Annotated in this window: 43 protein-coding genes and 3 pseudogenes; 25 read left to right on the forward strand and 21 right to left on the reverse strand. The window is 52.0% G+C overall.

Annotated elements, in window-relative coordinates; all coding sequences use genetic code 11:
- The first annotated feature begins 163 nt into the window (after positions 1–163).
- The 3 genes from ACL7TT_RS05115 (at position 164) to ACL7TT_RS05125 (ending at position 3,373) form a co-directional block, all read left to right on the forward strand.
- The gene (locus tag ACL7TT_RS05115) at positions 164–1,198 is read left to right on the forward strand and encodes a hypothetical protein (RefSeq protein WP_413393680.1); all 1,035 of its coding nucleotides are present in this window, start codon (positions 164–166) and stop codon (positions 1,196–1,198) included.
- 325 nt (positions 1,199–1,523) lie between these two features.
- On the forward strand, positions 1,524–2,774 hold the full coding sequence (locus tag ACL7TT_RS05120) for an IS4 family transposase (RefSeq protein ID WP_413393682.1): 1,251 nt from the start codon (positions 1,524–1,526) through the stop codon (positions 2,772–2,774).
- A 266-nt stretch (positions 2,775–3,040) separates the two neighbouring features.
- Positions 3,041–3,373, forward strand: a complete 333-nt coding sequence (locus tag ACL7TT_RS05125) for a lipoprotein (protein WP_413393684.1) — start codon at positions 3,041–3,043, stop codon at positions 3,371–3,373.
- Between the two features lie 330 nt (positions 3,374–3,703).
- Here the strand turns inward: ACL7TT_RS05125 and ACL7TT_RS05130 are convergent, their stop codons facing one another.
- The 4 genes and pseudogenes from ACL7TT_RS05130 to ACL7TT_RS20505 form a co-directional block, all read right to left on the reverse strand.
- Entirely contained in the window at positions 3,704–5,590 is a 1,887-nt protein-coding gene (locus ACL7TT_RS05130) for an Ig-like domain-containing protein (RefSeq protein WP_413393686.1), read from the reverse strand.
- Positions 5,591–5,903: 313 nt separating this feature from the next.
- Positions 5,904–6,353, reverse strand: a complete 450-nt coding sequence (locus ACL7TT_RS05135; protein WP_413393688.1) for a hypothetical protein — start codon at positions 6,351–6,353, stop codon at positions 5,904–5,906.
- Positions 6,354–6,757: 404 nt separating this feature from the next.
- A pseudogene (locus tag ACL7TT_RS05140) lies at positions 6,758–7,243 on the reverse strand (transposase); the annotation flags it as partial.
- A gap of 7 nt (positions 7,244–7,250) precedes the next feature.
- A pseudogene (locus ACL7TT_RS20505) lies at positions 7,251–7,349 on the reverse strand (helix-turn-helix domain-containing protein); the annotation flags it as partial.
- Positions 7,350–7,454: 105 nt separating this feature from the next.
- Here ACL7TT_RS20505 and ACL7TT_RS05150 point away from each other — a divergent pair.
- The 10 genes from ACL7TT_RS05150 (at position 7,455) to ACL7TT_RS05195 (ending at position 12,788) form a co-directional block, all read left to right on the forward strand.
- Positions 7,455–7,964, forward strand: a complete 510-nt coding sequence (locus ACL7TT_RS05150) for an SMI1/KNR4 family protein (RefSeq protein ID WP_413393690.1) — start codon at positions 7,455–7,457, stop codon at positions 7,962–7,964.
- A gap of 186 nt (positions 7,965–8,150) precedes the next feature.
- Positions 8,151–8,660, forward strand: coding sequence for an SMI1/KNR4 family protein (locus tag ACL7TT_RS05155; protein WP_413393692.1), 510 nt, complete (start codon positions 8,151–8,153; stop codon positions 8,658–8,660).
- A gap of 211 nt (positions 8,661–8,871) precedes the next feature.
- A complete protein-coding gene (locus tag ACL7TT_RS05160) occupies positions 8,872–9,429 on the forward strand; it encodes an SMI1/KNR4 family protein (protein ID WP_413393694.1) in 558 nt (185 codons plus the stop codon).
- A gap of 77 nt (positions 9,430–9,506) precedes the next feature.
- Complete coding sequence (locus tag ACL7TT_RS05165; protein WP_413393696.1) at positions 9,507–10,061, forward strand: hypothetical protein; 555 nt, start codon at positions 9,507–9,509, stop codon at positions 10,059–10,061.
- A gap of 152 nt (positions 10,062–10,213) precedes the next feature.
- Complete coding sequence (locus tag ACL7TT_RS05170) at positions 10,214–10,702, forward strand: SMI1/KNR4 family protein (RefSeq protein WP_413393698.1); 489 nt, start codon at positions 10,214–10,216, stop codon at positions 10,700–10,702.
- Between the two features lie 101 nt (positions 10,703–10,803).
- Positions 10,804–11,337 carry a hypothetical protein gene (locus tag ACL7TT_RS05175; RefSeq protein ID WP_413393699.1) on the forward strand — a complete coding sequence of 178 codons (534 nt, stop codon included), beginning with the start codon at positions 10,804–10,806 and terminating at the stop codon, positions 11,335–11,337.
- A gap of 33 nt (positions 11,338–11,370) precedes the next feature.
- Complete coding sequence (locus ACL7TT_RS05180; protein ID WP_413393701.1) at positions 11,371–11,610, forward strand: hypothetical protein; 240 nt, start codon at positions 11,371–11,373, stop codon at positions 11,608–11,610.
- 82 nt (positions 11,611–11,692) lie between these two features.
- Positions 11,693–11,845 (forward strand): hypothetical protein, encoded by a 153-nt coding sequence (locus ACL7TT_RS05185; protein ID WP_413393702.1) that lies wholly within the window; start codon positions 11,693–11,695, stop codon positions 11,843–11,845.
- A 45-nt stretch (positions 11,846–11,890) separates the two neighbouring features.
- The gene (locus ACL7TT_RS05190; protein ID WP_413393704.1) at positions 11,891–12,442 is read left to right on the forward strand and encodes a hypothetical protein; all 552 of its coding nucleotides are present in this window, start codon (positions 11,891–11,893) and stop codon (positions 12,440–12,442) included.
- A 184-nt stretch (positions 12,443–12,626) separates the two neighbouring features.
- Entirely contained in the window at positions 12,627–12,788 is a 162-nt protein-coding gene (locus tag ACL7TT_RS05195; protein ID WP_413393706.1) for a PAAR domain-containing protein, read from the forward strand.
- A gap of 86 nt (positions 12,789–12,874) precedes the next feature.
- On the opposite strand, the gene ltrA is transcribed toward ACL7TT_RS05195, so the two are convergent.
- Both ltrA and ACL7TT_RS05205 read right to left on the reverse strand, forming a co-directional pair.
- Complete coding sequence (ltrA, locus tag ACL7TT_RS05200; protein WP_413393708.1) at positions 12,875–14,197, reverse strand: group II intron reverse transcriptase/maturase; 1,323 nt, start codon at positions 14,195–14,197, stop codon at positions 12,875–12,877.
- Between the two features lie 532 nt (positions 14,198–14,729).
- A pseudogene (locus ACL7TT_RS05205) lies at positions 14,730–14,939 on the reverse strand (IS3 family transposase); the annotation flags it as partial.
- Between the two features lie 403 nt (positions 14,940–15,342).
- On the opposite strand from ACL7TT_RS05205, the gene ACL7TT_RS05210 reads away from it, so the two are divergent.
- Positions 15,343–16,050, forward strand: a complete 708-nt coding sequence (locus ACL7TT_RS05210; RefSeq protein ID WP_413393710.1) for a hypothetical protein — start codon at positions 15,343–15,345, stop codon at positions 16,048–16,050.
- A gap of 398 nt (positions 16,051–16,448) precedes the next feature.
- Here the strand turns inward: ACL7TT_RS05210 and sucD are convergent, their stop codons facing one another.
- The 9 genes from sucD to sdhC form a co-directional block, all read right to left on the reverse strand.
- Complete coding sequence (gene sucD, locus ACL7TT_RS05215; protein WP_413393712.1) at positions 16,449–17,321, reverse strand: succinate--CoA ligase subunit alpha; 873 nt, start codon at positions 17,319–17,321, stop codon at positions 16,449–16,451.
- A gap of 2 nt (positions 17,322–17,323) precedes the next feature.
- Entirely contained in the window at positions 17,324–18,490 is a 1,167-nt protein-coding gene (sucC, locus tag ACL7TT_RS05220) for an ADP-forming succinate--CoA ligase subunit beta (RefSeq protein ID WP_299945429.1), read from the reverse strand.
- 163 nt (positions 18,491–18,653) lie between these two features.
- Complete coding sequence (gene lpdA, locus ACL7TT_RS05225) at positions 18,654–20,096, reverse strand: dihydrolipoyl dehydrogenase (protein ID WP_413393714.1); 1,443 nt, start codon at positions 20,094–20,096, stop codon at positions 18,654–18,656.
- A 71-nt stretch (positions 20,097–20,167) separates the two neighbouring features.
- Complete coding sequence (gene odhB, locus ACL7TT_RS05230; protein ID WP_299945423.1) at positions 20,168–21,361, reverse strand: 2-oxoglutarate dehydrogenase complex dihydrolipoyllysine-residue succinyltransferase; 1,194 nt, start codon at positions 21,359–21,361, stop codon at positions 20,168–20,170.
- Positions 21,358–24,234: a 2-oxoglutarate dehydrogenase E1 component gene (locus tag ACL7TT_RS05235; protein WP_413393873.1), complete on the reverse strand. Its 2,877-nt coding sequence runs from the start codon at positions 24,232–24,234 to the stop codon at positions 21,358–21,360. The genes odhB and ACL7TT_RS05235 overlap by 4 nt, the downstream gene beginning before the upstream one ends.
- Positions 24,235–24,429: 195 nt before the next feature.
- The gene (locus ACL7TT_RS05240) at positions 24,430–25,134 is read right to left on the reverse strand and encodes a succinate dehydrogenase iron-sulfur subunit (protein ID WP_299945420.1); all 705 of its coding nucleotides are present in this window, start codon (positions 25,132–25,134) and stop codon (positions 24,430–24,432) included.
- A 19-nt stretch (positions 25,135–25,153) separates the two neighbouring features.
- Positions 25,154–26,926 (reverse strand): succinate dehydrogenase flavoprotein subunit, encoded by a 1,773-nt coding sequence (sdhA, locus tag ACL7TT_RS05245; protein ID WP_413393717.1) that lies wholly within the window; start codon positions 26,924–26,926, stop codon positions 25,154–25,156.
- Positions 26,927–26,929: 3 nt separating this feature from the next.
- Positions 26,930–27,298, reverse strand: a complete 369-nt coding sequence (sdhD, locus tag ACL7TT_RS05250) for a succinate dehydrogenase, hydrophobic membrane anchor protein (RefSeq protein WP_299945414.1) — start codon at positions 27,296–27,298, stop codon at positions 26,930–26,932.
- Entirely contained in the window at positions 27,292–27,666 is a 375-nt protein-coding gene (gene sdhC, locus ACL7TT_RS05255; RefSeq protein ID WP_299945411.1) for a succinate dehydrogenase, cytochrome b556 subunit, read from the reverse strand. The genes sdhD and sdhC overlap by 7 nt, the downstream gene beginning before the upstream one ends.
- Before the next feature lie 442 nt (positions 27,667–28,108).
- Between sdhC and gltA the strand changes: the two genes are divergently transcribed.
- The 5 genes from gltA (at position 28,109) to ACL7TT_RS05280 (ending at position 34,696) form a co-directional block, all read left to right on the forward strand.
- Positions 28,109–29,398, forward strand: coding sequence for a citrate synthase (gene gltA / locus ACL7TT_RS05260; RefSeq protein WP_299945408.1), 1,290 nt, complete (start codon positions 28,109–28,111; stop codon positions 29,396–29,398).
- Between the two features lie 305 nt (positions 29,399–29,703).
- On the forward strand, positions 29,704–30,240 hold the full coding sequence (locus ACL7TT_RS05265) for a hemerythrin domain-containing protein (RefSeq protein WP_299945405.1): 537 nt from the start codon (positions 29,704–29,706) through the stop codon (positions 30,238–30,240).
- Between the two features lie 508 nt (positions 30,241–30,748).
- Positions 30,749–32,779, forward strand: a complete 2,031-nt coding sequence (locus ACL7TT_RS05270; RefSeq protein ID WP_413393720.1) for an FAD-dependent oxidoreductase — start codon at positions 30,749–30,751, stop codon at positions 32,777–32,779.
- Positions 32,780–34,135 (forward strand): cytochrome c3 family protein, encoded by a 1,356-nt coding sequence (locus ACL7TT_RS05275; protein WP_413393722.1) that lies wholly within the window; start codon positions 32,780–32,782, stop codon positions 34,133–34,135.
- Positions 34,136–34,147: 12 nt separating this feature from the next.
- On the forward strand, positions 34,148–34,696 hold the full coding sequence (locus ACL7TT_RS05280; protein ID WP_413393724.1) for a Tll0287-like domain-containing protein: 549 nt from the start codon (positions 34,148–34,150) through the stop codon (positions 34,694–34,696).
- A gap of 159 nt (positions 34,697–34,855) precedes the next feature.
- Here ACL7TT_RS05280 and ACL7TT_RS05285 read toward each other — a convergent pair whose 3' ends face one another.
- Entirely contained in the window at positions 34,856–37,072 is a 2,217-nt protein-coding gene (locus tag ACL7TT_RS05285) for a M3 family metallopeptidase (protein ID WP_413393726.1), read from the reverse strand.
- Positions 37,073–38,476: 1,404 nt separating this feature from the next.
- On the opposite strand from ACL7TT_RS05285, the gene ACL7TT_RS05290 reads away from it, so the two are divergent.
- From ACL7TT_RS05290 to ACL7TT_RS05305, 4 genes are all read left to right on the forward strand, one after another.
- Complete coding sequence (locus ACL7TT_RS05290; protein ID WP_413393728.1) at positions 38,477–41,407, forward strand: TonB-dependent receptor; 2,931 nt, start codon at positions 38,477–38,479, stop codon at positions 41,405–41,407.
- A gap of 94 nt (positions 41,408–41,501) precedes the next feature.
- The gene (locus ACL7TT_RS05295) at positions 41,502–43,040 is read left to right on the forward strand and encodes a tryptophan halogenase family protein (protein WP_413393730.1); all 1,539 of its coding nucleotides are present in this window, start codon (positions 41,502–41,504) and stop codon (positions 43,038–43,040) included.
- Positions 43,037–44,446, forward strand: coding sequence for a tryptophan 7-halogenase (locus ACL7TT_RS05300; protein ID WP_413393732.1), 1,410 nt, complete (start codon positions 43,037–43,039; stop codon positions 44,444–44,446). The genes ACL7TT_RS05295 and ACL7TT_RS05300 overlap by 4 nt, the downstream gene beginning before the upstream one ends.
- A gap of 114 nt (positions 44,447–44,560) precedes the next feature.
- Positions 44,561–46,894 carry an MGH1-like glycoside hydrolase domain-containing protein gene (locus ACL7TT_RS05305; RefSeq protein ID WP_413393734.1) on the forward strand — a complete coding sequence of 778 codons (2,334 nt, stop codon included), beginning with the start codon at positions 44,561–44,563 and terminating at the stop codon, positions 46,892–46,894.
- Positions 46,895–47,066: 172 nt separating this feature from the next.
- Here ACL7TT_RS05305 and ACL7TT_RS05310 read toward each other — a convergent pair whose 3' ends face one another.
- The 4 genes from ACL7TT_RS05310 to ACL7TT_RS05325 form a co-directional block, all read right to left on the reverse strand.
- Entirely contained in the window at positions 47,067–48,194 is a 1,128-nt protein-coding gene (locus tag ACL7TT_RS05310; RefSeq protein ID WP_413393736.1) for an alpha/beta hydrolase, read from the reverse strand.
- A gap of 627 nt (positions 48,195–48,821) precedes the next feature.
- Positions 48,822–50,690 (reverse strand): glycoside hydrolase family 3 protein, encoded by a 1,869-nt coding sequence (locus tag ACL7TT_RS05315; protein WP_299945377.1) that lies wholly within the window; start codon positions 50,688–50,690, stop codon positions 48,822–48,824.
- A 145-nt stretch (positions 50,691–50,835) separates the two neighbouring features.
- The gene (locus tag ACL7TT_RS05320; protein ID WP_413393739.1) at positions 50,836–53,412 is read right to left on the reverse strand and encodes a glycoside hydrolase family 3 protein; all 2,577 of its coding nucleotides are present in this window, start codon (positions 53,410–53,412) and stop codon (positions 50,836–50,838) included.
- A gap of 343 nt (positions 53,413–53,755) precedes the next feature.
- Positions 53,756–54,421 carry a haloacid dehalogenase type II gene (locus ACL7TT_RS05325; RefSeq protein ID WP_413393741.1) on the reverse strand — a complete coding sequence of 222 codons (666 nt, stop codon included), beginning with the start codon at positions 54,419–54,421 and terminating at the stop codon, positions 53,756–53,758.
- Positions 54,422–54,825: 404 nt separating this feature from the next.
- Here ACL7TT_RS05325 and ACL7TT_RS05330 point away from each other — a divergent pair, with 404 nt between their 5' ends.
- Positions 54,826–55,725 carry an alpha/beta hydrolase gene (locus ACL7TT_RS05330; RefSeq protein WP_299945369.1) on the forward strand — a complete coding sequence of 300 codons (900 nt, stop codon included), beginning with the start codon at positions 54,826–54,828 and terminating at the stop codon, positions 55,723–55,725.
- A gap of 432 nt (positions 55,726–56,157) precedes the next feature.
- Complete coding sequence (locus ACL7TT_RS05335) at positions 56,158–56,400, forward strand: hypothetical protein (RefSeq protein WP_299945367.1); 243 nt, start codon at positions 56,158–56,160, stop codon at positions 56,398–56,400.
- A gap of 165 nt (positions 56,401–56,565) precedes the next feature.
- Here the strand turns inward: ACL7TT_RS05335 and ACL7TT_RS05340 are convergent, their stop codons facing one another.
- Complete coding sequence (locus tag ACL7TT_RS05340) at positions 56,566–57,537, reverse strand: dockerin type I domain-containing protein (RefSeq protein WP_413393743.1); 972 nt, start codon at positions 57,535–57,537, stop codon at positions 56,566–56,568.
- Between the last annotated feature and the right edge of the window lie 134 nt (positions 57,538–57,671).

Below are 57,671 nucleotides of genomic sequence, written 5' to 3' on the forward strand. Positions count from 1 at the left end.
CAGGGGGAGGTTGATGCAGTGGTATGCGATTTAAATAACCGCCCAAGGAAAACATTAGGCTTTGAAACACCAGAAGATTTAATGGATAATTACTTGGCGGCACAAGCCGCATAAATGGTATGCACTTCAAGGTTGAATCCGCGCATCTAAAGATAAAAGGCGAATGAAAATAGCATCTGACAATTATTGCGATCTTTCAGATACTGCCTATTTTGTTGACTCTGTTAAGGTACCCTGGGGGCTTACGCTTAGCCAGGCCAGAGATCTTGTAAAAGAAGATAGGCAAGCACTACAGGCTTATGGTGGCGGGCCAAATTACAGGGGTCAATGCAGGGAGGCTTTCGGATTCAAGGCCACTGAAGTAAATATTATTGCGCCAGCCGAAGATTGCCCTGTCTTGCAAGTGAATTACAATCTTTCACCTCCAGATCTCAAATCCCAATTAGTGGAGCCGGAATTTTGGGTTAAATCTATTTCTAAATCTATGGGGCCGCCCGTAAAAGAGTCCAAGCGAACAAGCTATAGGATAGACCCATCTCAAAGTTGGCGGGTTATTTATAATGCACGCTGGATGAAAGGCAACATTAGTGTCACCCTGTCAACTAGTGGGGGGTATAGAGAGAATGAGGTCGGAGCTATCTCGATAGCCGGTCTATTTATAGACTGGAAAAATGAAGTGCAGTTTGCCGAGCCTTATCTTGACAAAATTAAAGAGGTTGAAAATTCATTAGTTATTTCCAATCCAAAAGAACTGGTTTCCGAAATAATTAATATAGGGAAAAAACAGAAACCCTATTATATAGCGGACTATGCTCTTCAAAATCCACATGCAACTGCAAATGATAGTGCGCTTCGTAGGGCTCAAAGAGCCTTAAGAAGTCCTTTGCTTTTTGATACTCCTCAGAAACTATCAAATTTAATGAACGATAGCTCTATTTTGATTTGGCAGCCTGAAAATCGAGATGATTTTGTAGTCTCAACAAAATGGGATTCGGTGTTCTTCTCTAAAGATTCAGGAAAAAATAAGATCTCGTGGTTTAATATTCTGCCAGCCAAAGGGAGTGGCGGAATGTCACTGAGTGTAAATGAATTGAGTATTGACGATTTTCATAGCTCTAAAACACTAAGTATACTTGTTGGTAAATTAAGCATCTATCAAAATAAAGATATACAATGCGCTAAAGATTATGATTTCTAGAGCTGTGGCCAGTCGGGTAATGGCGGATTTCCAGCCCCACCCTCCCCAGTCGAGTCAATCAAGGGAACCTCCCCCTTTAGCTGCTCACAGATCCGGACATAAAGGTCTTCCTTTATCCGGCTCTTCTTCTCCAACCGGTGACACAACCGATACGCCAGCATACCATTGCCCAACGAACGCAAGTAATCAGATGGGGTTACCTGACATTCAATTACCCACAAATTCGGCACCAATTTGATTGCTTACCAGCTATTTGTTACCTTTCAGTACATCCGCTGTGCTGAGGGCACACCATGGACTCCTGGTTAGATAAAGAGCTTTCCAGTTGTATTTTCAAGGACAAAAGGCTTATGACAGAGTTGATAATGATGATATTCTTGCTGGTCACTATGATCAGACCAAGAATCGCATTGGAGCAACTCGCGGCCCAATCCTAATTTTGCACGATACCACTGAATTTTCATATAAGAGGGAATCGCCTAAAGCCATTGGACATACTCGAAAATTACCTACACCTGATCGAATAGCTAAAGCATTTGGGCAACAGCACAAAGCCTGTGGGGTATTGATGCATGCAAGTATGGCAATAACGGCCGAAGGGTTACCTCTGGGATTGACTGCTATTAAATTTTGGTCACGAGAAGCGTTCAAGAATACCACCAAACTGAAGAGTAAGATCAATCCAACACGAGTACCTATATCGGCAAAAGAGAGTATAAAGTGGCTTGAAAACCTTAAGTCCTCGAATGAACGAGTTTCAGATAGCCCTGCAAAGCTCGTTCATATCGGCGATAGGGAAAATGACATCTACGAATATCTTTGTCAGTGCCAGGGACTTGGGTCTTATTTTGTGGTGCGCAGCTGTGTGGATCGCTTAGCCAATGAAACAACTCTTGCTGAAGAGGTGGCAACGAGTAAAGCTTATTACAAACATGTGATCAATTTTACAGATAGCGATGGAAATACCGTTAATACGGCAATGAATATCAAGGTAAAAACACTCGCCCTTCATCCTCCTATTGGAAAAGAAGCGAATTATCCCGATTTGCGAGTTACCGTTGTTTCTGCACTTGAAGCCCAAGAGCCTGTTGGCAGAGAGCGTATTAAATGGACATTTCTCACAAACTTACCAGTAAAGAAGAAGGAAAACGCACTAACGGTACTGAATTGGTACAAGCAACGTTGGAAAATAGAAACCTATTTTAAAATATTGAAATCTGGGCTAAAGCTTGAGGAATCAAAGCTAAGAACAGCCGCCAGGCTAACAAGGTTGATTTCCATTTGTTGCATTCTGGCGTGGAGAATACATTGGCTGACAATGTTAAATAGAGAAGACAAGCGGTTGTCTCCAAACTTGGCTTTTGATGATATTGAAAGGAAAATATTGATCCAGTATTTTCAGAAAATAGTGGTGCCTTCAACTTTACAGGATTATATCGATCGATTAGCGAGATTGGGTGGATACTTAGCGCGGGCAAGTGATCCGCCACCAGGCAATACCGTCATTTGGAGAGGCATGAACAAACTGTATGAATTGCGTGCGGGCTTCGAACTCGCCTTAGATGTGGGTAATTGAATGGTTACCTGATCGCTTACGAATGGTACTACAATAGTGACGAAAAAAAGAGCAAATATAATGCGCTACAAATGATGATATATTCTAGGATAGTGGTCGCAATGACCGTTTTTCTATTGTGTACGATTGTATCAATAATGTGTCATTAACTGATTTATAAACAGATATTCCAAGTTGACACACAATTACTTATGAGATAGCAATCAGGATAATAGTAGTCAGGGTGATCACTATATAAATGTTATAAATCAGAAGGGATAAACTGAATGAAGAAGTACCTATCGGCTATAGCAATAACTTTACTGCTGTCCGGGTGTGCAGAACCACTGCCTGAAAAACGTCTGCATTATGTGGGCGAATGGCAAAGTAAAGAAATGAGACTATTGATTCTCGCTGATGGCACTGTTGCTTATAAACGCTTAAAGAGAGGAAGTACCACTTCTGTTAATGGGCCTTTAAAGAAATTTGTGGGCGATGATTTTACTGTTGGCATTCTTTTTCTTACTACAACATTTCACGTCAACGAGCCACCTCATGAAGCTGATGGTGTTTGGACGATGACCGTGGATGGTGTACAGCTGACAAGAGTAAGTGAATAGGATTTATAATTAAAAAGTCAGTATCGCCACTTCGTGGCTGGACGCGCTAACGTGCGCCGCTGCTTTGGGCGCTAATTGTTATACACAAATTTTATAGTTTCAATTTAAAATCAATAAGTTACAGTTTTTATGCAATCAAATTACGTATTTGGCTGAAAAATTAAACAGGACTGGATCAAGGATGAGGTGGAAAATTAAGTCATAACTGACGATCCACTTCCCAGATCGCCTGGATAAATACATAAGGCCACTTGGCTGAGGCGGCGTTTAATACCGTTACTCAAGCAGCCCCTGAAGGCTGCGACAGGCAGCCCAGCAGTGGATGTAAAATTAACGCGATTTAAACAGTAGAATTCGCCTATTCCCTGAATCAGTAATAAATAGCGTATCCTTATAAGCAAAAATTCCAGTAGGTGATTTAAATGTCGAAGCATTCGGCAATTCGCCTGGATCAGCAATTCCATTCTGATTGGCATCATTCTCAATCGAACCGTAAAAATCACTTTGCCCCAAAACATAATCTGCCGGTGCAAAATTCTTTTCCGGCCAGCGATCCCAGATTAAAATCCGATTGTTATTACCATCTGCAATAAACAGTTGTACTCCATTAGACCAGATTCCAGTTGAAGGCTCACTCAAAGTCTTTTCATTTATGGGGCCGTCAGCCTCCTCGTCAGAAGAAGAATACACTTTTTTGTCAGAAAAAGACGCTTGACCTAAAACGATATCTGCGGCTGTAAAGTTATTACCCGGTAGTTTATCCCATAGCAAAATACGGTTATTACCACCATCTACAATAGCCATTTTTTCGCCGTCACTCCAAACATCTGATGGAAGCGCAAGCGTTTGTGCTGAAGGCTGAAATACGGTAGCATCCTGATTCCTATCATTGGAAAAGCAATGCTCCATAGTTGACTGCCCAACAATCAAATCTGCAGGAGTACCACTGTCTTCTGGTACGGCGCTCCATATAAATACACGGGAATTGATCTCATCGGTAGCGAAGAGCTTACCATCAGCAATAGATGCCCCCCAATAAAGATCAAACCCCGCCTCATTCCAACAATCAATATTATCCCCTCCCCTGGGCTTTATATTCAACGCTGGAATTGCCCCTCCGCCCTCCGGTATATTATCGTAAATAGAAAGCAATCTTGGCTGGGATTGTGCTATAAGCAGCCTGCCACGATCAAAGCTAATCTCAACAGGTCTCTGTAGCAGCTGCCTGCTATCTGACAACTTTAGGGTGTCCAAATCATCCTTCCCCATGACCATATTTGCAGATGCGCCATTCACAGTGGGAATAGAATGGAACACCAAAACTCGATTGAGGGAAGTATCCCCTACAAATAACCTCCCATCCCCATCAACTGCTACATCTCCACGAGGAAAATATGCGAAATTTTTGGCGCTAATCCCTGACGTGCTGCTAGAAAAATCATCTTGTCCAATCACAACCTTTGCAGCATCAAAATTCTCAAAATACAGAGGCACCGTAAAACGGCTTGTCAATGTGGTAGTTGCGTTACCTGCCAAATCCTTTGCAGTAATGCTGATTGCACGCTCTTGGCCAGCTACCCAGCGCTCATCAGCCAGGACAGTTAGTGTGTCATTTTCTACATGTGTTTTTGACCATGAGATTTTATATTCATCCTCCAGCAGTGAGCCAGTCAATTGAAGGCTTCCTATATCCATGGCCTCGGAGAATACCACTTGAATGCTGTCATTCTTTTCAAGGCGAATATTTTCAGGGGTGATACGCACCAAAAACGGTGCAGTACTGTCAATAGAGTAACTGGCAGATAATGCTTCCATTTTATTGCCTGCTGCATCTTCAGCATTAACGACTAAAGTCAATTCAGATAATTCTGCCCAGCGCTCACTCGGTTGAAAAACAAAAGTATCACCATCAACTTGAGAAAGTTCTCCTAGCTTTGCCATAGATCCAGACAAAGCAACATTCTGCAGCGTGAGTGGCTCACTGAAATCCAGTTGTATCGCTGCACTCAAACCAATCTCGCTACCATTCATTGGTGTCAGGGTCACTCTCGGGGGGGATATATCACTACCAGAACCACCAGTGACCGGAGGGGCTGCACCTCCATTCTCATCTGATACTTGGTTGCCATCTGAGCTTCCGGAGCCCCCGCCGCTACAACCAAACAACGCGAATAAAATGGATAGAAGAAGGGTTGTTCTTATTATAGATTTTTTCACGTATAGATCTCCAACTCAACAATATTTAATTATACTGAGATACTGAACAGGCAATGGTTTATGTCATCGCTTAAAAATACTCTATATGAGAAGCAAAAAAAGAAACGAGTTAAGCTTCTCTTACAGGAAAATCAAACAGCAATTTGGCTCAAATCATCCTTGACACCTCGCAGATTTTAATAGGCTAAAAAGCATTAACACAAATGACTGAACAATGATCTAAGAAAATTCGTAATTTTATCTTCTGATCACCATCCAACAAAAAACCAAACTCAACGCAGCCTGTAATACAGAGGCCCTTCATGGGCAGCAACTATTTTGTCGAGCAGCTGTCTTTATATTCAGAACAGGTACCACCACGCGTAGTACACGTTTCCAGCAGTTTTCCTTTGGCTTTACGGGAATACCCCTGAGAATACATATCCCCGATCTTTATGTCCTGCATATAACAGGTCCAATTGGGGCGCTCTTCAGTAGGTGCCGGTTGAACCACCGTGACAGGCTGTTGTTCCGGTGCTGTTTGCAAGCTAACGATCAGATTCTGCAAAGTATGCAACTCTTTTCTCAGCCGAATGACCTCTTTCTTTAATTTGCGAACCTCTTCTCCACCGGCGTTACTGCCATTAGCACTGTGGAATTCTTTACGCAGCTTAATTACTTCTCTCTTTAATTGACGCAGCTCATCTGTAGCCAGGGACCGGTCATGGGCTAGCGAAGGAATGGGAAATAAAGCGAGAGAAATCAAAAGGAGCAAACTACGCATAACATCACTTCCGAACCAATTACCGATGCACTATGAAAAACTTACAAGGAATATAGTGTAAATACCCTGAACGGAAAATGAATTGTATCCAGTGAAATAGACCAAAAATCCCATAATGCATCAGTGGTACAATCAATACCTATGAGATATCTATGTGGAATGTCAAAGCGGACCCCACCATCAAAACAGAGTTTGCGGCCAGTTTAAACCGTATCCCCCTTTGCACGCCCAGCTGGACAGCGCCGGGAACAACAAACCCGGTTTAAGGGGAACTGGGACTGTCAATGCCAGGCTGCCGGGGGTAATGCAATAAGATGGACCCCTGTGAATACAGGAGCGTGACCAGCATCCGGTTACCTCTATCAGGCCGAGGGTGTTCAAAACTCTGTGTCAGCCAAGTAGCCTCATAGGCTGATATATTTCTCCAGGCGATCCGGGAAGTGGATCGTCAGCTGTGACAGCGTCAAGTTCCAGTTCTGGATCGGGTGCGTCCAGCGCTCGGAGGCTTTCAGTATACCGGCGTAGAGTAGCTTGAGTAAACTGTTCTCATTGGCAAAGCCGCCCTTGGTTTTAGTCAGCTTGCGAAACTGGCGGTGTACAGCTTCAACGGCGTTGGTAGTGTAAATCGGCGTACGCACGTATTCCGGATACTTGAAGTACGTCGACAGGGTGGGCCACTTGGCTCGCCAGGACTTGATCACCACCGGATATTTATCTCCCCACTTGGCCTCCAACTCGTCCAAGGCGTTCTCGGCAGCATTGAGCGTTGCCGCCTTGTAGAGGCACTTGAGGTCGGCCATAAAGGCCTTCTGGTTCTTCGAGGCCACGTACTTCATCGAGTTGCGAATCTGGTGGATGATGCAGTGCTGAATCTCGGTCTTGGGGTAAAGGTGAGCGCCCCAACAAAGCCGCAATCGCGTTCTGGTTATGTTCTGCTTTCATTAATATGTAAATCTGGTATCTTTCTTCTTCGGTCAGCTGGTGGTAATTCATCAGTGCTTCATCTCTTGGTCGGGAGAGGCGTGGAGTCTATCAGCTGGCTCTTGTCCTTATCCAATTGCACGTATTATCCGAAACCACGGAAGAAGTAAAGGAAGAATGATGCCTCTTATCAATCCGATTGCGCAGCCTACTGATGACGGGGATGTTGAAGCCTTTAAAGCGTGGGCTAAATATCCGGTTCCTGATGATTATCTTGCTTTTTTGCGAGAGTATAATGGCGGATATCTGACTGGAGATGGTCCATGTTTTTATAACCGTGATGATGAAACGATGGCCTGTGTTACGACTTTTATGCATATATCTGAAAAAATAGATAAATGTATAAGTAAAATATTTGAAAAGAATTTTGCCTTTCGTACAGTTAAATATCAAAGCGGCGATATTCAGGACGACTACTTTGCACCTGATCATTACATCAAAATTGCAGATGGTGCGGCGCATGAACACATAGTGATGGATCTGAAAACTGGCTATATTTTTCATTTTGATGATGAAACTGAAGAAGAACTGGAGACAACAGAAGATTTTCTGGAAGAATGCTCATTTCTAGCAGATAGTTTTGACAGTTTTTTCTCGCGGATTTCTGATGATCTGCCTGATTGGGTTTGACAAGAAACTTGATTGGCAGATGAATTTGCTGGGCAATGAGCAGCAGAGCAAGCTTTTAAAAGACGCAAGATTATGATTGGCACCACAAGGGTGGCTTGAGGATGATTGCAGTTGATAGGGACGTTCATCAGCTCTTTAAATATTATGGTGAATTTCTGAAAAATTTGAAGAAGTAAAGGAAGAGTGATGCCTCTTATCAATCCGATTGTGCAGCCTGCTGATGACGGGGAAGTTGAAGCCTTTAAAGCGTGGGCTAAATATCCGGTTCCTGATGATTATCTTGCTTTTTTGAGAGAGTATAATGGCGGATATCTGACTGGAGATGGTCCATGTTTTTATAACCGTGATGATCAAACGATGGCCTGTGTTACGACTTTTATGCATATATCTGAAAAAATAGATAAATGTATAAGTAAAATATTTGAAAAGTATTTTTCCTTTTATACAGTTAAATATCAAAGCGGCGATATTCAGGACGTTTACTTTGCACCTGGTCATTACATCAGAATTGCAAGTGGTGCGGCGCATGAACACATAGTGATGGATCTGAAAACTGGCTATATTTTTCATTTTGATGATGAAACTGAGGAAGAACTGGAGACAACAGAAAATTTTCTGGAAGAATGTTCATTTCTAGCAGATAGTTTTGACAGTTTTTTCTCGCGGATTTCTGATGATCTGCCTGATTGGGTTTGACAAGAAGCTTGATTGGCAGATGAATTTGCTGTGCAATAAGCAGAAGAACGAGCTTTTTAGAAAACACCAATTTATGATTGGCGTCACAATGGTGGCATTAGCCTGACTGTAATTGCTAGCGGCATTCTAAACATCATCGTAAATTTTCAAGAAATTACCGTAAGGTTCAGGGCATGAAATTTTGTTGAAATGCAGCTGAATAAAGAGGTTAATGATGCAAAGAATTTTCTATGAGAGTAAACTTGAGGCTGGCGATGGCAAGCCTTTTGAAGAATGGGCGGAAAGACATTTTGGCATTAGTTTACCAGATGATTTCCTTTTTTTCGTGCAAACAAATGGTATCGGAGCAGACCCCATACCTTGTCAATCTGACGGTAAGATTGGTATGGATCGGATGAAAATCGAAGAGTTTTATGGATGCTTCCCTCCTGAAGATCAGCAATCCATACAATCTCAAACTGCCAAAGCTGCTGCCAATGATCGCATAAGTCATGATATTTTAATATTTGCCTACGGTGGAGGTGGGCATCTAAAATTTACTTTAGCTGTAAATGGGCCGCATAGAGGTAAGGTTTTTGCCTTTGTCGATAGCGGTGTTTATCTGGAAGGGGACCAGATCAGGCTGAAAAATGGAGCTCTGCATCTTGCTGATACATTTAGTGGTTTTATTGATGGTCTCTATGCGGATGCTGATTATATTGATGATTGGGAGGATGCAGCAGGATACCTTCCTGATGAAATCAAAGAGAAATTTGGTTCAGGCCTATAAAGTGGATCGTCGTGTAGCTAGGCTTATGGTTTAGGTGGGTAGGCAGGATATTATCCAAAAATTTAAAAGTAGATTATATGCAGAAAATGTTTTTTACTTGGGAGCCAGAAAATAATAATTCCGAATTGCTTGAAGAGTGGATAGGTAATAGATTTGGTGTTAGCCCTCCTGAGGACTTTCTTATGTTTATTAGAAGTAATGGCATAGGTGTCAGCCCAATTCCGAACCAGTTTTCAGGTAAAATTGGTATGGATCAATTGATAATTGAAGAGTTTTATCAAGTTTTCCCTCCAGAAAAGTCATCCTCGATTCAGACACAGACAAGCCGTGCTATTGACAATGAACGCATAAGCGATGATATGATAGTATTTGCGTATGGGGCGGGCAGTCATTTGAAGTTTGTTTTGGTAGTTAAAGGTGTGAACAGCGGCAATGTCTTTGCTTATATGGATGGCGGTGTTCATATTGATGATAACCAAATTCGGCTAAGTGGTGATGCTGTTCGTTTAGCTTTCTCTTTTTCTAATTTTATTAATGGTCTCTATGCGGATGAAGACAGTCTTGAAGAGTGGGAAGATACAATGGGATATCTCCCTGATGAAATCAAAGAGAAATTTGGTTCTGGCTCATAAAGCGGATCATCGTGTAGCTAAGTTTATGGTTTAGATAGGCAGGATATTGCAGAAGATTTTCTCTATAATAGAGAAGTTAAAACTGGATGCATCCCTGAAGAGACTACCGCGAGGGTTAGGAATTAAAAATAATACCTCTTATCGATCTGACCGTGCAGCCTGCTGATGACAGGGAAATTGAAGCCTTTAAAGCGTGGACTAAATATCTGGTTCCTGATGACTATCTTGCTTTTTTGAGAGAGTATAATGGCGGATATCTGATTGGAGCTAATCCATGCTTTTATAATAGTGATGATCAATCAGTAGCCTGCGTTTCGGCTTTCCCGCATATATCTGAAGGAATAGATAAATGTATGAGTAAAATGTTTGAAAAGCATTTCGACTTTTTTACAGTTGAATTTCAGACGGAAGATTTAAGGGGTAACTATTTTGCACCTGATCATTACATCAAAATTGCAAATGGTGCGCAGCATGAACATATATTGATGGACCTGAAAACAGGCCGTGTTTTTGGTTTTGATGATGAGACGGAAGAAGAGCTGGAAACAACAGAAGATTTTATGGAAGAATGTTCATTTCTAGCAGACAGTTTTGACAGTTTTTTCTCGCAGATTATTAACGAGGGGCCTGACTGGCTTTGACTGAAACTTGATTGGCAGATGAGTTTTCTGTGCAAAGAGCATCAGAACAAGATTTTTAGAAGACGCCTGAATACCAATGGCACCACTATGGTGGCTCTGAAGTGATTGCAGTCGATGGGACGTTTATCAACTATTTAGGCATCATGCTAGCTCTAGCAAAGCGAAATAAGAAAATGTCAGTTTACTATGCAAAAGACGTTGAAATGGATTTTTCAAGATTTGGCAGCATTCTTCCGTTTGAAGAGGATGATGTTGTTCGTTTTTTGAGTTTGTCCGATCAGATTGAGCTTAGTTTTGTTGATTTTTTTAAGAAGAATAATGGAATTGATTTATGCTTAATGTATAAAGATGATTATGCTTTGGCTGATATTTCATCTTTGCAAAGTATTCCAATAACTTGGGAGAGAAATAAGTCTAAATTTAAACATATGGAAAATTATGTTCTGATTTCCTATGGTCCGACATATCATGAGGAATTTTACTATAAAATTCGGGGTGGTCAGGCTCGGAGTGTTTTTCTTTTGGATAATTCAAAAGAAGTGCATTTTGATGATGAGAATTTTGAAGGGGAAGGCGTAACTCATTTGACCTCTTCTTTCGATGATTTTGTTAAAAATCTTTATTACGAAGATTGATGCCTCTTATCAATCCGATCGCAAAGCCTGCTGATGACAGGGAAATTGAAACCTTTAAAAAGTGGGCCAAATATCCGCCTACTGATGATTATCTTTCCTTTTTTAAGGGAGTATAATGGTGGGTATTTGACTGGAGTTAGATCAGGTTTTTATAACAGTGATGATGAAACGGTGGTCCGTGTTTCAAAATTTCAGTATATTTCCAGTGATCCTGAAAAATGTGTCAATGATTTTTTTCGAAATAATTTTTCCTTTTCCGATGTGATCGGTTGAGACTGATGATATTCGAGACAACCATTATGCGTCTGATCCTTACACCAAAATTGCAAATGGTGCGCAGCATGAACATATATTGATGGACCTGAAAACTGGCCGTGTTTTTGGTTTTGATGATGAGACGGAAGAAGAGCTGGAAGCAACAGAAGATTTTCTTGAAAAATGTTTATTTATTGCGGATAGTTTTGACAGTTTTTTCTCACGAATTGTTGATGAAGACCCCGATCCCTGATGATGAGTTTACTGTGCTTAAATGATTGTTCAGTTTGGAGTAGATGTGCAGACTATAAAATATGGATATCCGGATTTAAACGAGCAACTGGATACGGGAATTACCTATCATGAAAAGGCATTCGAGTTCAGCTTTCAGGATCATGAAAGCCTGAAGCAGTATCTGCGTTTTTGCAAGGAAAACGGAACAGGAACCGACCCTCTGCCCTGCCGTTTTGATAAGGGTAATGGATCTCTTTGTATTGAGTTTTTTGAGTGCCTTGCTCCGCATCCAGAATATGGATTTGAGTCAGGCACTACTGTTGTTTCTTGTACAAAAAGTCTTAAAGGATCGATGATACGGGGCAATGTCAATGATGCCCTTATCATTGCATCTGGCAATCATTTGTCGATTGGATTGGTGATCAAGGGTAAGTGTATTGGTAAAGTTTTTGCACTTGAGGATATCAATCCCCTGATTCTTGATGATGATATGGATGACATACCCTCGGATATTGAAGGCATAAACAAACTTGGTGATAGCTTTGAAGAATTTATCAATGCCTTGTCCGCAGATGACGATGATATTGAGGAATGGGAAGAGGATCACGGAGAGTAACCTTCTGTTCAAACAGGGCATATGAAGAGCAGGTGATACCAGCATGAGAACGGTAATAAAAGTCCCATGTTCTTTCGTGGTGATATAAGTTTGAACTAGAAATTTTAAGAGAATTTAGGCCCGTTGGATTTGTTTTTTGTCAGGGCTCGTTACAGGCATCATCGGATTTTGAAGGAGAGGCGAAATGCCAAAAGCAGCACGATTGGGAGATATTGGTTCAGGCCATGGCTATTTTCCTCCGACACCGGCTATTAGCGGTTCCGGCGATACCTTCATCAATGGCAGAAAAGCCGTGAGGTTAGATGATAAATTCGCGCCGCATGGCTGCCCTAAGTTGAGGTGGTAGAGGCGACGGTCACCCAGTCGCCCCCCCAGTTAGAACCCAGCGTGCGCTATTTACGCACTAGGCTCAAGACAAAACCCTTCACGCAGTTATTGGCTGTAGAGTGTGTGGTAGATCCTCACTCTAGGTAACGGAAACAGACGCAAAAAGCGTCCAAACTTTTCCCAGTTGAACGATTTCCGCTGGCTGCGCCGATTGAGCCACTTGAATAGAATCCGCGTAGACTGGTAGAGGAATTGGCCAACACGCCTTGCATTGAAGCTCATACCGAAATAGCGGATATGACCAGCAAGCTTAGCACGGAAGATTTTCCATATAACAGCCAACGGTGCTCTATTCCTGACTTGGCGAGCCCATTGATTTACCTTCGTCAGCTTAGAGCGAACACGTTTACCGCTCGTTTTAACTTTCGGTATTACACGGCCTTTGCGAGACCGTCCCAGGTGGAAAGTAAATCCGAGAAAATCGAATACACCTTGATTATTACCTTTTCGACACTCCGCTTTCGAGAACGAGACCAATTTGGTCTTTTCCTCATTCAGTTTGAGATTGAATTTTGCTAGGCGCTTGATCAACGCCACTCTGATGCGCTCCGCATCCTTGTGATCCCGACAACAGATGACGGCATCGTCAGCGTAACGAAACAATTCAACCCGCCTTCGACAGTGTCTTTTAGCAACCGTTTGGAACCAAGTATCAATCACATAATGCGCGTAGATGTTAGCAAGAACCGGACTGCAAATGCTCCCTTGGGGGACACCTTCATCGCTAATCGACAACTCGCCATCCGTTAACACGCCGGCCTTGAACATACGGCTGATGTACCGGATAAAACGTTTATCTTTAATCTTCTCACACAACATATCCTTGAGCATCTGATGATCCATGGTTCCGAAAAAGTTGGATAAGTCAATGTCAATGACAGTGTCAACTTCATGGTGAAGAAGATGGGTACCCAAGGCTTGGATGGCATCGTGGCAACTTTTCTTTGGCCTGAACCCAAAGGAGCAGTCCAGGAAAAGTGGCTCGTAGATGCTCTCTAGTAATTTCTGGGTCATCTTCTGGATAAGTTTATCCTCGAAGTTACTGATACCCAACGGTCGCACTGCACCTGCTTGCCCTTCCTTGGGGATTAAAACTTGCCTGACCGGACTTGGCCGATATGACATGCTTTTCAGCTGCTGGACGATCCGGGGTAGATTCTCATCGAGGTTCGCTCCGTACATATCTTTACTTACGCCATCACTTCCAATTGCCTTCTTTCCTTTCAGCTCTTGAAAGCAGACTCTCAGTGATTCCACATTAAAGTGGTGCATTAAGCAGTGAAACGGCTTATTGGCATCACTTTGAGATAGCTGCGTTATCCTCGTCAATTTCGTTGTCGCTGTATGTTGGAATTCTGGTGACCCCACAACGTTTCCTCTCCGAGGTTGATTTTACCCACGGCCCTTCCCTCCGCAGGCGTTACCCCGCTTCAACAGTACTATGGCCGATCTGACTTCCAAATAGCCATCTCGATCTCCTCGCTGCTACACTTGTTGATCGATACTTCCATCCTGGAAGAGCTATTGGATCTCCCACGTTCACTTATTTACCTTTGCTACATGCCATGTTCACCGATCCCGAAGAAGCTGCTAAAACCTGCCCTATATTGGGTTTAGCAATATTGCCTTCTAGACTACTAACACTATCGGCCTTCTCACAAAGGTCTGTTAACGGGACTCAATCACTTCAGCTTTCGCTTACGGCCTGCATCATTTCTGTCTACGCTTAACCCCGGTCGTTACCTTCCGACGCTCAAGACTCGATACAGAGTGTGGCGGGTCACCACTTTCTCAGGCAGCACTTTCAGCTGCTGGTAAATTAGCGCTTCGTGGCGCACTAGTAGTTCAGACTTGATTTTACAGTTACCGGTTTTTCAGAAGGTGTTCTGTCAGGTCTAATTCAGTTTACGAGCTTTTCCTTCCAGATGCCTTTTCCATCAACAAGTGTTGCCATCGGAGTGCGGCTGCAACACTTCATACCCTGATGGGTGCGATCATTATTGTAATATACGAGCCATTCATCTAGATCCTTTTGAAGCGCCTCTACAGATCCGTAGATCTTACGACGTAATGATGGTTGGCAGAACTCCTGTAAAATAGTTTTATGAAATCACTCACCGTTATTCTCAATTATGAAAAGGAGAAACAAATGTCGGATGATAAAAAACAATATAGAAAAATCGTCTTTGTTACCACAATAAGAAATTGAAAGCCATTGGAAGAAGTGCAAGGCTCTTCGTAAGTTTGTGCAAATAATCAAATCTACAAGCCACCAGATGGAGTGATAAAATGAACACGAATGATCTGTTTAGCGATGAGCTTTCATATTCTTCATACGCCCAGCAAAGATTCCCAACCGCCTCAACGGAGAATCTTGCATTTTGTGTACGATAATCTTAAACTTTCACCGAATATTGCCTGGACGAAGAGCATGCAACAAGCAATGGCATCGGACCCGCTAGAGCATGCCTGCTCTTTAGTATTAGCGGCGCACTTAATAACATAGGCTGAACATGAACCAACAAAATTTTGAAAAAGAGCTTTTAGAGCTTAAACAGTCACAAAAGCGACTTTTATTTTGTTTTTTTGCCGTTTTTGTTGTTGCCTTTTCTGCAATCTCATTTGGCATCTATAAAATTAACAATCCAAAATTTGCTGAGATTGATGTACAACGAATAAACATCAAAGAACCAGACGGGACCATTCGGTTGACTATATCGAATAGAAGCTTATTTCCGGGGGCTTTTTTTAAAAATAAAGAAATAGACCACCCGAGAGCAATGGCGGGCATGCTTTTCTTTAATGATGAAGGGACAGAAAATGGTGGCTTCATTTTTAATGGTAAATTAAAAGAAAATGGACAGCCATCGAGTGGCTTAAGCTTGACCTTTGACAGATACCAACAAGATCAGCAAATGCAATTGCTAGGAGTTGATGCAGGTGGAAAGCACTTTGCAGGATTGACATTTAATGATGTGGTTGACGGCTTAGACCGGCCTGTGTTTTCAAATAAAGACGAGCAGCTTTCAGAGCAAGGAATATACCCCATTACAAAACGTGTTTTCTTGGGAAAAAAGGCGGATAAAAACTCGACACTTCAGCTTTTTGATGCCAATGGTAATTCACGGCTTGAGTTAAAAGTAACACCAGAAGGTAATGCAGAGATAGCTTTTCTTGATGAAACGGGTAAACCTTTAAAAACGATTACCGCCACCCATTAAAAAAATCCGACTCAACCTGCAAGCGCATATCCCAACAGGACTAGAAAAAGCGTCCCACCAGGAAATTCGGAAATAATGGCCTTATTTGCTGCCACTGACTTTAGACATGGAAACAACGTTGTGATGAAATGCACCAATAGAGCAAGCTTTATCGAGCAATCAATGACACAGGGTACAACATGCACCACTAAACAATAGGTGGCAAGCGTGACAGCCCACCCATGTGCTCTGCCGCTGCACTGTGCGTTAGAAATGCAAAAGAAGGAGTAACAATACCTCGCGCCGTTTCATGCGGCTATAGCCCCGCAGTATTGATAGAATATTTTCTATTTATACAGCACAAAAAAGGCCGCTATAGATAAAGCGGCCTTTTTCACGGATAGGCAGTTGCCCGGCTATTACCAGCCCGTAACTTCCTTCAGAGCGTCGCCAATCTGCGCCAGTGAACGCACGGTTTTTACCCCGGCATCTTCCAGAGCGGCAAACTTTTCATCCGCGGTGCCTGTACCACCGGAGATGATCGCGCCCGCGTGACCCATGCGCTTACCGGGAGGTGCAGTAACACCAGCAATATAGGAAACCACCGGCTTGGTGACGTTTTCCTTGATGTAAGCCGCCGCTTCCTCTTCAGCGGTCCCGCCGATTTCACCAATCATTACGATGGCTTCGGTCTGCGGGTCCTTCTGGAACATTTCCAGGATATCAATGAAGTTGGAACCGGGAATGGGGTCTCCACCGATGCCCACGCAAGTGGACTGGCCGAAACCGTAGTCGGTGGTCTGCTTCACTGCTTCATACGTCAGGGTGCCGGAACGGGAAACGATGCCTACTTTACCCGGCTTGTGAATGTGACCTGGCATAATGCCGATCTTGCACTCACCCGGAGTAATCACACCCGGACAGTTGGGGCCGATCAGGCGCACACCCAATTCATCACACTTCACTTTGGCGTCGAGCATATCCAGTGTCGGGATACCTTCGGTGATACAAACGATCAGCTTGATACCGCCATTGGCCGCTTCCAGGATGGAATCCTTACAAAAGGGCGCGGGCACGTAGATAACCGAGGCCTCTGCACCGGTGGCTGCCACGGCTTCTTTCACGGTGTTGAATACCGGCAGGCCCAGGTGAGTCTGGCCGCCTTTACCCGGCGTCACACCACCCACCATTTTGGTGCCGTACGCAATCGCCTGCTCGGAGTGGAAAGTCCCCTGGGAGCCGGTGAAGCCCTGACAGATTACTTTAGTGTCTTTATTAATCAGTACTGACATGATTATTTACCCTCCGCAGCTTTAACCACTTGCTGAGCCGCATCGGTCAGGCTGGTGGCCGCGATAATGTTCAAGCCACTGTCGCTCAACACCTTGGCGCCCAGGTCTGCGTTGTTACCTTCCAGACGCACCACAACCGGCACTTTTACACCCACTTCTTTCACTGCGCCAACCACCCCTTCGGCAATCATGTCACAGCGAACGATACCGCCGAAGATATTGATCAGTACGGCTTTTACGTTCTCGTCTGAGAGGATGATTTTGAACGCTTCCACAACCCGCTCTTTGGTGGCGCCGCCGCCCACGTCGAGGAAGTTGGCCGGCTTGCCGCCGTGCAGGTTCACGATGTCCATAGTGCCCATAGCCAGGCCAGCACCGTTGACCATACAGCCGATGCTGCCATCGAGCGCTACGTAGTTCAGGTCAAACCTGGCCGCATGCGATTCGCGCGGATCTTCCTGGGAAGGATCGTGCATTTCGCGCAAGTCAGCGTGGCGGTACAGGGCGTTTCCGTCGATCACCACCTTGGCGTCCAGGCAGTGCAGGTTGCCTTCGGTGGTGATCACCAGCGGATTGATTTCCAACAGGGCCAGATCTTTTTCCTGGAACATTTTCGCAAGACCCAGGAAGATCTTGGTGAACTGCTTAACCTGGGTCGGGTTCAGGCCCAGTTTAAACGCCAGCTCACGCCCCTGGTACGGCTGGGCGCCCACCAGTGGATCAATGGTCGCTTTCAGAATTTTTTCCGGGGTTTCTTCCGCGACTTTCTCAATTTCAACGCCGCCTTCGGTGGACGCCATAAAAACGATACGACGGGTGGAGCGATCCACAACCGCACCCAGGTAGAGTTCCTGATCGATATCGGTGCAGCTCTCAACCAGGATGCGGGTTACCGGTTGGCCATTCTCATCTGTCTGGTAAGTTACCAAACGCTCACCCAGCCATTGTTTGGCAAATTCTTCAATTTCCGCCTTGGAATCTACCAGCTTTACACCACCCGCTTTACCGCGGCCCCCCGCGTGTACCTGGGCCTTAACCACCCACTTATCACCACCAATCTCGTCAGCCGCCGCTACTGCCGCTGCCGGGGTTTCCGCCGCAATGCCTTTGGAAACCGGCAATCCGTATGCCGCAAACAGTTGTTTGCCCTGATACTCATGCAAGTTCATAGTCAATACCAATTCACATCTAACATGTGTTTATGAATTGCAGATTACTCTGCACCTGAAGACAAAATTCAACCTTTACACCACTGCAAATTTTGAATTCCGCAAATGAAACCGGGGCAGCCACTTAACTTTTAATTGGCTGCCCCGCGATCGAAAATTGCGCTTACTTGCGCTTTTTGCGGTTTACGGCGTGAATCGCATGGCCATTCACACCAAGGGCCGCTTCCTTCACGGTCTCGGAAAGAGTCGGGTGCGCAAATACGGTCATACCGATATCCTCGGCACTGGAACCGAATTCCATCGCAATCGCCACCTGCTGCACCAAATCTGCGGCGGACGGGCCGACAATATGGGCACCCAATACGCGATCAGTTTCCGCGTGGGCGATAATTTTTACCAGGCCCTGAGTATCATTGGCCGCCATGGCACGACCGTTGATCGCGAACGGGAAGCTACCCACGTTGTAGGGCTCGCCATCGGCCTTAACCTGCTCTTCGGTACGGCCAACCGAGGCGATTTCCGGGTGGGTGTAAATCACATTGGGGATCACGTCGTAGTTCATCATGGGCTTCTGGCCGGCGATGCGCTCGGCAACCACAACCCCTTCCTCAGAAGCCTTGTGTGCCAGCATGGGGCCGCGCACCACGTCGCCAACCGCCCAAACGCCCGGTGCGGAGGTCATGCACAGATCGTTGACATAGATAGATCCGCGCTCGTCCATCTTCACACCGGCATCTTCGGCCAGCAGGCCTTCGGTGTAGGGGCGGCGGCCCACGCAAACGATCAGTTTGTCGAAGGTTTCGCTGTGCTCCTTACCGTCTTTGTCCTGGTAGGTGACAACCACTTCCCCACCCTGCACTTCAGAACCGGTAACACGGCAGGCAAGGCGGATATCCAGGCCCTGCTTTTTGAGAATCTTTTGGGATTCTTTCGCAATCTGCTGGTCCATCACTGGCAGGAATTTGTCCAGCGCCTCCAGAACCACAACGTCGGAACCCAGGCGGCTCCAGACAGAGCCCAGCTCCAAACCAATCACGCCAGCGCCGATAACACCCAGGCGCTTGGGTACTTCGGTGAATTCCAGGGCGCCGGTTGAATCCACGATAACCGTGTTGTCCACCGGGGCGGGCGGAATGTTCACAGGTACAGAGCCGGAAGCCAGAATCACATGTTCCGCCTCAAAGATCGCAGACTTGCCCTCATCATCAGTCACTTCCACTTTTTTGTTCGCCAGCAATTTGCCGGTGCCAAAAATGGAGGTCACTTTATTGGCCTTGAACAAGCCGGCCACACCACCGGTCAGCTTGTTGACGATCTCTTCCTTGCGCTCGATCATTTTGTTGACATCCATCTTGACCTTGCCAACCGAGATGCCGTGCACACCGAGCGTATCCTTGGCCTCGTGATATTTCCACGAGCTGTCCAGCAAAGCCTTCGATGGGATACAACCCACATTCAGGCAGGTACCACCGTTTACGTTTTTCCCTTCCCTGTCCTTCCACTTTTCGATACAGGCGGTTTTCAGACCCAGTTGAGCGGCACGGATGGCAGCGACATAACCACCGGGACCAGAGCCAATTACGATTACGTCAAATTTTTCCGACATGATCAGTTCCAGATTTTTCTAAATTCAGTGTGATCGAGGGAACCGCCGGGGCGGCCCCTGAACAAAGGCGCTCAGATTTCGAGCAGAATGCGCGCCGGATCTTCGATCATCTCTTTAATGGCCACCAGAAAGCCAACCGCTTCCTTACCGTCGATCAGGCGGTGATCGTAAGACAGTGCCAGGTACATCATCGGCAGGATTTCCACCTTACCATCGACTGCCATGGGACGCTCCTGGATTTTGTGCATACCCAGGATTGCGGTTTGCGGCGGGTTCAGGATCGGGGTGGAAAGCAGGGAGCCAAACACGCCGCCATTGGTAATGGTGAAGGTGCCCCCGGTCATCTCTTCAATGGAGAGCTTGCCGTCGCGGGCACGCGTGCCCAGATCGCGGATACGGTTTTCCATATCCGCAAGGCCCAGATTCTCAGCATTGCGCAAGATCGGCACTACCAGCCCTTTTGGGGAAGATACCGCCACACCGATATCCTGGTAGCCGTGGTAGACGATATCGTTACCGTCGATAGAAGCGTTTACCGCTGGGAAGCGTTTCAGGGCCTCTACCGCAGCTTTGACGAAAAAGCCCATAAAGCCCAGGCGGGTGCCGTTATGGACCTTCTCAAACAGCGCTTTGTAGTTTTTGCGCAGGTCCATCACCGGCTGCATGTTGACTTCATTGAAGGTGGTGAGCATGGCGGTGGACTGACTCGCGTCCAGTAAGCGCTCGGCAATGCGTTTGCGCATACGGTTCATGGGTACGCGTTTTTCTACACGCTCACCCGCAGCAACTGCCACCTCAGCAGCAGCCACAGGCGCCACAGCCGCGGGTGCTGTGCCGGCCTTCATTACATCCTCTTTGAGAATGCGCCCACCCTTACCGGTGCCTTCCACACCGGCCAGGTCAAGGCCCTTTTCCGCTGCCATCTTCCTGGCAGAGGGCATGGTGATTTTTTCACCGGCGGCGGGCACTGCGTCTTCGGCGGCAGGCGCCTCGGCCTGCTCTTCTGCCGGAGTAGCTGCGGCGCCGGCTCCCGGCTCAAACTTGGCGATCACTTCATTGGAGAGCACGGTATCGCCCTCATCCTTGAGGATCTCGGAAAGGGCGCCGTCTGCCGGCGCAACCACTTCCAGTACCACTTTATCGGTTTCGATATCCACGATCAGTTCATCGCGGGACACGGCTTCGCCGGGTTTTTTATGCCAGGTGGCAACTGTGCCGTCCTGGACGGATTCCGGGAAAGTTGGCGCTTTAATCTCGATCGTCATTTTCCTGTTTCCTGAGATTGACTCTGCTTTACTGACTGCCGTCGTTGTTTGACGGTCAGCGCCTCGTTGATGAACTTATTCTGTTCCTCCAGGTGCGTGGACATATAGCCCGCCGCAGGGGCCGCTGAGGGCGCGCGGCCCACATATTCCAGGTCCAGCTTGGGGTGCGTTTCCGCCAGCAGGCGGCGCAGATGGTGCTGGCTGTGGTACCAGGCGCCCTGGTTCATGGGCTCTTCCTGGCACCAGGCGGCACTCTTAATATTCTTGTACACGGACACCGCCTCCACGAATGCTTCGTCTGGGAAGGGGTACAGCTGTTCGATACGCACAAGGGCCACATCTTCCTGCGTGCGCTCCAGACGCGCCTCCAGCAGGTGGTAGTACACCTTGCCGGAACACAGGACCAGACGCTTGACCTTGGCCGGGTCCACGCCCTGATCCTGGATCACAGTGTGGAAACGCCCCTCCGCCAGCGCCTCCAGGCTGGAAGTGGCCAGCTTGTGACGCAAAATCCACTTCGGGCTCATAATGACCAGTGGGCGGCGCATCGGGCGGATCACCTGGCGGCGCAGCAGGTGAAAGATCTGCGCAGGCGTAGTGGCATTACACACCTGGATATTGTGCTCGGCACACAGCTGCATAAAGCGCTCCAGGCGGGCTGAGGAGTGCTCCGGACCCTGGCCCTCATAACCGTGTGGCAGCATCAACACCAGGCCGCACATACGCCCCCACTTGTGCTCACCGGAAGTGATGAACTGGTCGATCACCACCTGGGCACCATTGGCGAAGTCCCCGAATTGCGCTTCCCACACCACCAGGGATTTCGGTGTAGTGGTGGAGTAGCCGTATTCAAAGGCCAGTACCGCCTCTTCCGAGAGCAGGGAGTCATAGATATAAAATGGCGGTTGGTCTTCAAACATGTGCTGCAGGGGCACATAGCACTGGCCGTCTTTCTGGCTGTGAATCACCGCATGGCGGTGAGAGAAAGTACCGCGTCCCACGTCCTCACCAGTGAAGCGGATCAGACAGCCCTGCTCCAACAGGGTGCCGTAGGCCAAAGTCTCCGCCATGCCCCAGTTCAGCGGCAGAGCGCCGGCGGCCATTTTGCGCCGATCATCGTAAATTTTGGAGACCTGGCGCTGCATCACAATACCGTCGGGCACGGTGGTCATGCGGTTGGCCACATCCTGCAGTTTCGGCAGGGCAAAACCGGTATCCGCAGGCTCCTGCCAGTCGTGACCCAGATAGGGACTCCAATCCACAAACATGGAAGCATCCGGCTGTTTTACCAAGCCGGTGGCCACGTCTTCGCCCGCATCCAGCTTGTCGCGGTAATCATTGGCCAGCTTGTCTGCCGCCGGTTTGTCCAGAACACCCTGGCTGATCAGCTTCTCTGCAAACAGCGTACGGGTGGTCTTGTGCTTGCGAATCGCCTGATACATCAGCGGCTGGGTGCCGGAGGGATCATCGGTCTCGTTGTGGCCCCGGCGGCGGTAGCACACCAGGTCGATGACAATGTCTTTCTTGAACTCATAGCGGTAATCCACCGCCAGCAGTGCCGCCAACACCACCATTTCCGGGTCGTCGCCGTTGACGTGCAGTACCGGGGCATCAATCATCTTGGCCGGGTCAGTACAGTACTCGGTGGAGCGAGCGTCCTCGCGCTTACTGGTGGTAAAACCCACCTGATTGTTCAGTACGATATGTACCGTGCCACCGGTGTAGTAACCGCGGGTCTGGGACATCTGCAGGGTTTCCTGCACAACACCCTGACCGGCAAACGCCGCATCACCATGGATATTGATGGGCATGACCTTCTCACCGGTGCCATCCTTGCGGCGATCCTGGCGGGCGCGTACGGAGCCGACAACCACCGGGGCACAGATTTCCAGATGCGAGGGATTGAAAGCCAGCGCCAGGTGCACTTCGCCACCGGGGGTCATCACGTTGGAGGAGAAGCCCTGGTGATACTTGACATCACCGGAAGTATCCAGGGTCTTCTTGCCTTCGAACTCCTGGAACAGGTCTGTGGGATTTTTGCCGAGAATATTCACCAGGGTGTTCAGGCGACCGCGGTGGGCCATGCCGATGACGATTTCCTTCACACCATAGGTGCCGGAGCGACGAATCAGCGCATCCATCATGGGAATCAGGCTTTCCCCGCCCTCCACGCCGAAGCGCTTGGTGCCCGGGTACTTGGAGTCCAGGTGGCGTTCAAGCCCCTCCGCTGCGGAGAGACGCTGCAGGATTTCAATGCGAATGTCGTTGCCGAAATTGGCCCTGGACTGGCTGCGCTCCAGGCGCTGCTGGAGCCACTGCTGCTCTTCGAGGTTGGACAGGTGCATAATCTCTGCACCCAGGTTACCGCAGTAGGTGTGCTCCAGATTCTCGATAATTTCCCTCAGGGTCGCCTCTTCCTTGCCGATAAAGAGGCTGCCGGTATTGAAGGTGGTGTCAAAATCCCCCTCGGTAAGACCGTGGTAATTCAGCTGCAGGTCTGGCACCTGTTCACGGGCCATCAGGCCGAGCGGGTCCAGGGTGGCCTTTTTGTGACCGCGGTGGCGGTAGGATTCGATCAATTGCAGCACTTTGATCTGCTTGCGCTCGTGCTCGATATTCACGGAACCGGAGCCGGGCGCCACAACCGGGCGCGCGCGGTGCCTGCTGAGCAGTTCAAAGTGCTGGCGCACCGCAGCGTGGGAAACATCATTGCTTCCCCCCACTCGGGGGAGGCTGTCAAAGTAATTGCGCCACTCCTCCGGCACCCCGTTGGCATCGTGCAAATAGATCTCGTACAGCGCCTCCACGTAGGCGGCATTGCCCCCGGAGATATGGGAGCTGCGCCACAGCTGCTCCATGGTACTTTCGTGCATGTTAATGCCTACCTCAGTTGCAGTGCGCTTCTCATCGCTTACGCCACTGCCTTTCCTTTCACTCACAAAAGGGGAGGCGCCTAAAGCCACCTCCCCTTTTCAATTGAATGCCGGTTTATCGGCTTGATGTCATTGGATCAGTACGTTACCCGGTCGGTCCGCAATAGGCGGACACTGGCAGGGCGACCCTGTCCCCTATACCGCACGGGTCAATAGCATGTTGCGGATATGGCCAATAGCGCGCGTGGGATTTAATCCCTTTGGGCACACATTCACACAGTTCTGAATACTGTGACAGCGGAATACACTGAAGGGGTCGTCCAGGTTGGAAAGTCGCTCGTCGGTGGCCAGGTCGCGGCTGTCCGCCAGAAAGCGGTAGGACTGCAGCAACCCGGCCGGCCCGATAAACTTGTCGGGGTTCCACCAATAGGACGGACAGGCGGTGGAGCAGCAGGCGCACAGAATACACTCGTACAGGCCGTCGAGTTTTTCACGCTCTTGCGGGGACTGCAGGCGCTCAATCGCGGGCGCCGGGGTATCATTTTGCAGATACGGCTCGATCTTTTTGTACTGTTCGTAGAACAGTTCCATATCCACCACCAAATCGCGGATCACCGGCATACCCGGTAGTGGACGCAACACCAGTTTATTTTTCGGTGCCGCTTCCGACAGGGGCGTGGTACAGGCCAGGCCGTTGCGTCCGGAGATATTCATCCCGTCGGAACCGCATACACCCTCGCGACAGGAGCGGCGAAAGGACAGGGTCGCGTCCTCGGCCTTGAGCAGCTCCAGCACGTCCAGCACCATCAGATCCTTGCCCTGGGTATCCAACTCGTAGTCCTGCATATAAGGCGCTTTGTCGGTTTCCGGGTTGTAACGGTAAATGCTTACTTTCAACATACTCTATTCCGCTCCCGAATCAGTAGGTCCGAGCTTTTGGTTCAAAGGCATCCATGGTGGTTGGGGCAAAGTTTACCGCACGCTTGCCAACCCGTTTTTCCGCCGGGAAATACAGGGAATGACACAACCAGTTCTCATCGTCACGCTCCTGGAAGTCTTCGCGTGCGTGGGCGCCACGGCTCTCGGTGCGGGCTTCGGCGGCAATCGCTGTGGCCTCGGCAACCTCGAGTAGATTCTGCAGCTCCAGCGCTTCGATACGGGCGGTATTGAAGGCGCGGCTCCTGTCGTCCAGGCGCACCGTCTCAATACGCTCGCGCAGACCCGCCAGCTTCTTCACACCTTCCGCCATAAAGTCGCCGCGGCGGAATACACCGAAATGGTTCTGCATCACACCCTGCAGTTCTTTGCGCAGATCGGAGGCCTTTTCACCGGTCTCACTGATCTCCAGGCGGTTCAGGCGTGCCATGGCGGCTTCGATATCGGACTCGGAGGCTTCGCGGTGCTCAATCCCCTCGCGCAGGGCCTTCTCGATAAACAGGCCGGAAGCGCGGCCAAAGACCACCAGGTCCAGCAGGGAGTTGCCGCCGAGGCGATTGGCACCGTGTACCGAGACACAGGCCACCTCACCACAAGCGTAGAAGCCGTCGATGATATGGTCATTGCCGGCCGCATCCTGGGTAAGCGCCTGGCCGTGCACATTGGTGGGGATACCGCCCATCATATAGTGACAGGTGGGTGCCACGGGTATCGGTGCCTTCACCGGATCCACATGGGCAAACGTCTTGGACAGCTCGCAGATACCCGGCAGACGGCTGTTGAGCAATTCTTCTCCCAGGTGGTCGATTTTCAGCAATACGTGATCGCCCTCGGGGCCACAACCGCGGCCATCGAGCGTTTCAAGCACCATGGAGCGGGCCACGACATCGCGACCGGCGAGATCTTTGGCATTGGGCGCGTAGCGCTCCATAAAGCGCTCGCCGTCCTTGTTGATCAGGTAGCCGCCCTCACCGCGACAGCCTTCGGTCACCAGTACGCCGGCACCATAGATACCGGTGGGGTGAAACTGCCACATCTCAATATCCTGCACCGGCATACCCGCACGCAGGGCCATCCCCACACCGTCACCGGTATTGATATGGGCATTGGTGGTGGAGGCGTAGATTCGACCGGCGCCACCAGTGGCGAACACTGTCGCCCTGGACTTGATAAAGACGATCTCGCCATCTTCGATACATAAAGCGATCACACCGACAACAGCCCCATCCTGGTTCTTCACCAGGTCAATGGCAAACCATTCATTCAGGAACTCGGTATTGTGCCTGATATTGTTCTGGTAAAGGGTGTGCAGCAGAGCGTGCCCGGTGCGGTCTGCCGCCGCACAGGTGCGTGCAGCCTGGCCCCCGCGGCCGTAGTCTTTTGACTGGCCGCCGAACGGGCGCTGGTAGATACGGCCCACCTCGGTACGGGAGAAAGGAAGGCCCATATGCTCCAGCTCGAACACCGCCTCGGGACCCACTGAACACATATATTCGATAGCGTCCTGATCACCGATGTAATCAGATCCCTTTACCGTGTCGTACATATGCCAGCGCCAATCATCATTCGGGTCGGCACTGGCAATCGCGCAGGTGATACCACCCTGGGCGGACACCGTGTGTGAACGGGTCGGGAAGACCTTGGTGATGACAGCGGTTTTGTAGCCAGAGCGGGCCATCTGCAGTGCCGCGCGCATGCCGGCTCCACCGCCGCCAATTACAACCCCGTCAAAGGAAATAGTACGCATGTTCGCCATCGTTTATACACCCCAGAGAATTTCGATGCCCCACACCGTGTACAACACGGCAATTGCAGCCAGAGCCGTTTCCACAAACAGGCGCAGCGCCGTGGCTTTGCCACCCATCACCCGATTAGTGATGTAATCGGTGACAACAGACCAGAGGCCGATCCAGGCGTGAATAATGACGGACAGCAGGGCCACCAGACTGAACACACGCATCCAGCGCTGGGCGAACAACTCCGACCAGGCCTGGTAGCCAAAATCTTTTGCGAGGAAAATAAAGCCCACAATGAAGAGAAGATACGCGATCAACACCACCGCGGTAACGCGCTGGTACAACCAGTCGAAAGTGCCGCTACGGCCAAAGCTTGTTACTGTTCTTACCACAACCATACCCCCGCCAGTAGAATAAGAATGACGCTTAGCACCAGCACCGTGACAGCGCTGCGGCGGCCACCTTCCAGGCTCTCACCGATGCCCAAATCCATCAACAGGTGACGCACACCGGCCAAAAGATGGTAAATAAGGGCGGCCAGGGAAGCCCACAACACGACCTTGGCAGGTATGCTGTTGAATACGGCCGCCACATCGGCGAAACCCTGCGCCGATTTCAGGCTGACATCGAGCAAATAGAGCAACAGCGCGACGACCGCAAAGAGCACAACGCCGGAAATGCGGTGCAAAATCGAAGCCAAAGCAGCAGCGGGAAGCTGAATAGTGGAAAGATCTAGATTGACAGGTCTGTTTTTGTTCACAGGAAAAACACCTTGTTGCCCTGAACGACCGGGCGCCCGTTAGCTTTTCAATGGAGGGGCGAGCTGCTTGCTGATCACTTCGCACTCGACCCGGGTGAGTCTTATACAAAAGTAGCCGTACCGTGGCGCAAGCCGCGCGGATTATAGGCACTCGATAGTCAAAACACAACGAATGCCCTGAAACAGGCCCGCTTTGGGGGTCCCTGCAAATAGTCCCCTGGGACCACAGGATTTCCGTAGACTTTTATGCCTCCCTTCAGATAAAAGCTCCAGGGAGCCCGCCCTGTTACCGGATATCCTGTCGCAGCCAGACTGGCCGTCCACCCCTTTTGGTTTGACAATTTACGGTCCGGCACTTAAGTTTGGCCCCGCTCAAAAGGCTGCCAACCCAAGAGAACTCTGGGGAAGGGCCGCCAAAAGAACAGTTTTTTAGGAGTCCGCAATGTCCGATAAGAAAGCGCTACTCACGGTTGATGGTATTGACGGCGCTATTGAGATGCCCGTTCTCTCCGGCACCCTCGGCCCCGAGGTGGTCGATGTCAGCCGCCTGACCGGCAAGGGCTTGTTCACCTATGACCCGGGCTTCGTATCCACCGCTGCCTGCGAATCCAAAATCACGTTTATCGATGGCGCCAAAGGCCAGCTCTTACACCGCGGCTACCCTATTGAGCAACTGGCACAGCAGTCCGATTATCTGGAAACCTGCTACCTGCTGATGAATGGGGAGTTGCCCAGCGCCAAACAGAAAAAGGAATATGTTGACACCATCCTGTCACACACCATGGTGCATGAATCCCTGGTGAGTTTCTTTAAAGGTTTCCGCTACGATGCCCACCCCATGGCCATGATGTGCGGTGTGGTCGGCGCCCTCGCCTCCTTCTATCATGACTCCCTGGACATCAACAATCCGGAACACCGCGAAATTTCCGCACACCGCCTGATCGCGAAAATGCCGACCCTGGCCGCCATGTGCTACAAGCACTCCACCGGCCAGCCCTTTATGTACCCGGACAACAGCCGCAGCTACTCCGAAAACTTTCTGCACATGATGTTTGGCAACCCCTGTGAGTCCAGCAGGATTGACCCGATTGTGGCCAAGGCGATGGATATCATCTTCCTGTTGCATGCAGACCACGAGCAGAACGCCTCTACCTCTACCGTTCGCCTGGCCGGTTCCTCCGGCGCCAACCCATTCGCGTGCATTTCCTCCGGCATTGCCGCTCTGTGGGGGCCCGCGCACGGTGGAGCCAACGAAGCGGTACTGAATATGCTGCAGGAGATCGGTGATGAAAGCCGTATCGATGAGTTTGTGAAGCGCGCCAAAGACAAGAACGACCCCTTCCGCCTGATGGGCTTCGGCCATCGCGTCTATAAAAACTTCGACCCGCGCTCCCGCGTCATGCAGGGTATCTGTGACGAGGTTTTCGGTGCTATGGGTGTCGAGCATGACCCATTGCTGAAGATCGCCAGGAAACTCGAGAAGATCGCCCTTGAAGACGACTACTTTGTGGAAAAGAAACTCTACCCGAACGTGGATTTCTACTCCGGCATTATTATGAAAGCCATCGGCATCCCCACCGATATGTTTACCGTCATTTTTGCCACCGGCCGCACTGCAGGCTGGATTGCCCACTGGAATGAAATGATCTCCAACCCCTACAAGATTGGCCGCCCTCGCCAGCTTTACACCGGCCACACCCAGCGCGACTATACCCCCCTGGATCAGCGCTAGACAAATCAAGAATAAGCCCGGCAGTGCCGGGTTTATTCTTTTTCATCAACCGTAAACACAGGGGCTTTATCAATCTTTTGAGAATGCAATAAGCTCCTGCCCCGGAGTTGTGATACACCTCTCATCTTTCGTATCCCATCTGAATCAGGTCTCTATTCGGCATCAAAGCGCCTGTCATCCAATGTAAAATCCGCCACTCCCGGCCAGGGCGAAACAGTGCCGACCCCACTGGGCACTCCCCACATCCGCGGAACAACACACTCGCACAACGCACCAATCCATAATCTCTATCAAGGGTATGACACATGCTTAGCTTTCTTTCCGGTATGTTCCGAAGTGACAAGTCGAGAGACAGCGCAGATCTCGAAGAGAGATACACCCGCAGCGCCTACACCAGCGCCAAGGGGAGCCGGACCATCTCCTACGACCCCACACTCATCAAGGCCCTGGAAGACGACCATCGGAAACTGGTCGGCATTTTCCAGCGCATCTGGTCAGAGGGGTATGAGCAGCAAAATTATCGCCAGCTGTCCCAGCTACTCACCCAGTTCAAATCCACCTTCCAGGCCCACCTGATCAAGGAAAACGTGCGCTTTTATGTTTACCTGGAGCAGACGCTCGCCGGCGATACCCACACCCTACAGGTGGTGAAGGATTTCCGCTCCGATATGAACGAAATCGCCAATACGGTTGTACAGTTCTGCAAGCAGTACAACCACGAAGCTTTTACCCCGGAAATGGTTCGAGATTTTAAAATAGACTATCAGAAAGTTGGGGAGGCACTAACCCGCCGCACGGCCCTGGAGGAAAAGGAGCTCTACGTTCTTTACCAGCCATCCTGAGGATTATTCGTGAAAATATCCGGGGGTAAGCCGTGACTGACCTACTTTTGTAATCAGGCAAGACCCGGCCGCTACGCAACACTGTGTAATGCAGGGCCCGACCGCTAAAAGCTTGTGCAGCCGTCAGGGATGGGGCCGCATGACTTCAGCCCCTTTGCCACCACCCCGCGAAACCCATTCACAAACGCTCAAAAACTGACCGAAAGCTTCACTTTACAAAATAAATCGATTAACACCTCATTGGACATTTCCCCCTTTCCACCTCCAAAAGTATGCGGTGACAACCAGATAGCGTCACCTACCGCACCAAACTCCCTAAACAGCCTTTTCTTCATCGCCCTCATTCAACACTAGACGTTTATTTAATTTTGTTTAAATATAGAGGAATTAGAGTTTAAAAAAAAATCTTCCTGTGGGATGTGGGTCTAATTGGTGTTCAAAGGTTTGTGGTTTAAAAAAAGAATAACAGTCGGACCCGTGGCGAAAGCTGAAGGACTTGGGGGGATGTATGACTGAACTAGACAGTTCACCTGTTCAGCAATACTCACCAGATAACACGTACACAAGCAATAACAGCTATCCAATTTACGTTATTGTGGGCACAGGGCCGGTTGGTGTCCGCTGTGCGCAAAAACTGTTGGAGTTTTGTGATGAGGCGCAAGTTGTTATCTATGGGGCCGAGACGGAATCGCCCTATAACCGGGTAAAACTTTCACAGTACCTGTCCCGCCATGTGGAACTGGCGGAGCTGGACAACCCCATTCTTGGCAGGCGTGACCACAGGCTGGCCGAATATATCGACCGAAAAATCCTCTCCATTGACCGCACTCAAAAAACTGTGACCGACGCTGCGGGAAATACACAGCCTTACACCAAATTGATTCTGGCTACCGGCTCCAATCCGGCCATTCCCCAGATTGCCGGCACCGATCTTCCCACTGTCTACCCCTTTCGCAGCCTGCGTAATACCAATGATTTGGTCAGCCTGCGTGATCGGCACGCCGATATTTGCGTCATAGGCGCCGGTGCATTGGGACTTGAAGCCGCAACCGCGTTAAAAACCCCAAAGAACACGGTCACTTTGCAGTCGCGGGGGTATTTGCTCAGTGGCCTGCTTGGCGAAGAGGGCGAAGCATTCCTGAAGTCCTCGCTCTCTGCGCTCGGTGTAAATCTCAAAATGGGCGATTCGCTGCAAGCGATCGAAGCGGATGGCAAAAAGTCCAGGCTGCGATTTGCCAGTGGCAAAACCCTGAGTGTAGATGCCATAGTGTTGTGTACCGGGATTCAGCCTGAAGTCACGCTCGCGCGACAGAGCGGGTTGGATACACAACGCGGCATTGTTGTCAATAAATGGATGCAAACTTCCGACCCCGACATCTATGCCGTGGGCGAATGTGCCGAATTTGATCAAAAAATTTACCAATTGGTACGCCCCGGTTATGAGCAGGTGGAGAGTTGCTGCTCCCATATTCGTCGCAATCACGGCGGAGCATTGTTACAGCGCCCCTATACCGGGAGCTATACCGACATCCAGCTCAAGATCGCCCACATCCCCTGTGCCATTATCGGCGACGTTGCTGTAGACAATATCGAGTACCAGCAGAACTTACAAAGAGACGCTTACCGCAATCGTTTCAAAGGAGTGTATCGCCAACTGTTTGTCAAAAATGGACGTATTCTCGGCGCAGTCTATATCGGCAGCTGGGATGAGGCCAACGACCTGCGCCAGGCTGTGGCACAGCAGGAAAAAGTCAACCAGCGCACTCTTAAGAACTTCGCAAACACAGGCCGTCTGTTTGGAAAACAGACGGCCACCAGTATCAAGCACTTCCCCGATAGCTACCTGGTCTGCCAGTGCAACTCGGTCAGTAAAGGGGACCTGTGCAAAACCATATCCGAGGGCAAGCGCTCCCTGAATGAATTGCAGCAGGCCACAACCGCCGGCTCCGTATGCGGCAGCTGCCGCCCGCTGATGGCAGAGTTACTGGATACTCCTGCGCCCAATCTGGTGATGCGTCACGCCAGGGGGATACTAATCACATCCGCATTGTCCCTGCTCCTTATTGCGCTGGCATTTTTGATGCCGGCTGCACCGGTTCCCGATACGGTACAAACAGCCTTTTCCTGGCAGAAACTCTGGTACGACAATTTCTGGAAGCAGGTTACCGGCTACACCATTCTTGTTCTGTGCCTGCTGACAGCAGCGCTCAGCATACGAAAACGCTGGAAGAAATTCACTCTTGGCCATATGGATCACTGGCGCTATGCGCACAGTGTGATTGGTCTGATATCTCTTCTTGCCCTTGTGGTTCACACGGGGTTCCGCTTGGGAGAAAGCCTGAACCTGGCACTGATGCTTGTTTTTCTCACCGCGACCGCAACCGGTTCGCTTGTCGGTGTGTTTATGGCACGCAACCACCACTGGACAGACCTGAAACTACGCGAGCACCGCAAATGGTGGTCTCGTGTCCACTATGCCCTGCTGTGGGCACTGCCGGTACTGCTCTCCTATCATATTCTTGCGGTTTATTATTTTTAAATGAAATCCTATCAATTTAAATTCTGGCATTATGGCTTGCTGCTAACCTTGGCCGTGGGTTCGTTGGCTGCGTATAACCTGGAAGTTGCCGACAAATCCCTGTTTATCACCGGGGAAATGAGCCATGGGCACCACCAGATAGAGCTGGACTGCATGTCGTGCCATACCGATGGCTTTGCGGGCGAGGAGGCCATGCAACAGTCGTGTCTGAATTGCCATGCCGAGGAACTGGAACTGGCCGATGATTCCCACCCGCGAAAAAAATTTCTCGACCCGAGAAATGCGCAGCTACTGGAGACACTCGATGCGCGCCAGTGCATCAGCTGCCACACCGAGCACAAACCGGAAATTACCCGCGAGATGGGCGTCAGCCTGGCTGGGGACTTCTGCTTTCATTGCCACAGCGATATTGCACAGGAACGCAATAGCCATAAAGAATTCGGTTTCGAAACCTGTGCCAGTTCCGGCTGCCATAACTATCACGACAACGGTACGCTCTACGAGGACTTCCTGATTGCCCATGAAGGGCAGCCGGATTTGTTGGAGGATGCCCATTTGCCCGCCCGAACCGCGATGCAGATGTGGCTGCAGGAACACCCGCACAAACAACCACTGCAACTGGAACAAGCTGACCTGGATCTGAAAAGCGGCTCAAGTGCGGATATCCGCGCGGCCTGGGCGCAAAGTGCGCACGCCAGATCCACGGTCAACTGCAGTCACTGCCACACCGACAACAAACAGCAGTTCAGCAGCCTTGACGTGGTGGAGCAGTGTGCAAGCTGTCACAGCGAACAGAGGGAATCCTTTATCCAGGGCAAACACGGGATGCGCCTGTCCTCCAAACTTTCACACGGGCTTGTTGAGCGCACCGGGGCCATGTCACCACTGCAGGCAAGAATCCCCATGCAGGCGGATGCCTCGGGGGAATTGAACTGCATCAGCTGCCACGACGCCCATTCAGTCAATGTGCACTATGCCGCAGTGGAAGCCTGCCTTGGCTGTCACAGTGACGAGCACAGTCTGGCCTACAGGGACTCCCCCCATTTCAGTACCTGGGAAAACAATCCTGAAAACGGTGTCAGTTGCGCCAGCTGCCACCTTCCACGGGAGCCCCATGACGGTCAAATCGTGGTCAACCACAACCAGAACCACAACCTCCGTCCCAATGAAAAAATGCTGCCCGTCTGCCTGAACTGCCACGGGGCGGAGTTTGCCCTGGCCGCCCTGGCTGATAAAAAGTTGATCACACAGAATTTCAAGCATAAGCCTGCGGAGAAGCACCAGACCTTTGATCTGATTCGCGACCGTATTGCGAGAATGTCCAACAGCAAAAACCAGAAAACCAAATCCCAATAGGAGGGGAACACTATGCGTATTGCCGCTTGTTTTGTCGCCGGTCTGGCCCTGCTCACTGGCTGTGAAAAGAACCAGGGAATTGCGCCCGAGCGAATGGCGGATGCCATCTTTGCCGTCATCGAAGCAGACAGGGCCAACTACACCAACCAGGTCGTGAACCGTTTGCAAAATGAAGAAAAAGTCCTCGATGCCGATGAGCACTGGCAGGATAAGAAGCTGCTGCCTTTACCCGCGCAAATGATGCGTATGGGGGCGGAGCGTGTAGCGGAAAAAAACTCCGGCTTCAACTACGCCCTCCTATCCCTGTGGCCGGTCAACAAACAAAACAAACCACGCACCGAATTGGAGAAAAACGGGCTACAGTATGTGATCGATAATCCCGGTAAAAATTTCTACGGGCGCGAGAAACTGGGGGGGACCGAATACTTCACTGCAGTTTACGCCGACGTGGGTGTTTCCCCGGCCTGTATCAGCTGCCACAATGATCATGTGGACAGCCCGCGCAATGACTTTGAACTGGGGCAGACCATGGGCGGTGTTGTGATCCGTATCCCACTGTAAACGCCCGCCTTGCAAAATTGCAAAGCTGCACCGGGGGTCAGCCCGCCTACTTGCCCCTGAGGCACAAACAGCACGATTGCACCGCTGAACCAGAGGCCGCCACAAAAAAAAGCCGCAACAGTAAAGGCGGCTTTTTTTGTGGCTGTATAAATCAGTCCATCATCTTTTGGCCGCTGCAGCGCCGTCTTTCTTCTCGGGTGCCGGAAAGCCACGATCGCGCATCAACGCTTCAATGCGGGCATCGCGACCACGGAAAGCGCGGTAGGCTTGGGCCGGGTCCATGGCATTGCGCGGCGCGAACAGGTGCTTCACCAGTCTGCCAGCCACCTCCTTGTCATAGAAGCCGCCTTCGGATTCGGCGAATGCCTCGGAGGCATCAGAAGTCAGGACATCGGCCCACATATAGCCGTAATAGCCCGCGGAGTAGCCTTCACCGGAAAAGATATGGCCAAAATGCGGCGTGCGGTGACGCATAACCAGCTCTTGCGGCATCCCCAGCTCTGCCAGTGTTTCGCGTTCGAACCTATCCGGATCCAAACCTTCTGGATCGGCCGTATGCAGCCTCATATCCATTAATGCGGACGCCAGGTACTCCGTTGTGGCAAAGCCCTGGTTGAACTTGGACGCCTTTTTGATCTTGGCAACAAGATCCTCAGGAATCGGCTCGCCGGTTTTATAGTGCACCAGATAGTTGTCGATCACCGCATCGGTAGAAAGCCAGCGCTCCAGTAACTGCGATTGGAACTCGGTATAGTCACGCACGCCGCTGTTCAGGGTCGGGTATGTCACATTGGAGGCGAGAAAGTGTAGTGCGTGGCCAAACTCGTGGAAGAAAGTTTCGGCATCGTCCCAGCTCACCAGTACCGGCTCGCCGGCTGACCCCTTGATAAAATTGGAGTTGTTGGAAGACAGCACGGTCTTTTTGCCGTCGAAGGTGGAGTGATCGCGGTACATAGTGGCCCAGGCACCGGAGCGTTTTCCGGTGCGGGCAAACGGGTCCAGGTACCAGAGCCCGATATGCTCACCACTGGTCCTGTCAGTAACTTCCCAGACTTTTACGTCTTCGTGAAAGACCGGAACGGTACCCGCTTTCACCGGGGTAAATTCGAAGTTGAACAGCTCACCGGCCACGTAAAACATGGCTTCGCGCAGCTTGTCCAATTGAAGATACTGTTTCACTTCGTCGGAATTCAGATCGTATTTGGCTTTGCGAACTTTTTCCGAATAGTAACGGTAATCCCAGGGCTCAATGGTAATGCCGGCTTTCTCGGCATCCGCAACCGCCTGCATATCCGCCACTTCCTCCTCCACGCGGGCTACCGCCGCCGGCCACACGGCTTCCATCAGTGTCAAAGCCCGCTCGGGGGATTTGGCCATACGATCCTGCAAACGCCACTGGGCATAATTGTCAAAGCCCAGCAGGCTGACACGCTCATCACGCAGCTTAAGGATTTCGGCAATGATGGCATTATTGTCACGTGTGTCGCCGTTATCACCGCGGCTGTAATAGTTGCTCCATACCTGCTTGCGCAGGGCGCGGTTATCGGAATAAGTCAGGAAGGGGTCCATGGAAGAGCGGGTATTAGTGATCGCGTATTTACCCTTCTCGCCCTTTTCCTTCGCCAGAGCAGCCGCTGCAGCAATATAGGAGTCGGGCAACCCGGCAAGTTGATCCTTATTCAGGAAAATATCGTAGCCTTCCTCATCCGCCAATACATTGTTGGCAAACTTGGTATACAGCTCCGCCAGGCGCTGGTTGATCTCGGCGTAGCGCTCTTTTGCTGGACCTTTCAGGGTCGCGCCATTGATTGCAAACTGGGTGTAGATCAACTCGACAACACGTTTCTGTTCAGCGTCCAGATCCATGGATTCGCGCTGGTCATAAATCGCCTTAACTCGCTTGAACAGTTGCGCATTCTGGGTGATCTTGGATTCGAACTCAGCCAACTGGGGAGCCAATTCCTGTTGGATCTTGCGGAATTCCGGGGAGGACAAGTTGCCACTCCAGATACCATAGTAGGAAAACACACGCCCCAACTCGGCACCGCCGCGCTCCAGCGGCACAATGGTATTGGCGAAGGTCGGCTCAGCCGGGTCAGCAGTAATTGCATCAATCTCTGCCAGGTTCAGCTCAATCCCCTTCTCGATCGCAGGTTTGAGATCTTCAAGGCGCATCTTGTCAAACGCGGGCACCCCACCGTAAGGACCCATCCACTCCGCCAATAGGATATTGCCGGCTTGTTGGGCGCTTGCAGCCGAAGATTGTTCCGCTTTCACAGTATCTTTAGCAACCTCACCCTGTTTTGCCTTTTGATCACAGCCCCCCAGGGTCGCCAGACCCACGGCTGCGGATAGTACAATCAGTGCCTGACGCATTTGCTACCCCCTTTATTTAGTACCTTGTCATAGTTTTAGGGGCCAGAGTTTAACCCCAGTTGGCCTGTTCCGGCCAATCTTATCGTCTTTGCCTGCCGGGACTGCGATTAATAGAGGATTCCACGCGACAGTCCCCTCTTAATTAGCCGCTTTGTAGAGGTATGTTTTTATTTAGCATCACTTTGGTATCGACTTTTTAAGTGTATTCTTTATAAATAGGATTAATAATGCCCCCTTGCCTACCCCTCGATAACACCGACCCCAGCGCGTACCAGCGCCAGCTGCCTTTCGGGGTCGAGGGGGTGTCAGGGGGGAACAGGAAAAGTAACAGCCCCTTTATCTTACCAGCCTGATGGCCCAATATCTGCCCAAGCAGTGTCTGAGCAGACTTTCCGGCATCGGCGGCGTCTGGAGAGACTTAGACAATACCAAACAGGCTGTTTCAACAGGCTTGGCTTAAGGCGGTCATCGGGGATACTGTTTTGAGCAAAATAAAAAATTTCCAACTCGTTAAAAAATACTCAATCGGCAGGCCCTACAGCCCTTTTAAAAGGGTTTTTAGCAAGCTTTAACGCACCACTTCAGAATAATTTTCTTTTCATAACAAACGGCAGTCTTTTAAGAAGGCTGTACGAATTGAATCTTGAAATACCAACCCCTAAAGCCTGTGCAAATATTGTTATTGCTTGTTTAGGTATCCTTCTAACAGGTTGTTGAAAAGTCCTTCCATGACCTTTTTCAACTCGGGTTTGCGGCGTATGTCCGCAAACCCACCACACCAAATCAAGCCGTTACCTGCTTGATTTGCAGCTCGCGCATCCCTGTTCAGGTTGGCAGGCTGCTGAAAACCGTACTTTTAGGCCAATAGGGGCAGAGCAGTCTATTTTTTATTTTTGCGAGATGCCCAGGCATGAAATGGGTGTGCAAATCCACTCACCCCCAAGCCCCAAAACACGCTTTTTATGGGCGGTAAACGCCTTGTCATACTCTGCACCCTGCCAGCCATTTTGCCAAGCATGCGGGCCAATGCCAACGATACGCCTTTGCCAATTAGTGCAGCCTGTGAAAGTCGGCGGCTTTTTTTACTGCCTCCGAGCGACGATTTTTATTGCATCATCGCGCCACATTTTTCACTTTTGGATGGGCTAACGCCATCGGTTGTCCTCACCTCTGGCCCACGTAAATCAAAAACGCCCCCAAGTCAGATCAAAGCTTCCCTGCTACCGCTTATTCAGCCCCCCTTATCGTAGAAAGTGGCGGAGGGCTTGCCCCCTTATGGTAAAAACGGATTCTGATCTGACAACGCGGGAGCGCTGCCTGCACAGCCGAGCGGTATCGGCTGCACCAGGTACCCGACAGACAGACAGACAGACAGACAGACAGACAGACAGACAGAACACAATAATGATAATCATTGATGAGATTCGCGAGATGAGAGATTCTGGCTCCGGTCATTCACGCTGTAAAAGCGGCACCTACTTTAACCGCACCCTGTTGGCAGTCTGTATCGCTGCCGCCACCCACGGGAGCAATGCACAAGATACGCAAACGCCGGGGCCTCTGGAAGAGGTCACTGTGGAAGGTGTCAGAGGCTCCCTGAAAAATGCCCAGGATATCAAACGGGATGCAGCCACCGTTGCCGACGCCATTTCCGCTTCGGATATCAATGCCCTGCCAGATAAGAGTGTTCTAGAGGCCCTGCAGCGGGTTCCCGGCATTTCCATCGAACGCTTCGCCGCTGTAGACGACCCGGATCATTTCTCCATAGAAGGCAGTGGCGCGGCGCTGCGCGGCATGGCACAGAGCCGCAGCGAGTTCAACGGCAGGGACAGTTTCTCCGCGAACAACGGTAGCGGGCTCAATTTCCAGGACGTGCCGCCGGAGCTGATGGGTTCAGTGGTTATATACAAGAATCAGACGGCCGACATGATTGAGGGCGGTATCGCCGGGACCATCAATCTGGAAACCCGCAAACCCTTCGACAGCGATCGACAACAGCTTGCCTTCAGTGGCGCTATGAACTATACGGACATGCGCGGCGAATCCACACCCGATTTCTCCGGTCTGTACAGTAACCGCTGGCAAACCGAAATGGGGGAATTCGGTTTTCTGATCAGTGCCGCCGACTCAGAACTGCGCGTCAGCAATAACTCTGTGGGCCAGGGTGCGCCCCAATTGCTGGATATTCCCGATGTCGGTGAGCGCTGGGTGCCCATCAATGCCGGCGCGCGCATGGTAAACCAGGATCGTCACCGGACCGGCGGCAGCCTGGTCTTGCAGTGGGCCAATCCCGCCGATACCACCCTGGCTACCCTGGAGTATGTGCGCTCCGATGCGTCCACTACCTGGTTCGAAAACGCCCTCCAGTCAGACGACACTGTGGGAACGCCCAGTGCGGACAGTGTGTACACTGGCGATCGTTTTGTCTCAGGAACCCTGGAAGGCGCCGACCGCTATAATAGCTTCGCGCGCCGTTCGGTAACCGACACACTGGTAGAAGACCTCTCCCTGAACCTGGCATTGCACCCGACCGACCGACTCCACATCGCGTTTGACGCCCAGCTTGTGCAGGCGCAAACCCAAGTGCTGGATCTGTCCATCTTCGGCAATACCCGCGCAGACGTAGAAGTCGATTTCTCGGGAGACTCGCCGGAGGTGAACTTTATTGCACCCGTGGGTGTGCCACAATCCAGTGCAGCGTATTTCACCGACCCCGCCAATTATTTCTACCGCGCCGCGATGGATCATATCGAAGACAGTGACGGCGAAGAGAAAGCGCTGCAGTTGGATATGGAATACGATATCGACCAGGGCTGGTTTCAGTCCCTCAAAGGGGGGCTGCGCGCCTCAGAGCGGGAACAAACCACCCGCTGGTCCACTTATAATTGGGGTGTCCTGTCGGAAACCTGGGCCGGCGGCATGAAATTCTTTAACGGTGTCCACGATACCAGCCCCTGGGACGGCCAGCCGGGAACCGGCACCTACCCCGCCCCGGCCCACGATCCCTTCGACTTTAACGACTTCTTCCGCGGCAAGACGCCCGGAGTTGCCGGTGGCACTATCCTGGTACCGGGTGCTGACCTCCTGGCAGACCACGAGACATTCCGCTCAGAATTGGGGCGCATTTTTGGCTTTAGCAGCCTGAAAGACCGCAACGATCTGGTGGACGGAATCTTCACCCAACCGGAATACAATCCGGTCAGGGAAGAGCGTCAGTCCGCTTATGTGATGGCAAATTTTGCAAGCCCGGACAATGTCCTGAAAGGAAATTTTGGCCTGCGCTATGTCACCCTGGATTACACCACTGCCGGCGGCGTCTCCTACTCCACCATCAGCGCCAGTTTGCCGCTACCTGCAGATGACCTCGCCTTCTTCAATGGCGACAGCTACCTGACCAGCAGTGCGGCCAGCCATTCCCATTGGCTGCCCAGCCTGAATGTAAAATACAATATCAATGATGAATGGCTAATGCGATTTGGCGCCTCCCGGGCGGTCGCTTTCCCGGATATGGGTATGTTGCGCGACAGCATGGACGTTTATGCCATTGTCACCGAGGTGGATACCGACGGAGATGGTATTGAAGACGCCGCGCGGGTCTCCGATTACCGCGCCGGTACCGGCAACCCCTTCCTCAAGCCAATGACGGCACAGAACTACGACGTCTCTCTGGAGTGGTATTTCAGTGATGTAGGCGCGCTCTCCGCATCGCTGTTTTACAAGGATATTTCGGATTTCTTTGTCAGCGGTGCCTTCCCCAGAGCAGTGACCAACAACAGCGTTACCAAGACGGTGGAGGTGGATGGAGCGGTCAATCTCGGCGACGGCACTGTGCGCGGTTTCGAGGTGGCTTATCAGCAATTCTTCGATCAGCTGCCCGGTGCCTGGAGCGGCCTCGGCCTTCAGGTCAACTACACCTATGCAGACGCCAAGAGCGTACCCAACCCGAACCTCAGCACCAACGATGGCAACGAGGTCGCGGTCGCGTTCGAAAACCTGCCGCTGCAGGGCATGTCCGAGCATACCTACAACCTGGTGGGATTGTACGAATACGATGACATCAGTGCGCGGCTGGCCTGGAACTGGCGCTCCGAGTATTTACTGACCACCCGTGATGTGATCACCAAGTTGCCCATCTATAACGGTGACAGTGGCCAATTGGATGGCTCTGTTTTCTACAACCTTAACGACCATGTGAAGCTGGGTCTTGAGGCCACCAATATTCTGGATCAGGTCACCGAAACGCAGATGCAGGTGGACGCCGACGGCACCAGGCTCGGCCGCTCCTGGTTTATCAACGACCGTCGCATTGCCGCGATTATCCGCATCAACTTCTGATAACCGCAGAGTGATACAAGGCCAAGGTGCGCAAGCGGCGCACTTTGGCCTGCGCGAAAAAGCCGGACGCCCTTGCAACAGAACACAGGCCTGAATGAAAAAAATAATCATACTTGGCGGCGGCACCGCCGGCTGGATGTGTGCCGCAGCCATGGCGCGATTTTTAATTCCACGGGGTATCGCCATTACCCTGATCGAATCCGATCAAATCGGTACCGTCGGTGTCGGCGAAGCCACCCTGCCCCATCTGCGTTTTTTCAACCAGACCCTAGGTATCGATGAAAATGCCTTTATGCGGGCTACCTTGGCCACCTACAAAATGGGGATAGAATTTCAACACTGGGGGCGAATTGGCGACGCCTACATTCATCCGTTTGGCGAATACGGTCGCGAATTGGATGGTATCCCCTTTCATCATTTGTGGTTAAAAGCGCGCCAGTCGGGACGGGCGGCCCCCCTGGATGACTACGCGCTTCCAGTGAAGGCGGCAGCCGCCGGCAAGTTCGATTTTCCACATCCCAACCCCCGCTCGATTCTCTCCACCTTTTCCTATGCCTTTCATCTCGATGCCGGGCTTTACGCCCGCTTCCTGCGGGACTTTGCCGAGCAGCTGGGCGTCGAGCGCGTCGAAGGCAGAGTAGATACCATTGGCAGGGACGAACGCGGGCATATCTCCGCACTGAAATTACAAGACGGCAACAGCCTCGGGGCAGATTTCTTTGTGGACTGCAGCGGTTTTCGCGCGCTCTTACTCGGGGACACCCTGCAGACCCCCTTCCTGGATTGGTCCCGCTGGCTACCCTGTGACAGTGCCGTGGCGGTGCCCTGCGAGAGCAACCGGCCACCACCCCCTTACACCAGAGCCATTGCCCACAGTGCCGGCTGGCAATGGCAGATCCCCCTGCAGCATCGCACCGGCAACGGGCTCGTCTACGCGCGCGATCACCTGAGCGACGACCAGGCATGCCAGCGGCTGATGAACAGTCTGCCCGGGCCAACCAGTACCGAACCGCGTATTTTGCGTTTTAAGGCCGGGCGCAGGAAAAATTCCTGGGTCGGCAACTGCCTGGCCATCGGCTTGTCCAGCGGTTTTTTAGAACCCCTGGAAAGCACCGGCATTTACCTGATCCAGATCGCCATCACCAAATTCCTGGCGCTGTGGCCCCAGGGCGGGAGCTACCCTGCCGGACGCCGGGAGTTCAACCGGCAGATGTCACTGGAATACGAACGCATCCGCGATTTCCTGATTCTCCACTACCACGCTACAGAGCGCGAGGACAGTGCCTTCTGGCGCTATTGTCGTTATATGACCATCCCCGATGACCTGAGGCTGAAAATGGCACTCTACCGGGAGCAGGGGTATATCGTCGGCTATGGTCACGGCCTGTTCCTGCAACCCAGTTGGCTGGCGGTCTATCACGGTCAGCGCATTTTGCCAAAGACTTACTCGCCCCAGGCGGATCTTCTGGCCTTAGACGAAATCGACAGGCTGCTCTCGGGCTACCGCCGGCTTGTGCAAAAAGGCGTGGCTGCCATGCCGGACCACGCCAGCGTCATTGCCCGTCAGTGTGGCATGCGTCCCCTACCCGTACCTCCAACGGCGATGAGCCTGTATGGGGGGATTGCACTGTGAATCGTTCAACCAATACAGGATCGGCTGTATCCTTTGCATCGAGCGCGGCGCAACCCGTTCACTGGGTTGTCTACGGCAATAATCCGGCGGCCCGCTACTGCCAGCTCTACCTGGTGCAACAGCTTCCCCGAGAGCGGATTTGCGTATCCCTGGTGGCGCCTGGCGGGAAAGTATCCGGTGCGGGGTTTCTGTTTGGGGACAGTGCCATGGAGCATTACGAGATAGGGATTGATCCGCGCGACCTGTTGCAATCAAACACTGCCGATATACTTCTGGCTCTCAGGATACAGTCTGAAGCAAACCCCCAGGCAGGCCACTGGCTGGCCTCTGGCGGCTATGGTTTTATGCACCAGGGGCAGCCGTTCTTTCACTGGTGGCAGCGCAGCCGCACACTGTTCGATGCCTCGGAGTTCAATCTTGTCTGCCGGGCCGCCGAGGCGGGCCGCTACGGCGACATACCGACAAACGCGCCGGAAGTGTACCGCAGTTTGGAACGCGGTCTGCAGTTTAGCTACCGCGATTACTGCGATCACCTGGATCGGGCGGCACAATCGCGCAAGCTGCCTGTCTATCGCCAGCAGGCGACACTGAGTCCTGTTGACGAACACCGCTTTGACCTGCAACTGGCGGATGGGACACGAATGCAGGCAGGGTTTATTATCGACTGCGACGGCGCCTTGCTGGCGGAATCCGCGCTACACAATGGGCAGGGCGGGCGCTCTCTACCCCTGCCCGCCAGCCGCATGACCCAGACCCTGAGCGGCTGTCGCAAGCGCCTGACTGCAGCCCACTGCACCATTGGCCGCGATGGCTGGCAACTGAATCTGCGCGGTCTGCGTCTGGATCACAAAGTTATCCCCGCAGAGTACTTGCGCAGTTACCCCCATGCGTGGGCAGGCAACCTGATCGGCCTGGGGGCGGCACTGAATATCGGTGGTCTGGCCGTCGATTCCCTGGCGCAAACCCAGTACCAATTGCGGCAGCTGCTGCCCCTGATGCCGCTGCAAACCGAAGACGGCTGCCTGCGTGCGGCATTCAACCGCCAGGTTGCCACATACAACCGGGAGGTTACCGACCTGCACAGTCTCTGTCACTGGCTTGCCGGCCACACCCGGCGGCTGTCTCCCGGCGCCCGCGCACAGCTGGCACTCTTTCGCGCCAGCGGCAGCACTTTGCAAACGGACATCCCCCTGATCAGTGCGGAAACCAGGCTGTTGTTACCTACCCTGGCCGGCTTCTGGCCGCGACCGGGGACCATTCCCACAACCGGCGGAGACAGCGACTACAACAGATGGGTGCGCAAGCTCTCCGCTGACTACCGCCAGGCAGCCACAACACTGCCCGAATACCATTGTTACCTCCAGTCTCTATGTACATCTTCCAGCAGAGAAAAGCTCTGTGAGTAACAACGCCGGTGCCTGTTTTTGCGACAGGCGTTATCGAACCCATCGCTTATTTTCAGGGCCATTAGCGTGCCCGGCACCTACCATCGCAGCGGAATTACCCGCAGGAAGAACCCCATGCGAATCATCACACTCTGCCTTTTGACTTTTTTCTGTGCCAGCACTCAGGCGGCGAATCCTCCCAGAGACGAGACAGTGCCCCCGCCAGACCTGCCCGCCATAGGCATACAACTTTGGTCCGTGCGGGAAGATCTCAGCCGCGATTTCGAGGGTACCCTGTCCGCACTGGCTGACATGGGCTTTGCTGTGGTGGAGTTCGCAGGAGAGTTCGGTCCCTATGCCGGTCGCGGGCGCGAATTGCGCAGTTTGCTCGATCGACTGGGGCTGAAAGTGAGCGGAGCACATATCGGATTTAATAATGTCACTGCCGGCACCATCGAAGAAACCGCGGGATTTTATCGCGCACTGGGTGCCGAGTACCTGATTGTCGGCTGGGACCCCCGCGGCTGGAACACCGATGGCATCGATGCGCTCATCACAGACCTCACTCGCACCCATCGGCAACTGGAAGCGCGGGGCTTTCGCTTCGGGTACCACAATCACGCTGGCGAAATGTCCCCCTTTGCGGACACCACTTTCTGGGATTATATTGCCACCAACACCTCAGACACTTTCGTGCTACAACAGGACGTGGGCTGGACAACCGCGGCGGGAGACGACCCTGTGGCCAGGGTGATGCAGTATCCGGGGCGCACGCTGACAACCCACTACAAGGCACACTTCCCCGATGCTATCCCGAATGCCCGTCCCATCATCGGCGAAGATGTGATCGACTGGCTGTCGCTTATCCATGCAAACGTCTCCACTGGGGGCACGCGCTGGATTATTCTGGAACAGGAAGCGTACCCCGATGGAATGCGCCCTCTGGCCGCAGTGCGCGCTTCCAAAGCGGGGCTGGACCACTACCTGGCGATCTATCGCACCCGACTGGAAAACGGTGGACACTTTTTCCCCGCCGAACCCTACAGGCCGAAACCCTTACCGGCGTTTTCCCGGGTGCGAGACCAGTTGCCCCGCCCCGTGTTTGCACGCAGGCCGGACTATATCGAATTTTATTACCGCGCCTGGGAAATCGGCTTTGAGCGTTTCACTCAGCCGGCGACAGGCAGCCCGCTTGTGAAAAACTTTATCGACGAGGCCTTTAACGAAAATATCTTTCTGTGGGATATGAGTTTTTCCACCATGTGGGGTAATTATGCCCACCATCTGTTTCCGGCTATTGAAGGACTCGACAACTTTTACGCACTGCAGATGCCAAACGGTGAAATCGTCCGGGAAATCGGCGAGGGCAACGGCCGGCTCGGTGTGAAAGGCTGGTCGGAGCCTGGCACCCCTGGTAGCCTCAATCACCCCATGCTTCCCTGGGCCGAGCTGCGTGCTTACCGTATCACCGCCGACCGGGAGCGCCTGGCGCGCACCTATCCGACATTGCGTGCTTATCGCGAGAGTTACCGACAGATCTACCACCCCGCTACCGGACTGTATCTCACCGACAAGGCTGCCATGGATGACTCACCGCGCAATGACGTCCTGTTGGCCGGTGTGGATGTCTCTGCACAAATGGCACTCTTTGATCGCTGGTTGGCAGAAATGGCAGACATACTCAACAAACCCGCTGATGCCGACTTCTATCGCCGGCGCGCGGCCCGCTACAGTGATTATCTGAACAGGAAACTATGGGACGCACAGAGCGGTTTTTACTACGACTGGGGCAAAAACGGCAAACGCATGACCATGCGCACCATTGCCGCTTTTTGGCCCATGCTGGGCGGCATTCCCAGTGCAACCCAGGTCGAGCGGCTGATCCGGCATCTGAACGATGAGAAAAGCTTCAATACCGCACACCGGGTGCCCACCCACCCAAAGGATGAAGCGGGTTACAGTGGCGACTACTGGGCCGGCGCCGTCTGGGCGCCCACCAATACCATGGTCATCTCGGGACTGGAAAAATACGGGCACAGGGACCTGGCTCACGAAATCGCTCTCAACCACTTGAATGCCACTACTGAGGTGTACAAGCAGACGGGCACCGCATGGGAAAATTACTTTCCGGAAAAACCCCTCCGTGGCCGCAAGGCCAAACCGGATTTTGTCGGCTGGTCCGGACTCGCCCCCATCACCTACCTGATCGAATACGCCATCGGCATCCGCATCGATGCACCCAACAATACCATCCACTGGTGGCCACGGGAGCTGGGCAGGCACGGCATTGAAAACCTGCGCTATCGCACAGCCAGCGGACGCTGGAATAAGATCAGTCTGGTCGCCGCAGCCCGCAAACACAGCGATGCTGCGCTGCGCTTCAGCACCGCTTGTGAGCAGAGTTTCAACCTGGTGTTGCACGGCAAAAGCGGCACCGAGAAACACACTATTCACTGCACGCACCACTGATCAATTCAAAGACGCGGTGACGCCTGCTTGGATATTTTCAGAATCCAGCACCCAGGCACGACGGCTTCTGCGGTTTATCAAAAAATGGCGTCGCCCAGAAGCGTCTGCTGTCTGTTTTATCCTTAAGGGATAAGAGAAGAAATTAATCCAGCATATCTTTTTGTAGCCAGCTTTATTTTTTACCAGAGTCTATGCCTTTAAATACCGGCGAGTTTGGATAGTAGTTTATGGCCAGCCTTACCAAATCCCTTAACTCCCTCCTGCGCCCTTTTCTTTCCAGCCTCTTTGCTGTCCCCAGTAAGGTTTGCGCCGCATAAAATGAATCTTCGAGAGGTATAATTTCGAATCCATATTGCTTAGAAAGCTTCTCATAGAACGCTTTTATTGCATTTGCAGGGCTTTCAGAATGCCAGAACTCTCTATAGGGAACACGCCAGGTATGGTAGGGATAAATGTTTTCCAAACCATGTTCGATCCCGGAAATTGACATTCCGTAATGGTTTTCGTTTTCAAGAACTTCTATTTTATAATTGATATCAGGGTTCGCTGTATCTCTAAGCTTTTGGTTTAGCTCAACATAGGCCAAAGCTTCCTCCTTTGGCCTCCGCTTCAAGTCATCGCTCGCCTTACCTATGTAAATGGCACTCTTGGAGCGCTTGTTGTCTTGAATAGCCTGCAACAATCTTTCTGCTATGGTTTTTCCAGAGGTCGTCTTTACCGCCAGTTCAGCGGCAAGCACAATATATCCATCAAACAGGTCAGGCTCATTCCAAAAGGCCTCCAGTACCGGGCCAAACGTTGGTGACATACCGATGATAGTTTTGTGTGTATTGACCCGATAATTGTTTTCAAGAAAAGGGAAAAGCTCTTTTCTATAGAAAACCAAATAATCCTTAATTCTCTTCCCGTCAGCATCACCAAAAAACGTGCTGCCATCCGGGTAGCGTAATGACATCGCCATATCGTAGCGTTTCCCCGTACTATTTGGGATGCCCACCACAATACTTTCTGGCATTTCATTTCTGGAAACTTTAATTTTTACGATTGCGCTTGCAGCCTCAAACAAATATTCGGCATCCATAACAATAATCACAGGATAACTGTGGATATTCCGGTGATAATTTGATGGCAAAGAAATGTATACTGCTCTTTCTTCACCCAATATATCTGAATATAAACGGGTACTTTCCCCTATGATGATTTTATCTTTATGATTTTCAGCACTGGAAGAAAAGGTTGAAAACAAAAAGAGGACCAAGAGTAAAAGCTGTACAGAAAGGTTTTTTAGTGCATGGAGCATTTACTTTCTTCTTAGGATAAATAATGCGGTTTATACTTGCCCGATGGCCACACAGGATACAGCCGATTCCTGAAAACAAGAATCCCTTTTTAACCACGGAGAATAGTTCTGCCTGCCCATTCCAGACTACAGGTGACTTCTTCTGCAGACACTTCAGCAAATATCCACTCAATGGCAGTTTTTCGCACCAGATGTTGCACTTTCGTACTAAATTTTCCGATGTCGTATTTGCCAACCGGGAGACGATATTGTATCTATTTTTACCGGTAAGCAATGGTAAAGGATGCCCAAGCGTGGGCGCGATAAGGGCAAACAGCGGGCTCTATGGCTACCATACCAGCCGCAGTGGTGCCGTGGCCAGCAACCCGCAGCCCGATTTTAGCGCTCCCTGCACACATCACTTTCTCTCAATGACCGGCTGCGGGTTGCCAGTGCCTTTGCCATAGCGCATCGAACCCGCTCTATACCCGTCCGCTGGCCGGGCAACGCCGCGCTGATTTCCGGTTGCGGCGAAAAGGCAAAAGGTGTTTACAACCAAAAGAAGCGAGTTTACCCGGCCGCAAAACCCTGCCTCCGGAGGTGGTGCGGGTTTCAGTCCACAGGATTTTTTTGCCGGGCATCCCCCGCTTAGCGGATACTGCTTGGGGCGTCGTAAGTCAGACCGAAGCCGTAGGGAAACAGCGGATCGTACTCCGCATCTCCAATATTAATCGGCAACTGTGCCAGACTTTTCGGCCAGGTCACCGGCAGCTTGCCGGATGGCGCCTGCTCGCCAAAGAGTACATCGGCCACCCCCGCGCCCTCACTGCCCGGCAACCAGGCGGCGACTGCGGCCTGCCAGGACCGAATGGCCTCGGCAATCATCAACGGTCGCCCGGAAATGATCACAACCACCATGGGAACCCCACTGGCCTGCACTCGCGCCAGCATCTCGCGTTGGGATTTCGCGAGTGTGATGGGTTGGCATTTACTGCAGGGCTGCGGGCGGTAGTCCCCCATGCCCTCCGCATAGGGCTCCTCCCCCACCACAACGAGGGCCACATCGTGCCCGGCAGCCCCCTCCCCCGAAGGACTGTAGGTGACTTCCCGCTCGGCCAGCGCACGGATGCCATCGAGGATGGTGGTGCCGCGGGTGATACTGCCGCGCTTGCCCTGCCACTCAATGGTCCAGCCACCGGATTGCAGGCCTATATTGTCGGCGTGATCGCCGGCGACAAAAATCTTTGCCTTTTTCCCCAGCGGCAACAATCCGCCTGCATTTTTCAACAATACCAGGGACTCGCGCACCGCCTGTCGCGCCAGGTCGCGATGTGTCGGATGCCCGAGCAGGCGGTCTGCATCCGGCGCCGCGGCCAGTGGTGGCAGCGGCCATTCAAACAGTCCGGCCCGGAACTTGGTGGTAAGGATGCGGGTTACCGCCTCGTCGATACGCGCCATAGGCACTTCACCGGCTTCGACCGCTGCGGTGAGGTCGGTGATAAAGTCCCGCCATTTTTCCGGCTCCATCACCATATCCAGACCGGCATTGACGGCACGGACAATACGCGCGCGGTTGGTCTCGGCAGGAATCTCGCCGAGTGCCGACCAGTCGGAGAGTGTGATACCGGCAAAGCCGAGTTCTTTCTTGAGAGTACCGGTCACCAGCGCCTTGTGCTCATGCATCTTGGTACCATCGACACTGCTGTAGGACACCATCACGCTGCCCACATCAGCCTTAAGTGCCGGTAGGTAGGGGGCGATATGCAATGCGCGCAGACTGTCCGCGCCAAGACGTGTATCGCCGCGGTCGATCGCATAGCCCTCATCACCGGTACCGTAAGTGGTACCGCCATCGGCGACCCAGTGTTTGGCGGTGGCGAGCACTTTGTCAGCCGCCAGGTTGTTGCCGTCGAGCCGCTCTCCCTGTAGCCCCTGGATGAAAGGGCCCGCGAAGGCTGACACCAGCTCCGGGTCCTCGCCAAAGCACTCATAGGCGCGCCCCCAGCGATCATCACGGGCCACACACAGGGTGGGTGCAAAAGTCCAGTGAATACCGGTGGCCGCCACTTCCTTTGCCGTGGCCGCGGCGATCGCACGCGCCAACTGCGGATTGCGGGTCGCACCCAGGGCAACATTGTGGGGAAAGATGGTGGCTCCCAGCACATTGTTATGGCCGTGCACTGCATCGGCACCATACAGGATTGGAATGCCAAGACGGGTGCCACTGGCAGCCGCCTGATAGCCCTGGATCATCTCAACCCAATCACTGCGACGATTTTCCCCGGGAATGGAGCCGCCACCGTTGAGAATAGCACCGAGATAATAGTTTTTGACATCTTCCGCAGTGGCATACTGGCGTTCGGCCTGGGTCATCTGTCCGACTTTTTCCGCCAGTGTCATCTTGCGCACAAGCTCGCGAACCTTCTCCTCCACAGACGTTGCCGCCTGCGCTGTGACGACACCCAGTACCAGTACTGCGGCCGCGACGGTTGTGCTGGCCACTCGGGACTTTTTCATACTTTCTTCCTGCTAAACGGTTTTTTATTCACCCGGTGATCAACCGCAGGGATTGCTGCCGCCCTCGCCACCGCGATAAGGCACCGCTGGGTTATCAAAAGTTTGTGCCAGCTTACAGCGGCTGCGCACCGACGTCTCAGCCCCTTCAGCCCTCGCACGAAATCATCGCACTGTCAGCGGCACCCGGTACATATTTGACGTTGGCAACCGCCAACGCGAGGGCGCCCTCACTGGTAATCGACAGAGCAGCCGACACCCGGCTGAAATCCGCACCCCCGGCAACAAAACACTGCAGGTCGATGGAGACCTTTGACCAGTTGCCGGGTTGCAGTTTTGCCAGTGCGGATTGCAGTGGCAATTCAGCCGCGCAGCCCGCACCACAATCGATTCCCGCCCGTACTGCATGCTCGGGCGTGCGGTCGACACGCACATCCAGTGTCAGCGCTGCACGCTCTTTTAGATAGCGACTGAGGTCCTGGGGGCTCTCGGCAGCGAGCCGTACCGCCCCCGGACGCAGGCCTTTCCAGCGAATCTGGCGCGCGTCCTCCTGAGACTCCCAGTCGATGGCGGCCACAGTAATATTGGTGTCCGGGCCACTGCTGGACCGGTTACCGGTAACGGCCACCGGTTCCCGTTGTTCTTCGGCAATCAACAGTTTCCAGGGCGAACGCGGGCGCGATACCATCAGCCAGGCATCTTCGAGTGCGCCGTCGGAATAGGTCTCACCGTCCTCTGACAGGGTGTTGCTCACCAGGGACTGCGCACCATCCTGCAGCCCGTAGCCCAGTGGGAACAGCGGCGCGTAGGCCGCGTGATAGGGATTCAATACGGTCTGATGCACATAGTGCGGCCAGCTGAATGGCAATGTCCCGCTGAAGCGGTATGGTCTCTCACCTTCGGGGCTGGTAAACAGCACATCGGCCACCCCCACCCCCTCGGAGCCCGGCAGCCAGGCGGCGACAAAGGCATCCGAGGCATTCAGCTCCTTATTGACCCACAGCGGACGGCCGGACAGAAAGATACTGACCACAGGAATCCCCTGTTTGCGCAGGGCTTGCAGCAGTGCCAGATCGCTGTGACTGCCGAGCTGATACTCCAGGCTGGCCAGGTCGCCGTGCCATTCCGCATAGGGCGCTTCACCGAATACGACGATGGCCACATCGGGCCCATCGCCACTGGTAAAGGTGGCGCGGGAGAATCCGCCGCGCTCGCTCAGCACCGCCTCACCACCGGCAGCTTCGACCAGTGCCTGGATGCCTTCAAAAATCGTAGTCGCACCGGGGAAGTCTTCACGGGTATTGCCGGTGCCCTGCCAGGAAATAGTCCAGCCACCGCTCTGTTTGGACAGGTTGTGCGCACCGTCACCGGCTACCAACACGTTCTGTGCGGGCGCGAGTGGCAACAGGTTGTTGTTGTTTTTCAGCAGCACCAGCGATTTGCGCACCGCCTCGCGGGCCAGTGCACGGTGCTCCGCACTGCCCAGAATGCCGCTTCTGCCAGCCAGCGGGCGCTCGTGTTCGAACAGGCCAGCGCGAATTTTTACCCGCAGGATACGCCGCACGGCATCATTGAGGCGCTCGGGACGAATCTCTCCGCGGCTGGCTTGCGCCAGGGTGTTTTCATAGAGCTTTTTCCAGTCCGACGGTACCATGAACATATCCAGACCCGCATTGATTGCCGCTGCACAACTGTCCAGGGTACAGCCGGGCACGAAGCGGTGGCCATTCCAGTCACCCACAACAAATCCATCAAATCCAAGCCGTGCTTTCAGTACATCGGTTAACAGGTGCTTGTGGCCATGCAAAGGCTCACCATTCCAACTGTTGAAGGAAGCCATCACTGTCTGTACCCCTGCCGGCAGTGCGCCCAGGTACCCCGCCCCGTGTACTTTTGCCAGCTCACGCTCGGGGACCTGGTTGTCACCGCGGTCGATACCGCGCGTGGTACCGCCATCACCCACAAAGTGTTTGGCGGTGGCAACGAGATGCTCACCCCGCAGGAAGTCGCTATCGTTCTTCTCTCCCTGCAGGCCCTTGACCATGGCCTCTGCGTAGGCCTTCACCACAGCCGGGTCTTCGGAATAACTTTCATAAGTGCGACCCCAGCGGTCATCGCGCACCACCGCAACCGTGGGGGCAAATGTCCAGTCGATACCGGTCACCGCCACTTCGCGGGCAGTGGCCACACCGATACGGCGGATCAGGTCCGGGTCTCGGGCCGCGCCCAGGCCGATATTGTGGGGAAAGAGAGTCGCACCGACGATATTGTTGTGCCCGTGTACCGCATCGCTGCCCCAAATGATCGGGATGGCGACCCCACCATCACTGGTATCCATGGACGCAGCAAAATAAGCCTCGGACAGTGCGAGCCAATCCTCTGGCGTGGCGAACTTGTCATTATTCGGGTAGGTGCCACCACCATTGAGCACCGACCCCAGATGGTATTTCCTGACGTCTTCGGGGGTGGTGTATTTGATCTCGGCCTGGATCAACTGGCCCACCTTTTCCTCGATAGACATCTGCGCCATCAGCCCGGTTATGCGCGCCTCCAGCGCCGGGTCAACCGGCAGTGCCGGCGGCAGCGCGGGCCATACGGAAGTCGCGTGCGCGGCAACGGTATCCGCAATCATTGTCTCAGCCCGGTGCTGCCCCTCGCGCTCGCAACCGGCCACAATCGCACTGCAAAGCAGCACCCCCAACATTTTTCGCCTGGGCAATGACATCGCGTCTCTCCTCATCGTATTTTTCACCACCGGTACAGGCGACCACCCCGCGCAGTGCGAGAAACCAGTGGCGCGCGGCCCACGGGCAGATTTTTCAGGTATTCGGCCATCACGCCTAGAGCGTGCCTCCGATGCAGAAGCAACAGTCCATGAATCGATGCGGCGGACATGGGAGTATGGGTTTCTGTACCAGCGAGCCTGATAAAATGCAGCCTTCACGGCAAAGCTGCAACAAAGGGCCAACACATTGTCGGCGAGAGGGACTGAATTCTGGCTGAGTGGGAAAGCCTGGGCCCGCTTAGGTAATGTCAGAGCGCGCGCGTTGCAATGGGTAATTCATTCGTCAACCGATTGAATCAAGACCACGCAAATCCGTTACCGTTTTAGTGGGCTCCAATCCCCAGGGATCAAAAACGGCCTCCGGCGAGCGCTTGACCCATACCGCTTGCAGGCCTGAAGACAAGCCTCCAATAATATCAAAAGGATTGCTTGAAACCAGCCAGAGGTTTTTTGCCGGTGAGTGGGTTTCCCGTATAAGGTAACTGTAAACTGCCGGGTTGGGTTTAAAAGTCATAATATTATCGCAGCTGACAATACCTTCGAAATAGTGTTGTATGCCCGCATGCCTGAGCAGGGATTCGACCGCTTTTTCCTCTCCATTTGAAAAAGCAACCATCTGGATTTTTCTTTTGTGCAGCGCTTCGAGAGCGGGCTTTACATCATCAAAGTCAGGCAGCGTCAGGTAACTGTCAATAACTCTTTTTTTCTGTTCTTCTGACAGTTGGATACGGTAAAACTGGCAGGTATATTCCAGTGCATCGTACGTACACCGGGAAAATGGCTGGTACTTCTGCATTAGCCCGCGACGAAAAGCATATTCAAGCTGCTTTTCCCGCCATGTACCGCTAAACGCACTGGCCCTGGAGCCTATCCATTGCGTAAGGATCGCGACAACGCCGTGGGTATTGATAAGCGTGCCATAGACATCAAAGGCCAGTGTGACGGCCATAGTCGTTTCCTTGCATGAAAAAGGCATACTCCAATAGCGCAAAGCTGGATCTGCCGGACCTGGTACAAGTCTTGCGCACTGGCTGGCCGGACAGCAGAGCACCTGTTGCTTCCCCACTCCAGCTTGACGCTTATTGGTTGAAAAAACGCCGTAACACTGTGCTGTTACCGCTTATATCAAAATAGTTGTAGTACAGCCCTTAGCCCATCTATACGCGAATTTTCTTCACCTGAGACGTATTTACACATCTTTGCGACAGGAAGCACCCTGCCAGGTAGCAAGTGTCATATCCCATCTGATAGGCTTAACGGTCTTAACAGCCCTCTATGGCAGCCAGACACACGAATAAATTCGGCCAGGACACTGATTGCAAGATCAGTGTCCCCGCTGGATATGGGATAAAAATGAAAATAATTGGGTTATGGATACTGGGCCTGATGGCCCTGGCAGCACAATGTGTACAGGCAGGTACCGCGGAACCTATCCCCTTTACACGTCAGGGCATCCTGTCCTACCACTTTCAATCCGATCTTCTGGGGCGGGGGTTTGTGATCGACGTGTTACTGCCCCTGACCTATAACCCCGAAGCCAATACCCGATACCCGGTCATCTATATGACCGACGGCTTCATGCATTTCCCCATGACCGCCCCCAATCTGATTCAGGAGCAGATGCCGGATGCACGGGGAAAGGCCAAAATTCCGCCAGTGATTCTGGTTGGCATTTCTCATCCAACCGACAGCACCAGCCTCAGGATGCGCCTGACCGACTTCACCCCCGTAGCGGGGGAAATTCAGGGTACTCTGCTGGGCGGTGGTGCGGACCGCTTCCTGGAATTTGTCGAGAAAGAATTAAAACCCTTTATCAATAATTCGTTTATGGGGGATGAAAACGACGAGACAGTTGCCGGCCACGCCCTGGGGGGACTGTTCGCTCTGCACACTCTGTTCAATCACACCGACAGCTTTGATCGCTATGTCATTGGCAGTCCCAGCATCTGGTGGGCCGGGAAGCAAATCCTGGAGAGCGAACTGGCCTACGCGGAAAGGCACTCAGATCTGCCAAAGAGTGTTTATCTGTTTATCGGCGGCGAAGAAACCTGCCTGGACGACATGTCCGTCTGCGGTGTGCGGGACTTCGGGGGCTTGCTCCAGCGCCTCGAATCCCGAAGCTATGACAATCTCATCCTGCAAAAGCACATCTTCGACCATGAGAATCATGGCACAGTGGTGAATCCCGGTTACGATAAGGGACTGGAACAGGTATTCAAATCCCCACTCCCGCCGAGAAAATACTCCTTCTAGGTTGTTAGCCGGACTGGCCATGCCTCCAAGGCGTTCCAATCCTGCCCAGCGGGATTGTTTAAACCAATCACCCAGGCCCTATAGCGATGTACAGGGCTGTGCTGTCACCCTCCAAAAATCGGCGCAACTCCATGTACAAAAAGCAATTCCGCCCAGCAGTTGCAGTGTTCGGTGTTGCAGGGGCAGTAATCCTATGGCGGATGGAAGCCTGAGTTGTTAGCCGGATTGATCCCCTGCGGTTACCCTCACAGGTTGCACCAATAACCCAACCGCCCCTGCCGGCACTAATGGGGTAACTGGCGCGATTTTAATGGTATGGTAGGATTTACCTCAGTGGATGGGGTTGCTTCACACACCCGGGAACACTTGGAATCGCCTGGCGATTGCCTGCCACTGCAGCTTTATTACAGTATTTCCTACAGGGGGGGTTAGATGCCTATAAAAAAATGGATTGTGCAATACGGTATTGCTTTACCAGTCACCTTTGTCCTACTGGCCGGCATTCAATACTGGAAAGGGAGAGGGCTGGAATATGCCATAGAATTTGGCATCCTGTGGTCACTGGCCTCTGTCGCGCTATTTGCAGCGACCCGCATCTACTATTTTCGCAAAGGCATGCACTGTAAGGTTTGCAATGATCTGCCGGAGAATGCGCAACCCCGACAGGAAACCTGACAAGACCAATCGGTCTTCTTCTGCCTCTTGCCATCACTGATGAAAACCGGGCAAGCCCACAACCGCATCGGCACTTGAAAAGCGGCAGTCAAACTGATCGTGGAAGACCGGTTTGACTGCCGGGTACATAACCTACCTCAGGAATGCGTCTGTGACCCCCTCATGTTATTTGCAGCCCAGCCCGGAATTTTTGGTTACCAGATTGTAATCGCGGGTATTTACCACAAAATCCCCATTTACATCCAGCGATGCGGGCGCGTCGGGAATCCGCTTGCCCAGGTAGGGCAGCATTTTAATCAGGTCGTTCTGGTCCACACACCCATCCCCATTCACATCAAAACGGGAAGTGGTGGGGATGCTGGACGAGTCATCAATGAGTGCAACGTAACCACCGGAGGCCGCGGCCATGGTGTTGAACAGGCCACCCGTATCACCGGGCGCGAATTGATGATTAAAGGAGACCGCCGGTGTGTCGCCAGCCAGAGCCACAGGCTGGCTGTAACGGGCCAGACTGATATAATCGCCAAAAACCCCAAAATAGATAGGCACAGTCGCTACACCGGCGCCCGCTGTCTGGTAGGGTGGCACATCAAAAGGGAATAATTCCTGCCAAACCCTGCCCTGCCAGCTCAGGGGCTCCCAGGGCTCCACACCATCGGCATCCCCCGCTCCGCCGCAACTGAGCCCTGCACTGGAATTTTCCTCGCCATCGGAGAGTACCCACAGTGTGCGATACAGCAGCGGTGTGGCCAGTTCCAGGCCATCGATGGCGGAGCAGACCGTGTGCGCCAGTGGTGTGCTGCCCGAGCAACCCTGTGCCGACAAAAGGTCTATGGCCTGTATGGCATTGGCTTTGGAAACAAAGCCACCGGTACGGTTCGTATAGGCACTGTTTTGGAAGGTCCATACGCTGATCTGCGTACCTCCCACAAGGCTGTTGTTGATTTTGTCCTTGGCGATCGACAGGGCATCTTTACAGCGGGTACTGGCCACACCATTACGCACCGTTGCAGCCGTCATGGAGCCACTGCGATCAATTACCATGGTGGCGTGAAAGGTCTGTGCCAGAGCGAAAGTACCGCTCAGGCTCAGTAACAATCCCGTAGCAGTTGTTAAAAGAACGCGCAATATCCTCATTACTATCTCCTTATAGTAGGTCGATTGGTGACTCAAGTAATCCATATCGTGGTTAACGGCAGATCCATACCGGGAAATATCAAGCCCAAACTGCACAAACATGCATTCAGTATTCACCAGGCAATCAAGCAGAA

Origin of the sequence: Microbulbifer jejuensis, from assembly GCF_047289955.1 — a bacterium.
In the GTDB taxonomy this organism is placed as follows: Bacteria; Pseudomonadota; Gammaproteobacteria; order Pseudomonadales; family Cellvibrionaceae; genus Microbulbifer.

Bases quoted from the DNA above. Each gene is read 5' to 3' on its own strand.
- ACL7TT_RS05115 (WP_413393680.1), top strand. From the start codon at position 164: ATGAAAATAGCATCTGACAATTATTGCGATCTTTCAGATACTGCCTAT.
- ACL7TT_RS05125 (WP_413393684.1), top strand. From the start codon at position 3,041: ATGAAGAAGTACCTATCGGCTATAGCAATAACTTTACTGCTGTCCGGG.
- ACL7TT_RS05135 (WP_413393688.1), bottom strand. From the start codon at position 6,353: ATGCGTAGTTTGCTCCTTTTGATTTCTCTCGCTTTATTTCCCATTCCT.
- ACL7TT_RS05150 (WP_413393690.1), top strand. From the start codon at position 7,455: ATGCCTCTTATCAATCCGATTGCGCAGCCTACTGATGACGGGGATGTT.
- ACL7TT_RS05155 (WP_413393692.1), top strand. From the start codon at position 8,151: ATGCCTCTTATCAATCCGATTGTGCAGCCTGCTGATGACGGGGAAGTT.
- ACL7TT_RS05160 (WP_413393694.1), top strand. From the start codon at position 8,872: ATGATGCAAAGAATTTTCTATGAGAGTAAACTTGAGGCTGGCGATGGC.
- ACL7TT_RS05165 (WP_413393696.1), top strand. From the start codon at position 9,507: ATGCAGAAAATGTTTTTTACTTGGGAGCCAGAAAATAATAATTCCGAA.
- ACL7TT_RS05180 (WP_413393701.1), top strand. From the start codon at position 11,371: ATGACAGGGAAATTGAAACCTTTAAAAAGTGGGCCAAATATCCGCCTA.
- ACL7TT_RS05185 (WP_413393702.1), top strand. From the start codon at position 11,693: ATGGACCTGAAAACTGGCCGTGTTTTTGGTTTTGATGATGAGACGGAA.
- ACL7TT_RS05195 (WP_413393706.1), top strand. From the start codon at position 12,627: ATGCCAAAAGCAGCACGATTGGGAGATATTGGTTCAGGCCATGGCTAT.
- ACL7TT_RS05210 (WP_413393710.1), top strand. From the start codon at position 15,343: ATGAACCAACAAAATTTTGAAAAAGAGCTTTTAGAGCTTAAACAGTCA.
- sucD (WP_413393712.1), bottom strand. From the start codon at position 17,321: ATGTCAGTACTGATTAATAAAGACACTAAAGTAATCTGTCAGGGCTTC.
- sucC (WP_299945429.1), bottom strand. From the start codon at position 18,490: ATGAACTTGCATGAGTATCAGGGCAAACAACTGTTTGCGGCATACGGA.
- lpdA (WP_413393714.1), bottom strand. From the start codon at position 20,096: ATGTCGGAAAAATTTGACGTAATCGTAATTGGCTCTGGTCCCGGTGGT.
- odhB (WP_299945423.1), bottom strand. From the start codon at position 21,361: ATGACGATCGAGATTAAAGCGCCAACTTTCCCGGAATCCGTCCAGGAC.
- ACL7TT_RS05235 (WP_413393873.1), bottom strand. From the start codon at position 24,234: ATGCACGAAAGTACCATGGAGCAGCTGTGGCGCAGCTCCCATATCTCC.
- ACL7TT_RS05240 (WP_299945420.1), bottom strand. From the start codon at position 25,134: ATGTTGAAAGTAAGCATTTACCGTTACAACCCGGAAACCGACAAAGCG.
- sdhA (WP_413393717.1), bottom strand. From the start codon at position 26,926: ATGGCGAACATGCGTACTATTTCCTTTGACGGGGTTGTAATTGGCGGC.
- gltA (WP_299945408.1), top strand. From the start codon at position 28,109: ATGTCCGATAAGAAAGCGCTACTCACGGTTGATGGTATTGACGGCGCT.
- ACL7TT_RS05265 (WP_299945405.1), top strand. From the start codon at position 29,704: ATGCTTAGCTTTCTTTCCGGTATGTTCCGAAGTGACAAGTCGAGAGAC.
- ACL7TT_RS05270 (WP_413393720.1), top strand. From the start codon at position 30,749: ATGACTGAACTAGACAGTTCACCTGTTCAGCAATACTCACCAGATAAC.
- ACL7TT_RS05275 (WP_413393722.1), top strand. From the start codon at position 32,780: ATGAAATCCTATCAATTTAAATTCTGGCATTATGGCTTGCTGCTAACC.
- ACL7TT_RS05280 (WP_413393724.1), top strand. From the start codon at position 34,148: ATGCGTATTGCCGCTTGTTTTGTCGCCGGTCTGGCCCTGCTCACTGGC.
- ACL7TT_RS05285 (WP_413393726.1), bottom strand. From the start codon at position 37,072: ATGCGTCAGGCACTGATTGTACTATCCGCAGCCGTGGGTCTGGCGACC.
- ACL7TT_RS05290 (WP_413393728.1), top strand. From the start codon at position 38,477: ATGATAATCATTGATGAGATTCGCGAGATGAGAGATTCTGGCTCCGGT.
- ACL7TT_RS05295 (WP_413393730.1), top strand. From the start codon at position 41,502: ATGAAAAAAATAATCATACTTGGCGGCGGCACCGCCGGCTGGATGTGT.
- ACL7TT_RS05305 (WP_413393734.1), top strand. From the start codon at position 44,561: ATGCGAATCATCACACTCTGCCTTTTGACTTTTTTCTGTGCCAGCACT.
- ACL7TT_RS05310 (WP_413393736.1), bottom strand. From the start codon at position 48,194: ATGCTCCATGCACTAAAAAACCTTTCTGTACAGCTTTTACTCTTGGTC.
- ACL7TT_RS05315 (WP_299945377.1), bottom strand. From the start codon at position 50,690: ATGAAAAAGTCCCGAGTGGCCAGCACAACCGTCGCGGCCGCAGTACTG.
- ACL7TT_RS05320 (WP_413393739.1), bottom strand. From the start codon at position 53,412: ATGTCATTGCCCAGGCGAAAAATGTTGGGGGTGCTGCTTTGCAGTGCG.
- ACL7TT_RS05325 (WP_413393741.1), bottom strand. From the start codon at position 54,421: ATGGCCGTCACACTGGCCTTTGATGTCTATGGCACGCTTATCAATACC.
- ACL7TT_RS05330 (WP_299945369.1), top strand. From the start codon at position 54,826: ATGAAAATAATTGGGTTATGGATACTGGGCCTGATGGCCCTGGCAGCA.
- ACL7TT_RS05335 (WP_299945367.1), top strand. From the start codon at position 56,158: ATGCCTATAAAAAAATGGATTGTGCAATACGGTATTGCTTTACCAGTC.
- ACL7TT_RS05340 (WP_413393743.1), bottom strand. From the start codon at position 57,537: ATGAGGATATTGCGCGTTCTTTTAACAACTGCTACGGGATTGTTACTG.